Source organism: Acrocarpospora pleiomorpha, from assembly GCF_009687885.1.
GTDB classification, from domain to species: Bacteria; Actinomycetota; Actinomycetes; order Streptosporangiales; family Streptosporangiaceae; genus Acrocarpospora; species Acrocarpospora pleiomorpha.
In genome coordinates this window covers 111,047-168,717 of the sequence record NZ_BLAF01000010.1, presented here as the reverse complement: position 1 = coordinate 168,717, position 57,671 = coordinate 111,047, and the positions used below count along the sequence as shown (strand labels likewise).

Genomic DNA, 57,671 nt, shown 5'->3' with positions numbered 1-57,671 from the left:
CCCCGACTCGCTCATCGAGGCCGCCCGGCTGGACGGCGCGGGCGAGTTCCGGATCTTCTTCACCGTCGTCATTCCGCTCTCCGGCCCCGCCCTGGCCACCCTGGCCATCCTCCAGTTCCTGTCCTCCTGGAACGAGTTCCTCTGGCCGCTGGTCGCCGCCCAGACCGAGGACATGTACACGCTGCCGGTGGGCATCGCGCTCATCTCGGCGGGCGCCAACACCGTCAACTACGGCCTGCTGCTGGCCGGGGCCACCGTGATCGTGCTCCCCATCCTGGTGCTGTTCCTGTTCCTCCAGCGCTACTTCATCCAGGGCATCTCCACCACCGGCCTGAAATGACGAAAGGCTCCTCGATGAACCTGCACCGGCTCTGCGCCGGCCTCACCCTGGCGGAGAAGGTCTCCCTGCTGACCGGGCGCGACTTCTGGTCCACCCGGGAGCTGGCGCGGATCGGCCTGCGCCCGATCGTGTTCTCCGACGGCCCCTCCGGCATCCGCGGCCAGGCGTGGGACGAGCGCGACCCGTCGGTGAACCTGCCCTCTGCCTCCGCCCTCGCCGCCTCCTGGGACCGCGACGTGGCCGGGGCGTACGGGGCGGTGCTGGCCGGGGAGGCGCAGCGCAAGGGCGTGGACGTGGTGCTCGGCCCGACCATCAACATGCACCGCACCCCCGGCGGCGGCCGGCATTTCGAGGCGTTCAGCGAGGACCCGGTGCTCACCGCCGAACTGGCCGCCGCCTACACCGAGGGCATCCAGCGGCACGGCATCGGCGCCACCCCCAAGCACTACCTGTGCAACGACTTCGAGACCGAGCGCTACACGGTGGACGTCCGGGTGTCCGAACGCGCCCTGCGCGAGGTCTACCTGCTGGCCTTCGAGAAGGCCGTCACCGGGGCCCGCGCCTGGCTGGTGATGAGCGCCTACAACGCGGTCAACGGCGCCACCTCGAGCGAGAACCCGCTGCTGGAGACGCCGCTCAACGACGAGTGGGGGTTCGACGGGGTGGTCGTCGGCGACTGGACCGGCGTCCGCAGCCTCAACAGCGCCCGGTACGCCCAGGATCTGGTCATGCCAGGACCGGAAGGACCCTGGGGTGAGGCCCTGGTGAAGGCGGTGGAGGCCGGGGAGATCGACGAGGCGGTGATCGACCGCAAGGTGCTCCGCCTGCTGCGCCTGGCCGCCCGGCTCGGCAAGCTGGACGGCAGCCCGCTCACCGTCCCCAGGACCACGCCGGACGTGGACCCGGTGCGGTTCGCCCGCGAGGCCGCCGCCGAAGGCGCGGTGCTGCTGGAGAACCGTGGCCTGCTGCCGATCGACCCGTCCGGGGTGCGACGGGTGCTCGTCGTCGGGCACGGCGCCGCCCACCCCCGCACCCAGGGCGGCGGCAGCGCGACCGTGGTCCCCGCCCACGTGGTCACCCCGCTGGACGGCATCCGGGCGGCCTTCCCCGCCGCCCAGGTCGCCTACCGGCCGGGGCCGCTGGTCGAGAACGGGCTCGCCTACCTCGCGCCCGGCCGGATGACCAACCCCAGCACCGGCGAACCCGGCGCGCACGTGCGCTTCCTGGACTCCGAGGGCGAGGTCATCCACACCGAGGAGCGCCGCTCCAGCGACCTGGTCTGGTTCGGCGGTGACGCCCCCATCGAGCGCGCCGCCACCCTGGAGGTCAGCACCCGCTACCTGCCCGAGACGGGCGGCGAGATCCGGCTCGGCGTCAGCACCCTCGGCCTGCTCCAGGTCACCGCCGACGGTCACGTGGTCGGCGAACGCCACATCGAACCGGTCGGCACCGACCTCGGCGCCGCCCTGCTCGCCGCCCCCGTGGAGGCCTTCCCGCTCGCCGTACACCAGGACCGGCCCGTCGAGCTGAAGCTGACGCTCGTCCTGCGCCGGGCCGACGCGGGCCTGCGCAACGCACTCGGCTTCCGGATCGGCCTGCTCCCGCCCGAGATCGACGACGAGCGGCTCATCGCCGACTCCGTCGCCGCCGCCCGCGACGCCGACCTGGTCGTGGTCGTCGTCGGCAGCAACAAGGAGCTGGAGGCCGAAGGCGAGGACCGGCACACCCTCGCCCTGCCCGGCCGCCAGGACGACCTGGTCGCCGCGCTCGCCCAGGCCAACCCGGCCACCGTCGCCGTGGTCAACTGCGGCGCCCCCATGCTGCTGCCGTGGGCGTCCGACGTGGGCGCCGTGCTCCAGGTCTGGTTCGGCGGCCAGGAGATCGGCGCCGCCGTCGGCGACCTGCTCACCGGCGCCGCCGAACCCGGCGGGCGGCTGCCCACCACCTGGCCCGCCGACGAGGCCCAGGTGCCGATCCTCCGGATCGAGCCGGTGGCCGGCCAGGTCCACTACGACGAGGGCATCCATGTCGGCTACCGCAACTGGCTCCGCCTCGGCCGCACCCCCGCCTACCCCTTCGGCCACGGCCTCGGCTACACCACGTGGACCCTGGAGGACCTCCGCGCCCCCGCCACCGTCGACCCGGCCTGCGGTGTTTTCACCGTCCGGGTCCGAGTCCGCAACACTGGCGACCGGGCGGGCAAGCAGGTCATCCAGCTGTACGGCGCCCGCGCGGAAACCGCGATCGACCGCCCGGTGACCTGGCTCGCCGGTTTCGCTACTGTACGACTGGCCGCGGGCGCGACCGGCGAAGCCGAGCTGGACATCCCCGTCCGGACCTTCGCCCACTGGGCCGGAGGCTGGGCGTACGAGCCGGGGGACTTCACCCTCACGGCCGGGTTCTCCTCCGCCCACCGTCCACTGACGGCCACCGTCCGCGTCGAATGACCGGCGGTCCCGGGGTGCGCGGCAGGAGGACTCCAGTGGCGGCACTTGATCCGAAGGCGATGCGCCAGGCCAACGCGGACACCGTGCTGGGCACCCTCTACGAGCACTCGGTCGTCTCGCTGGCCCAGCTCAGCGCCCGTACCGGCCTGTCCAGGCGGACCGTCGAACTCATCCTCGCCGACCTCGAGGAGCGAGACTGGATCCAAACCCACCCGCCCGACCCGCAGGCCAACGGCCGGGGCCGCCCCGCCCGGCTGTTCTCCTTCCGCGACGACGCCGGCATGGTCCTCGGCGTCGACATCGCGCACGGCCACTGCGCGGCCGCCGTCGCCGACCTGCGCGGCGTCGAACTCGCCCGGCGGGTGCTCCCCGTCCACGGCGAACCGGGCAGGGCCGAACGCCTGGCCCTGGCCCGCGAGGCCATCGCACAGGCCCTCGGCGCGGTCGGCCTGCGCCCCGGCCAGATCGGCGCGGTCGGCGTCGCCACCCCCGGCAACGTGGACGACCAGGGCATGGTCGCCGTCCGCCTGTCCATGCGCGACTGGATGGGCGTCCGGCTCGGCGCGGAGTTCGCCGCCGACTTCAGCTGCCCCATCCACGTCGAGAATGACGCCAAACTCGCCGCGCTGGCCGAGCTCCGCGAAGGCGCCACCCCCGGCGCCGACCACATGCTCTGGCTCATGCTCGAAGGCCGCAACAACGGCCTCGGCATCGTCGTCAACGGCACCCCCTTCCGCGGCGTCGACGGCGCCGCCGGCGAGATCTTCTGGGCCAAAGCCCTCGGCCTCGACGACCTCATGACCTCCCCCCTGATCGGCCTCGGCCGCCTCCAACCCGAACCCCGACGCGCCGAGGCCACCGCCCTGCTCACCCGAGCCCACACCGGCGACCCCACCGCCCTCGCCGAAGTACACCGCTTCGCCGCCATCCTCACCCGCGCCCTGTCCACCCTCAGCTGGATGCTGGCCCCCCGCCACATCGTCCTGGGCGGCTCCCTCACCTGGGCCTTCGGAGACCTGCTCACCACCACCGTCAAATCCCTGCTGACCGACGCACCCCCGTTCGTCACCGTCCACCACTCCGCCCTCGGCGACTCGGCCGTCATCCGCGGCACCATCCACACCGCCCTGGACCACTTCGACTGGACCACCACGACACCGGTCCGCTTAACCCCTCGGTGAACCGGTTCGGCCGCTGGTTCAGATCACGGCGTGCTGGAGTCAGCGCTGCGGAGGAGATGGAAAGTCGGAGCGAGGGTGTCGGGTGCGGCTCACTGCTGCTGGGGGTTTGGGTGGGAGTGAATTTTCTTCGAAGCCGACGCCTTTACAAAGTAGATCAATACTGGCCAGGTTTGAGGAGGACGTTTTGAGAGTGTATGAGTCTTTGGTGCCTGCACGCCCGTGAGGATTTCCGGAAACCGGTTGACGCTCGTGGCGGCCCTTGCGCAGGCCGCTCCGCTGCGCGCCGGACCGGCCCGATCACCGATCCAGAACAGATTATCGATCTCAACATACGCCGACGAGACCGGCTCGGAGCCCTGCACGAATACCTGCATGCCACTTGAACTGCATCGGCAAGCGCAGAGCCACGACCGCCCGCTCTGGGGCGAAACCAACCCCGCGCAGAGTCTTGCAATAGCAGCCACCCCGCCTATGGGCTCTGCCCCTGCCGGTAATATCATCCGCGCAGCTCACCCGGCTTACCGGTTCCTCCGGGCGTGCACCCCCGATCCGCCTGTCGAACAACGGCCAAACGCGACAGGATGATCGTTACTGCGCGAGTGGTCCGCCACGATCGTCTCGGCGGACTGATCCACGGGGTATACCCAGGTCGCATAAAGTGACACGATTCTCGGCACCTACACGCGGCGCAGTCCATAAGATGACGGCGGGGCGTGCCATATGGCAGCGCCGTGTGCTCGAGGCGCTCAGATACAATGCGCCGTCCGTCCTGACGAGGCCGTGAACGGCGAAGTAGACGATCAGCAGTTCGGTGGCCGTCTCCATGACGGCGGCGACGTGTATCGGCCCGTTCCCGTGAGCGCGCGTGCTTTCAATGCCATCCGGAGCGTGGCCGACCTCGACGGTCAACCATACGGCTACGGTTCAGCGCACTCTCTTGACCGGCACCCCGCCGGGCGTGTCCTGGTTCGGCAGCAGGTACGTGGCGACCGCCTGCACGACGACGCCCACGAGAGCGATCGCTATCTGCTTGTCGAACTCGCCCGCATTGATCCAGTTGACTGCCACCGCCCCGCTGGCCGTGACGAGCATCGCCCACCACTTGTTCGTGGGCCGCCATGTCTTCTGCGTCGTTGGGATCTCGGTACTCATTTGAGCGATCTCCATCAGCCTGGCGAAGCCGCCGAGAGACCTCGCTTTCTGCGGAGGGTAGCCCCCACTGGCTGCGCTCGCCCCAGGGTGCGACCTAGGGACTTCCCTAGGTCCGTTTCCATCGCGTCGGGCAGATCCCTCAGGCAGTCGCGTCGCGAGTGCCTGAGCGTGCCGGAAATGGTGTCACGGGGTCTGACCTGCGGTATCGGCACGCCGCTTCGTTCGTGATTCGGCTGCGAGATAGAGGTCGGCCTGGCACCGTGAGTAGTTGTGGCCCTATGTCTGTTTACCTGATTCTGCTTCGCGTGTTCGGCTGGCTGGCCCTGCTCCCCCGTTCCGAGGCGGCCAAGAACGCAGAAATCCTCCTCCTGCGCCACCAGGTCGCCGTCCTGCAACGGCAGGTGATGACGCCACGGCTGTCCTGGGCCGACCGGGCCCTGCTGTCCGGGCTGACCCGGCTACTGCCCACCCCGCATCGTCGCTGGCTACGTCTGATCATCACCCCGTCGACTTCTTCCATATCGCCAACGCGTTCCTGCGCCGGTTGTATGTGCTGTTCGTGATCGAGCACGGCACCCGGCGGGTCCACCTGGCCGGTATCACCGCCCACCCCACCGGCGCCTGGGCCGTGCAACAGGCCCGCAACCTACTCATGGACCTGCAGGAACATATCAGTGCGCAGGCGTGGAGGTTCCTGATCCACGATCGTGACGCGAAATACACCGTGGCCTTCGATGCGGTGTTCACCGCGATCGGCATGCGCACGATCCTCATCCCAGTACGGGCGCCGAAAGCGAACACCATCGCCGAACGATGGATCCTGAGCCTCCGGCGCGAGTGCCTGGACCGGATACTCATCGTCGGGCCGCAGCATCTGCACGCCATCCTGACCGAATATATCGATCATTACAACGGCCACCGACCGCACCGGACGCTAAATCAAACACCGCCGAACGGGCCAGCAGCCCGTCTACCGGTAACCCATCCGGGCACCGCACGAGTGCTCCGCCACGATCGTCTCGGCGGACTGATCCACGAGTATTGCCAGGTTGCATAAGGTGACACAGTTCTCGGCACCGACAGGCTGGGATTGCCGTGCTTGGAGTTCCAATTGTTTCCCACCGGGTGTCACCGACCCGCCGGCGTATTTCCCTTGGCGTGAGTCAGATTTCTAAGCAATCCGATGTCATAGGCCGCTAAGTTGCACCTACGGGGGCACCTCAGGGTGAGACTCAGGGATTTCCCCCATAAGAGGGTCGCCGCGACCTAGGCGCAGCACAAACCTCCAGCGACGATGAGCCAATGGTTACAACGTTCGTGGGACGGTCCGGCGAACTGGACAGGCTCGCTGAAATTCTTGAACATGTCAGGGCAGGCCATCCGCGCCTGGTTCTCGTGGACGGCACCGCCGGCATCGGCAAGACCACTCTGGTGCGGCGTTTCCTGTCCGGCCATCCCGACCTCACGGTGCTCAATGCCAGCGGGGATGAGACTGAGATCTTGCTCCCTTATGGCGTTTTGGCTCAACTCATCGAAGAGCCGTGCCCGGCTGAACGCGACGCGATCACGGCAGGGGTGGAGTTGCTGGAGCGGCTGGGGCAGCTCCAGAGCGGCGGCCCGCTCGCGGTGATCCTGGATGACACGCAGTGGGCCGACACGCCCTCACTCCAGGCCGTGACGTTCGCCCTGCGCCGTCTGCGGGCCGACCAGGTTCTGGCGGTGATCATCGCCCGGGAGCTGTCCGCCTCTGCGATCCCCACTGGTTTGCGCAAACTGCTAGATGACGAGCGGACCGTGCATATGCGCATCAGTGGCCTGCCACCCTCGGCTTTGCGGGTGCTCGGCCGTGGCGTCGGAGGGCTGTCGTTGAGCGGTGCCGCCGCTCAACGCCTGCGATCCTTCACCGGTGGCAACCCTCTGCACGCGCGTGAACTCATGGAATACCTGCCAGCGGAGGTTCTCAACGATCTCACTCGGCCGTTGCCTGCCCCCTTCAACTACGCCTCCCTCGTGCTTGCCCGGTTGGCCACCTGCGGCCCGGTGGTTCGTGACTTCGTGGCGGCGGCCAGCATCCTGTCCACGCCCTGCCTCCTCGACCAGGTCGCCACGCTCGCCGAGACCGAGCCCTTGGCCGCGCTCGATGAGGCGATCCAGAAGGGACTACTGGAGGAACGGCACACCAGGCACGGGCTGCGGGTGGCCTTCCCGCATCCCCTGACCCAGGCTGCGGTCTACCAAGGGTTGGGGGTGGCAGCCCGGCACAGGTGGCACGCGCGGGCCGCCGAACTGGCCGCAACCGACCTGGAACGCTTTCACCATCGCGTGCGCGCCACAACCGGTCCCGCCCCAGAACTGTCCGCCGAGCTGGCCGCCTTCGCCCAGCAGGAACAGCGGGCCGGCCTGTGGTCCAATGCCAGCACGCACCTGATGCACGCCGCCCAGTTCGTCCAGGACACCCGTCAACGCTCGCGCCTGATTGGTGAGGCGATCGGCACGCTGGTTCATGCGGGCCGGGTCAAGGAGGCGGCCGGACTTATCGAGGTGTTGCCGGAGGAGTGCCCGCCGGAGGTGCGCTTTTTCGCCCATGGCGTGCTCGCCCAGATCCAAGGGCGCAGTCAGGAGGCCATACGGTTGCTGATCGAGGCGTGGAACCGGACTGACCCGGCGGCCCACCCGGTGCTGGCGGTTCGCACGGCAGAGCAGCTGGCCATAGTGACAATGATGACCGGGAACAGCGCACAGGCGCTGGTGTGGGCCGAACGGGCGCTGACCGGCGAGGTAGCGGGCTTCGACACCGGGATCGTCCGCGGCGTGCAGGTCATCTCCTTGGCCCTGATCGGTGCCCCCGACGAGGCGCTGGAGATGACCGCGCATCTGCCCCCGGCAGCGACCGGCAGCCGGGAGGATCGGGACCTGCTGATCGGTCGAGCCACGATAAAGATATGGGTCGGTGATCTCGATGGCGCAATCGCCGATCTCACCGGCCTGCTCCGCTGCGCCGACCAGCTCTCCTCCTTCCAACAGGTTGTCGCCCACGGCCACCTCGGCAACGCCTGGCACCTGGTCGGGGAATGGGACAACGCGATGGTGCACGGGGAGATCTCGACCGTCCTCGCGCAAGAGGCGGATCAGCTCTGGATGGCCGGCGGCACGCACGCGCTGGCAGCCCTGGTCCCCGCCAAGCGCGGCGAATGGGCCACCGCGGAGAACCACGTGTCGGAGGGGTGGCGAACGTGCGGGGAAATCTCCACCTCGCGGTTCTTCATGGCGGTTGCCGAGGCGTGGCTGGCCACCTCCAGAAACGATCCGGCCCGGGTCATCCGCGCGCTCGCCCCCCTGCTGGATCTTGAACATAGGGACGGAGTGGACGAGCCCGGATCATTCGACTGGTATGACCTGCTCAGCGACGCCTACCTCGCCTGCGGCGAGCCCGCACAGGCGCAAGCCGTCTTGGCACCGTTCGAGCAGCGGGCGCTAACTTGCGGCCGCGATACCTCGCTGATCCGGGTCTTCCGCGCGAAAGGGAATCTACTCGCCCAGCAGGGGGATTTCGACGGTGCTGTGACGGCGTTCGAGCAGGGTGCAGACTACGCCGGTCGTGCGCGTGTGCCCTTCGACAAGGCGCGGCTGGATCTGGATTACGGGTGTTTCCTGCGGCGGCATGGATCGCGAAACGCGGCGGCGGACCGGTTGACAGCCGCGCAGCAGATCTTCCGAAGGCTGCGCGCCATCCCCTACCTCGAACACTGCGAACGCGAGCTGGCCGGATGCGGCCGAACGGCGCCCAGAAGAGCGCGCCAGTGGGACTTGACCGGCCGCGAGCTGGCGGTAGCCAGACTTGTGGCCACCGGACGAGGTAACCAGCAGGTCGGCCATGAACTGATGATCAGCGTGAAGACGGTCGAACACCACCTCAGTCAGGTCTTCGCCAAACTGGGCGTCACCAACCGAGCCGAACTCGCCGCCCGCTTCGCCGGCCACGAAGCCTGAGAACCCCTCCGGGCACGCCCCTGGGTGCGAAGGCTGAATATTAGAAAGCCGGATCGCTGCTTTCGGCCCGCGGCCCGGCGACGCTGCCTCTTGTGCGCCGAACGCTATTGCGCGGCTCATCGACTCGAAGCATCCCGACCAGAGGAATTGCCGAAGACCGCGCCGCTATCGGCCAGCCCGGCCGTCCTGTATCCGGGACAGCCGTTCGGAGCCGGGGGTTTCTCTAGGCCCGTCCCTGAGGCGCCCATCGACCCCTAATGCTCATCCTCACAGTAAGACAGGCTGCACGAAGAGGATGGAGTAGCTCATGACCGTGCACATCGATTGGAAGCAGCTGGAAAACAGCGAGCGGTTGCCCGCAGGAGATCAGATAACCCTCAAGATCAGCGACTACGACGAGGACGACGTCACGCAGTTCCGGCTCCGGGCGGGCGGCGCAGTCAACTGGTGGAAGGGAATAGAGATCAAGAACTCGGGCGGCCAGGTTGTCGCCTGGTGTGAGTCGACGGCACCGCAAATAGGTGTCGCGGAGATCGAGTGGGACGATATCGAAGGCGGCAAAATCATCCTCTGGAAAGCGGGTGTCTTCGGCATCCACACGCCCTACTACGACCTCGACGTCGACGATCACATCAAGGAAAAGAAGCTCGTCTTTCGGTGGACAGCCGACCGCTGACGCGGGCTGATCACATAGAAGTGGCCACCTTCGGGGGAGGTGTGCACTTTCTCGATCAACCTGGGATTTGAGCAGTCCATCACAGAACAGGGCTGCCAATGGCCGGGCGCATTTCAACGGCCGAATACCGTCGCCCCCTCTCCTGAGAGGACTACGCGAGAACGTCTCGACGCGGGGTTAGACGAGGTTAGTAGGGCAGCCGCACTTATTGATCTCTGAGGCGTCTTCGCTGGTAGTGGCTTCGTCGGGCGCGGATTTGATGGCGTAGCCGCCAGGTTGACCAGTGCCGGATGTGGGCTTCGTCGATGGGCGGCCGGGTCAGCAGCGCGAACAAGCGGCGCATCTCATTGGCGGGGATCGCAACGAGGTGATCGCCGTGCGTTGCCGCTGGTGGGCTGTCGGGTCCGAAAACCCGGATTCGGGGTTGTGACCTGCAATGTTGTCGCGCAGTCAGGATGGTCCGTCTGGCAGGATCGCGACTCGTGTTTGTCTCGCTGCTCTATCTCTCGCTGGTTCGGCTCGGCCAGTTCTTGCTGTTGCGGCTGTGTAGCGACACCGGTAAGGACGTCGAGATCATCGTTCTGCGCCATCGACTTGCCGTGCTGCGCCGCCAGACCGGTCCGATGCGCCGGCGGACCGGGCGCTGCTGGCGGTGCTGTCCCGGCTGCTGCCCCGGATCCGGTGGCCGGCCTTCGTCGTGACCCCGGCCACGCTCTTGCGCTGGCACCGCGACATGGTCCGACGAAAGTGGACTTATCCGCAGCGCCGCCCGGGCCGTCCACCAAATCTCCAACGAGATCCGCGCACTCATCCTCCGCCTGGCAGCCGAGAACCCGACATGGGGGCATCGGCGCATTCACGGGGAGCTGATCGGCCTGGGCTACAAACTGGCCCCCAGCACCGTGTGGCTGATCTTGAAGAAGGCCGGTGTCGATCCAGCGCCGATCCGGGCCGAGTTGGAAGCAGTTCCTTGCCGCGCAGGCCAAGACGATGCTGGCCTGTGGCTATGTAGGTGAGAACGGGCACCACTGTGATGCTCAGTTGTCCTGTGTCATCGAACCTTGAGCACGTGTCATCGGAGTTTGAGTGAATCAAGTGCTGTCTGGTCGTGAACGTAGGATCTGAGCGGCGCCGTAGGAGATTGCGGCGTCATGTTCGTCCGTAAGCCGCTCCCAGATCTGCTTCGGCCCGTGTCCGGCCTCGATCATGGAGTCGATGAGGTGTTGGACGGGATCGATCATTGATGGACGACGTGGCAGTGGTTTCCGGGGGCGAGGTTCGGGGTTGTCCAGGGCGGCTCGGACGGTCCGCCAGGTGACTCGATGCTTTTTGACCAGTGCTCTCATGGAGAGTGGCTCGGTTTCGGCGTCGTGCCGGATGCGCTGGTAGAGCTCGGCCTTGTTCATGCGCTTCGGTTTGGGAGCCGCGTGGCGCTTGCGGGGTTTGTGTGGGCTGGCGTCGGTCAGGGCGCGTTGCAGGATTTCTGGGGAGCGTCCGGTCAGGGCGGCGAGTCGTTCGATGCGTGGCCTGCCGAACCAGTTCGGGGAGCCGGTGAGGAAACCGCGCCAGCAAGCGATTCGATTTCCCAATGGCTCGCCCCGATGCTCGTCCTGTCCGCGCGCCCAGCCACGACCGCATATGTAACCGTCCGCAAGACAGGCGATGGCCCACTCCCCCACTGCCTACCCGCAGACAGCGCCCGTGCCCGGGATGCCGGTGGCGACGACCACGTACCTGTTCAGCCAAGACCATTCACAGACGGCGTGGGTGTCCCGCTCGGCACCGCCGCAGTGCAGTACCACCAGGCGTGTTGGTTACTGGTGGGGCCGGTCCCTACTTTGAGGCGTCTTCGATTTTTTTCTGTGGTGATGTCGGGTGGCGTCGAGCCCGTTCGTAGCCAAGGCGAGAGGCCGGCAAGGGGCCGGTCACCGCTCACCGGAGGTCCATGATGTCCGTCATTCAGACGCGACGGGCGCGCCTAGGGCGGGAGGCCCGAGATGAGATGACAAGGAGCGTGCACACCGTGGACCAGGAGAACGTGAACGCCACCCTGACTGTCGCCGCGCCCGCCGCGCGGGTGTTCGCGGTGCTGGCGGACCCGACGACCCATGCTTCGATCGATGGCACCGGCTGGGTTCAGGAAGCTGTCGACCAGGCGCCGCTGACCGAGGTGGGGCAGATTTTCCGGATGGACATGCATCACGCCAAGCATCCAGACGGGGACTACAAGACGGCCAACAACTCGCTGCACCACCTGGCCGAGCTTGTCTCCGATAGGTGATGTCGTCGACCAAGCCGTGGTTTCCAATCTGGATCCACACACCCGATCAACCGAATTCGAGGAGAACATCATGACCGCTACCTACACTTTCGACGTCTTTACCAGCCTCGACGGCTTCGGCGCCCACAGCGGCGACTGGGGCGGCTACTGGGGCAAGCAAGGCCCCGAGCTGCTCGACCACCGCCTCGCCTTGTACGACCAGGAGCAGCGGATGGTCTTCGGAGCCAACACGTATCGGGCGCTCGCGCAGATGCTGGCCTCGAGCACCGGGGAGTCCGAGGCCCGTGACCCATGGGTCACCCGGATGGGGAACCTGCCGGCAACGGTGGTGTCGGCCACACTGGAAGGACCCTTCGGCTGGCCGGACGCGACCGTCGTGAGCGGCGACGCCGTCGACATCGTCGCCCGGCTCAAGGAGGAGTCCGAGGTGCCGTTGCGCTCGCACGGCAGCCTGTCGCTGAACCGGGCGCTGATGGCCGCCGGTCTGGTCGACCTCGTCCAGGTGACGCTCTTCCCTGTGATCACCGGTCAGACCGGAGCGGACCCGATCTTCCAGGGTGGGGCCGACTTCGACCTCGAGCTGATCGAGAGCCGGACGCTCGACGGCCACACCCAAGAGCTCCTCTACCGGCCCACCCTTCATGTCTGAGTCGTAGACCTCCACGACGTGTCGAGGGAGGCGGTGCGCCCCGGCTTATGTCGTCCGTATTCGACGTACGGTAGAAGTTCTACGTGATGTAGAAGTTCAGGCCGCATCGAACGAGGAGTCATGGGCGAACAGTCCCCATGCCCGGAAAGACCGGCATTCGCGACTCCAGGCCAGGGCCACCCCACGACGAAAGAGGCGACGTGTCGGATCTGAGAGACCACGGGCAGGCCCCCAAGGCCAAAATCCAAGCGATGCGCGAGCAGGAGAAGCGCACACTCTCGCGGCGCAAGAACGTGACGATCTCGCTGACGGTGATCGGCGTGTTCGCCATCGTGCTGGCCGTGGTGTTCGCCGTCAACCGGGTCTCCGGCTCGAAGCCGGCGGATCTGGCGGCCGGGGAGTCACGTCTCGTGCGCGCCGACAGCCACAAACTGTCGGTCGCCGCCGACGGCAAGGTGACCCTGGTGGAGTTCCTCGACTTCGAGTGCGAGGCCTGCCGGGAGGCCTTCCCCGTGGTGGAGGACCTACGCGAGCAGTACGCCGGGAAGGTCACCTTCGTGGCCCGCTACTTCCCGATACCCAGCCACTTCAACGCCGAACGCGCCGCCCGCGCCGTCGAGGCCGCCGCCCAGCAGGGCAAGTTCGACGCCATGTACCAGCGCATGTACCAGACCCAGAGCCAGTGGGGCGAGAAGAAGGTCCCGGCCGACGTGGTCTTCCGCGGCTTGGCCCAGGGGCTCGGCCTGGACATGACGGCCTGGGAGAAGGCCTACAACGACCCCGCCACCCTGGCACGGGTCAAGAAGGACGTCGCCGACGGGCAGGCCCTGGGCGTGGGCGGCACGCCGACGTTCTTCCTCAACGGCGAAAAGTTCCAGCCCCAGACCTCCGACGACTTCAAGACGGCCATCGATGCGGCCCTCGCCGGCTGAGCCGCTCCCCGAGATGGCCACACTCAACGCGTCCAACGTGCGACTCGCCGATCCGGCCGGGACGCAGGATCCGTTCCCGCGCCTGCTGCCCTGGCTGCTCACCATCGGCGGGCTGTTCGGGCTGGCGGCGGCCTTCACCCTGGCGGTGGAGAAGATCGCCCTGCTGAAGGACCCGTCCTACGTGCCGACCTGCAGCCTCAACCCCGTGCTGTCCTGCGGTTCGGTCATGAGCACCCCGCAGGCCGAGGCGTTCGGCTTCCCCAACCCGCTGCTGGGCATCGCCTCCTTCGCCATCCTGGTGACCGTCGGCGTGGTACTGGTGACGGGCGCGCGACCGCCCCGCTGGTTCTGGCTGGGCCTGCAGGCCGGCGTCACCTTCGGCGCGGTGTTCGTGCACTGGTTGATCTACCAGAGCCTGTACGTCATCGGCGCGCTGTGCCCGTACTGCATGGTCGTCTGGGCGGTCACCATCCCGCTCTTCTGGTACGTCACCCTGCACAACCTGCGGCGGCGGCCGATGGCGCGGGCCATCATCGGCTACCACGCGGTGCCGCTCACGATCTGGTTCCTGACGGTCGTCACAGCGATCGGCATCAGGTTCTGGTCCTACTGGAGCACCCTGCTGTAACCCCACACCGAATTCAGCCCGTACTGGGGGGGTTATTGTCCGCATGCGTGTTGAATATCCCTAACGACGTCGAGCGCGGCATATAATCGCTAAAGAGGCCTTCGACTTTCTGGGGATTTCCCTAGTATATTTATTCTTGTGGTGGTTTATGCCGACGAGAAAGAGCAGGTCGCGGCGCTACTCGGCGAAGTAGGTGCCCGGTCGGGTCATGAAAAGACCGCAAGATGCGCGAAAGACTTGGCGAGCATGCTTGACCGGCCGCTGCGGGCGGCCATCGTCGGTGATGTCAACGTCGGCAAGTCCACGTTGGTCAACGCGCTGCTGCGGCATCGGATCGTGGTCACCCATCATGCCGAGAACACCGCGTGGAACTGGTGGTTTCAGGCGGCCGGGCCGGATGGCCCGAGGATCAGGGTGATCCGCCGCGATCGGCCGGGCGAGGACACGTACAAGATCACGGATTCGGCTGAGGTGGCCGCGCTGCCCGCCGCCTCGGTCGAGAAAGTGATCGCCGAGCTTGACGAACCGGTCCTGGCCGACCTGACGATCATCGATACCCCGGGACTGCACTCACAGGTTCAGGAGAACTCGGGCCGGACCGCGGACCTGCTGGGTGTTCATCCACGAGGAGAGCAGGAGACGCTCGCCGGCGTGGGTAAGGCCGACGTCCTGATCTACGTCAGCGATCAGTTACCGGGAAGCAGTGACGCCGAGCGGATCGCCGGCGGGTTCCGGCGGCTGGGCGTGGGATCCATCAAGACGCCGGTCGACATCCTGCTGGTCTTCGCCCAGGTGGACAAGTTGGGGTTCAAATCCCAGAATCCTCTGGCGCGGGCCGCCGAGATCGCCGCCGCGCACCGCCCCGAATGGGAGTCGGTGGCGTGGAACGTCAAGCCGGTCATCGCCCAGCTCGCGCAGACGGCCCGCTGCGGCGTGCTCGACGCTTCCCTGCTCGGAGCCCTGCGGAAACTGGCCGCCCTGCCGAAGGGGCGCGAGGCCGCGTGCAGATCAGTGGACATGCTGGTCAGAAGACTGAACACCCAGGTGGACGAGTCTGGCGCGAAGGACCTCTGGCAGAACCTGCTGCCGTACGGCCTGAGCCTCGGGTTCGCCCTCGCCGACCGGGGCGAACTGACGGCGGAGAACCTCGCGGCCGCCCTGGAGAAGGCCAGCGGCATCGCCGCGCTCGAGAGCGTCATCAACGACATCTTTCGCCGACGCCAAGGTCTGCTGCGGTCCGCGATCGCCATGCGGCGCCTTTCGCACGCGGCCTTCGCGGACGGCGACACCCGGACTCTCTCCAGAATCGAAGACATGTACGCCTCCGCGTACGGGCGAGAGCTCCGCGACCTCAACGATCTGCGCACGGCGAGCGACCAGAACACGCCGCTGCGACCAGGCCAACGCGAGGAACTCCGCGTGCTGTTCTCCGGCGACTACGCGGGAACGCCCGGCGAGGCCGCCAAGGCGGCGGTGCGCTGGTTGCGTCCGGCGAACGTCCCCGGCACTCCCCCGGTGCTTCGCACGCTCGCCCTCCACGCCGCGGCGGCCTATGGGCGTCTGGCCGAGTCAAAGGAGTCACGGTGACGAACAGCTCTCCTCAGATGGATCACGTCCAAGCCGTCCGGCGACTCGCCGTAACCGCGGGGCTCATGGTGGCCGCCGACGATATCGACCGGGCCGCGGCGGCGGTCGACGCCGCCATCACGGCGGTATTCGCGGGTGATCGCAGCGTCGGCAAGTCCTGCCTGATCAACGCGCTCGTCGAGCATGCCGGGCTGCTCCCGGTCCATGACGATGTGGCGAGCAACGTCGAAGTGAAGGTGGGCTGGGCGGGGTCGCCCGGGGACGCCGCGGCGACGGTCAGCTTTCAGGATCGGGACGAGCCCCTGCGGATCGGCCTGGACGAGATCGCCTCCTACGCGGGAGAGCAGGCCAATCCCGCCAATCGGCTGCGGGTCCAGCGGATCGACGTCCTGCTCCGCCACCGGCTGCTGCTCGACGGGCTCGTCCTGGTTGACACTCCGGGCGGCGGCGGGCTGGTGGCAACCCATGGCGAGCTCATGCGCGCGGCCGCCAAGTCAGCTGACATCCTGGTCATGGTGGTCGACGCGCAGCGTCCGGTCTCCCAGCCGGTCCTGGATTTCGCGCGGGAGACGACCGATGACGAACGCCCGGTCGTCTTCGTCTTCCAGCGCAGCGACGCGGCCGGGCTCAGCGCCGCCAGCAGCCGCGAGGACTCCAGAAGCCGCCTGTCGAAGGTGTCGCCCCGCCTGGGGGAGGCACCCCTCCTCCTGACCTCCGCGCTTCTCGCCGAGACCCTGGACGAGGACGACGCCGAACTGCGTGCGGAACTGCTTGCGGAAAGTGGTATCCCGCTCCTGCGGGAGACGTTGCTGGAGCTCATCCCGAAGGTCCGCGAGATACGCCGGGGCGAGTTGCGCAAGGTGCTGACCGGAGTGCTCGATCTGCTCGCGGAACGCGAGACGACCCAGATCCGCGCCGCCGACGACCCGACCCAGGGATACCGGAAGATCGCCCGCGAGCTGGAGGGCTACGAGGCGATCAGCCTTCCGGCCGACCTTCTCAAGCGGCTTGACGAGGCCGCGCTCAAACAGCGGATTCACGAACGAGCCGATCACGCCCACGCGATCCTCACCAACGAGGCCGCGCGCATCGGCGGCCATTCCGATATCGAAGTCCTGGAGAACCGGATCACTCAGGTCTACGCCGAGGAATGGCAGGCGCAGGCCAAACTCGTCCACGACCGGATCGTGATGGCGATGGCCGACCTCATCGGCGATTTTTCCGAGCAGGCGGCCGCCAATCCGGGCTCTCTCCAGGGCACCGAACTTCGCCCGATGGAACGGACGTACACCACCAAGGTCGCATTCGATGATGTCCTCGATGAGAGCGAGCGGTTCCTGAAGCGCGTCACCAAGGTCGACGCCTGGACCCAGGTAGTGAGCAAGGTACCGCGCGCGTTGTTCAACGCTCACCAGAAGGCCAAAGACAAGCGCCGGCGCGACGCCAAAGAATATCTCGACAACGCCAAGACCATCTACCGGGCCGATCTCATCACCGCGAATGAGAACTACATCCACCAGGAGATCCGCGCCGCCGACGGCGAGCTGAAAAGGCGGCTCAAGGAGCGCGTCCAGGACGCCCGCGAACGGCTCCGCCTCACCGAGCGTCCCCCGACCGACGCCGAACTCGGCCGGGCCAGGGAGCACCTGAAGACCATCGAAGGCCTCAGGTCCCGGATCGAGGGAAGAAACGATGCCGACCCGTCGTGAGTCGGTCCGGCGATACCCGTGCCTCGGCGTCGATTTCGGAACCTCCGGCTGCGCGGCGGCCGTCGACACCGGCAGCGGTCCGGTACCTCTGACGTTCCCTGTCGACGGCTCCTACCCCTCGGCGGCGCTCTGGTCGCCCCACGGGTGGATCTCCGGAGCCGACGCCCTCGCCCGGGTGGAGAGCGGGCAGGGGCAGGGCATCCGCTCGCCCAAGCTGATGCTCGCCCATGATCCGCGCGCCCCGCTGCCGGTCATCACCGGCGACGGCGGGGTCGAACTGTTCTCCTTACCGACGGTGATCGCCGCCGTCTTCGGTACGGCCTTCGCCCGGTGCGCCGAGCTGTACGGAACCCCGGCCAGCGTGGTCCTCACCCATCCCGCGTCCTGGACGGCCGGCGGCCCTCAACTCGAAGTCCTGCGCGAGGCCGCCCGGCTGGCCGGGCACGACCAAGTGGAGTGGTGCAGCGAACCCGAGGCCGTCGCCCGCGGCATGGCCGGGGTCATCCAGGACGGCGAGGTCGTCGCCTGTTACGACCTGGGCGGAGGCACCTGCGAACTCTCGATCCAGCAACGCACCGAGAACGGCTGGAAGGCCCTCGCCCAGAGCGCCTCGCTGCGCGTCGGTGGCGAGGATTTCGACGCGAGCCTGTTGGATCTGGTCGTGACGAGGATCGGCGAGAAAGGTCCCAGGCTCAACGAGGAACTCGAGCGCTACCACGAATACCTGGCCGGCGAGGAAACCGGCACAGAGCCGAACTTCGCCCTGGTCAGCGCGCTGATTCATGGCGTTCGCGCGGCCAAGCACCAGCTTTCCACGAGCTCCCGGGCATCGGTCATCGTGCCCCAGCCCATCAGCGCCCAGACCGCTCTGTCGCGGGCCGATGTGGACCGGATCGGCACGGCGCTGCTGGAGGAGAGCATCCGCTCACTCACCCAGCTCACCGGTCAGGCCGGCGTGGCCGTCCAGAATCTCACGGTCCTGGTCTCGGGGCAGGCCGCACAGGTGCCCATTGTCACGGACCTGTTGGTCCGGGCGGGCTTCGCCGTACGGCGGGTGCCGGAGCCGAAGACCGTGGTGGCCGTGGGAGCGGCATGGGTGAATCCGCCCCCGCCGCCCGCACCTCCGCCGCCGCCTCCGCCCGAGCCGAAGATGACCGTGCTCGTCGAGGTGGAAGACGCGTACAGCACGCTGATCGACGCCGTCTGGCACCAGGACGGCAAGGAACTCTTCTGCTACCTGCTGGACAAGGTCGGCAAGCGGCTCCGCGTCGTCACCAGCCAGGGCCGGCAGTACAGCTCGGCGGTGGACGTGGACGAGGTCGTCCGGATGAGCGCGGGCCGGGCGGGGGTCGCCGTCCTGGGCCGGAGGACGGCTTGGATCACCAGCACCCGGTTGGTGTTCAGCCAGAAGATTTTCAACGTCGACTTCGTCGACGCCTTCTCGGGGGCCGACAGGTTCTGGCTGGTCTGGCAGAGCCGTGAATACGAAACCGGCTTCATGCGCTCGCGTTACCGTGTCCTGCCGCGCGTCGAGATCCACAACTCCGTCTGCGATGAGGTCGGCCAGGCCAGGCTCCCGGATGCCGTCGACTGGCAGGACACACCCGACGGGGAGTTCAACCCGCCCTGGGGGCGATTCAGCCTTCGAGGCGGCGTCAATGGGGACCAGCTCGCGTGCCTCCTCGCCGAGTTCGCCCGATCGGGCACCCTGAACTGGGAGGTCAGCAGCCGTCAGATCATCCGTACTGTCGATCGAGATGCGAAGGTCGCGCCCAAGGCGGTGCAGAAGGACGCCCCGCTGACCGCGAGCTATTGGAAAGCGGCGAGTACCGCGAGTGCCTTCGTCGTGGCGTGGAACTACACCCGCAGCGGGCATGACTGGCTGTGGATCGACACGAAGAAGGAAGCTCACGACATCGGTTACCCCTCGGACGTCATCTTCCGGGATCACCCCGACACCGGGCCGCTCGCCCTGTGTACCTATCCCAAAGAGCCGAAACTGCGGATCTTCCGGATCAATGTCCATTCTGACACGGCCGAGCAGGCTGATTTCTGGAACAGCCCGTTGCTGCGTGAGATTGACGCCGGCGCGGGACAGTTGTGGGTCACCACGACCGAATACCGGCGCAGCCGAATCACCCGGAAGGCGGTTACCTGGCCGAACTTCGACTCCCTCGCCGATCGGTTCGGCATCTCCTCGATCGTGCCGTTGGCGGATCACGACGGAACCGTGTGGGCGATCGTCCGCAAAGGCGGCCGGACTCTCATCGTCGCGCTTCCGTCGCCGCCCGGATGCGCGGATTAGGCGCGACATCGTCGGCGAGCCGCGGACCGGCCGCCCGCTCAACCCAAGTGGCCGATGAACCAGTCGCGCGCGAGTTCCGCGACGGCGTCGAGCGCGCCGGGCTCGGTGAACAGGTGGGTGGCGCCGGGGACGATCTGGAGCCGGTTCTCGCAGCGTAGCCGTCTCTGTGCCGCCCGGTTGAGGTCGAGGGTCGCGTTGTCGTCGCCGCCCACGATCAGGAGCGTCGCCGCCCGGACGCCGGGGAGCCGTGGTCCGGCCAGATCGGGGCGCCCGCCGCGGGAGACGACGGCGGCCACCTCGTTGCCCGGTTCCGCCGCCGCCCACAGCGCGGCCGCCGCTCCTGTGCTGGCCCCGAAGTAGCCCATGGGCAGCCCCGTCGCGTTCGGCTGGCCGGACAGCCAGCCGGCCACTCGCGCGAGCCGTCCAGCGAGCAGTTCAATGTCGAAAACGTTGCGCCGTTCGAACTCCTCCTCCGGGGTGAGCAGGTCGAACAGCAGTGTCGCCAGACCGGCATGGTTGAGGATCGAAGCCACATACTGATTGCGAGGGCTGTGCCGGCTGCTGCCGCTGCCATGGACGAACACCACAACGCCCGTGGTCTTCTCCGGGACGATGAACTGGCCGGGCAGCCGGACCCTCCCGGCGTCCACCTGGACGTCACCGGTGGGTCCGGGCGGGCCGGCCGCGTTCTTGTCTCGCTCGCCCTCAAGGGACGCGGCCCGGCGAAGGAATCCGACTACCTGCTCGTCCGAGTTCTGCGCGAAATTGACGTACCACGAGCCGATCGCGTGAAAGTGGGTGGGGGTCTCCAAGCAGATGACCTCGTCGGCGTCCTTCCGGAGACTCGCGATCGTGTCCGGTGGTCCCACCGGAACCGCCAGCACCACCCGCGAGGCACCGCGAGCGCGAACGACCTGGCAGGCCGCCCGTGCCGTCCCGCCGGTGGCGATCCCGTCGTCCACCACGATCACCGTGCGGCCGGCGAGATCTATCGGGACCCGGTCACCGCGGAAGCGGTGCGCACGACGGTCGAGATCGAGCCGCTCACGCTCCTCCACCATGGTCATCTCCGCCTGGGTGAGTTCGGCCAGCCGGACAATCTCGCGATTGACGACACGTACCCCACCCTCACCAATGGCACCGAATCCCAGCTCCGGCTGAAACGGCACACCAAGCTTGCGGACCACGATTACATCCAGAGGAACACCCAGAACCTGAGCCACCTCGAACGCCACCGGCACTCCACCCCTGGGCAAACCCAGAACGACCGCATTCTCGGCCCCGATGAGCTCATGTACGCGCTCGGCCAGACGCACACCCGCATCATGACGATCGACGAACATTTCAATCCCCCGACGCTGCTCGGCAGCGTCGTGCGCACCCTGCCGAGAAGCTGCCCCAACTCACTAATTCTCAACATCGATCGGAAGACCACGTCGGCGGTAGGGCCAAAAGTCCTCGTATCTGGACGGCGCTCAGCTGTGGTGCCAACTGCGAAGTTTGTCAGGGTTGAGCACCACCCACACGTGGGTGATCTTCTCGTTCCGCACCTGGAAACTGACGACCGCGGAGACGACTGAAGCGTGTCGCAACACCAGGCCGGTCTTGCCGTTCACCGATCGCAGGGTGGCTTCCAGCGCGGGCTGATGCGACAACGCGCCGAGCATGAAGTGCGCGGTGCGGTCCGCGCCTCGAATGGGATGCAGGGCGGTGCGAACCTTCCCGCCGCCGTCACTCAGCGTGATGGCGTACGGATCGAGCAGCGAAATCAGAGCATTGACATCGCCGGTCTCGCAAGCCGACCAGAAAGCGGTGACGACGCGGTGATGTTCTTGCGGCGTCGCCTGCCGCGGGCGGCGGATACGGCGGCGGGCGAAGGCGGCGAGGTTCCGGTACATCTCGCCGAACGGCGACGCGAACATCCCTAGCGGGCCATGGCTGTGAGCTTCGACGGATTCATCATCCACAGCACTCGGTCGATACCGTTCGAGGTGGCGCTCACGGTGACCACGGCGAACACGTCCCCGTCACGGGACAGGCGCATCGCGGCACAGCCGTTGGCCTCGACGGGCTCCACCGTTACTCCGGACCAGAACGTGCCGGCGAACGCGTGCACGAACTTCGCCACGCGGTGACGGCCCACGACCGGGAACTTCGACGCCCGAACGGCGCCTCCGCCGTCGGAGTAGGAGATGACGTCCTCGGCGAAAAGCTCCTCCAATGCAGCCACGTTTCCTGACCGCGCGGCCGCCACGAACGCGGTCAGGAACCGTTTCTGCTCGGAGGCGGCGACATTCGCGCGTTTCTCCGCGGTCAGGTGCTTTCGCGCGCGGCTGACCAGCTGGCGCACGTTCGCCGGCGTGTGCCCGATGATCTCGGCGATCTCCTCGTAGGAGTATCCGAACGCCTCCCGAAGCACGTACGACGCGCGCTCGGTGGGGGTGAGCCTCTCCAGCAACATCAGTACCGCGACTTCAAGGGCCTCCGCGCGCTCGGCGCCCAGCGCCGGGTCGGCGGTGGTGTCGACCGGCTCCGGCAGCCACGGACCGACATAGGTCTCCCGGCGTACCCGCGCCGATTGCAGGACGTTGATCGCGAGCCGGGTCGTCGTCGTGGCGAGAAACGCCTCCGCGTTCCGTACGGTGGCCCGATCGTAGGTCTGCCACTGGATCCACACCTCCTGAAGCAGGTCATCGGCTTCGCTCACGCTGCCCAGCATGCGGTAGGCGATCCCGAACAAGCGCCCACGCGCCGCCTGGAACAACGCCTCTGCCTCCGGGAGGCCGCCGGAGTCCGCCGCAGAGGTGTTGTTCGACTGCATCGTTGGTGGTCCTTGCTGGTCGACGAGCGTTCCCGCCGTTGAGATCTCCTGGGGAATCGGAGGTTCCCCAGTCCGGTTGACCTGCGGTGAAGGGTCGCGCAACGATTGTGGCACCCCGGGTCTCACGACAACGATCATCTCGCCTTCCGCGTTGGGCCGTGGGGACGCGCTACTCGCCGGTTGGGATCCGGCCCGGCCAGTCGGCGTACCGGATCTCGCCGAGGATCGCCTCACCCGCCGGCACGAGGCTTCCGTTGGCCAGCTCGCTGCCGAAGTAGCGCGCGTGCGGGTCCGTGACCACCTCGCGCGGGTCGTGCCACGCCGCCAGAGCGTCCCGGAAGAACACGTCCATCCGGAACTGCTCGGGCCCGGCCACGTCGACCCTGCCGTTCAATGGCGACCCCACCGCGATCCTGCCGACCGCCTGGGCGACCTCGTCACCCGCGATGGGCTGGAAGAGCACCGGAGGCATCCGGACCGTCCCGCCATCGGTGCCCGCGTCGGCGATGCTCCGGGCGAACTCGAAGAACTGCGTGGCGTGCAGGATGGAATACGGAATCGACGAGCCCTCGATCAGCTTCTCCTGGGCGATCTTCGCCCGGAAGTAGCCGTTGCCGGGCAGCCGCTCCGTTCCCACCACCGACAGCGCGACATGGTGACCGACGCCCGCCACCGCCTCAGCCGCGAGCAGGTTGCGGGTGGAGGTCTCGAAGAACTCCAGCACCGCGGCGTCCTCGAACGACGGCGAGTTCGACAAGTCGATCACCACAGCCGCCCCGGCCAGCACATCGGCGAGCCCTTCACCGGTGAGAGTGTTGACACCGGTGTTCGGCGACGCCGCGACCGCCTCGTGACCGTGCTCACCGAGCTTGGCCACGACCTTCGACCCGATCAGGCCGGTACCACCGATTACCACGATCTTCATGACAAGCCTTCCTGTCCGCCGGGGCATCGATCGCCATCCGGTCGCCAGCTAAGACAGGACAGCCTCCCGGCCTGTGACAGCGACGACGAAAGATTTCCTCGGACCGCAGGGCCTCACCTGGGAAGGGTGTTCCCTACCTGCGGTTCGGGGGTGTGCAGGATGGGGAGCGGGGACCGAGGCTCCTAGATTCGCCGCATGAATCGGCTGACGCGATGGACCGTGCTCGTGGCCGGAACCGCCCTGTCGCTCGTGGCCGCGCACGGCCGGTGGGAGGTGGCCGGGGCGGCCTGGGTCTACCTGATCCTGCTGTTACGGTTCTCCCGCACCAGCCGGGTGTTGCCCGCGCTGGGCGGGATCGCGCTTGCCACCATGGTGGCCACCACGTTCTGGCTCTATGAGAGCGGGCTGCCGGTGTTGAGTCCGGTGTTGCTGCTCTCCCTGGTCATGGCCCTGGTGACCGTGCTGCCGTACCTGCTGGACCGGCTGTTGGCGGCTCGCCTGCCCGGCGCGTGGGCCACGCTGGTGTTCCCGGCGGGGGTGGTCGGCGTGGAGTACGCGCTGGCGAGTCTGAGCCCGGTCGGCAACATCCTGAGTTCGCTGGCCGCCACCCAGCACGACAACCTCCCGCTGCTCCAGCTCGTCTCGGTGACCGGCGGCTACGGCGTCAGCTTCCTCATCGCCTGGTTCGCCGCCGTCGGCAATCACCTGTGGCAGGACGGGTTCACCTGGCGGCGGGTGGCGCCCTTCGGGGCCGTCCTGGTGCTGGTGCTCGTCGGCGGCAGCATGCGCCTGGCCTTCGCGGCGCCGGCTCATGAGAGCGTGCGGGTGGCAGGGGTCAGCCCGGCCCGCTCGGCCCTGGAGGAGTCCAAGAGAGCCCGCAACGGCTTCCCCTCCCCCGAACGGCTCGCCCGCGCGGACCCCCGCGTGGTCCGGCAGGTGTTCGCCCCCGTCAACGATTCGCTCTTGGCCGCCACCGAACGGGAGGCGAACGCCGGGGCCGAGATCGTGGTCTGGCCGGAGGCGGGCGGCGCGGCGCGCGAGGCCGATCGGCGGCGGCTGATCGACCAGATCGCGGCGATCGCCGTCAGGACCGGCGCCTATGTGAATGCCGGACTGATCGTGATCACGAGCACGTCGCCGTACATGCGAAACGAGACGGTACTCGTCGATCCCACGGGGCACGCCCGATGGACGTACGAGAAAGCCCGTCCAGTGCCGGGCATGGATCCGATCGACCCCGGGAACGGCCGGGTGCCGACCGCGGACACTCCCTTCGGCCGCCTGGCCAACGTCATCTGCTTCGACGCCGACTTCCCCGCCCTGATGAGACAGGCCGCCGACGTGGACCTGATGCTGGTGCCGTCCAACGACTGGTACGGCTTCGGCACCGCCCACACCGAGAAGGCGGCCATCCGAGCGGTGGAGAACGGCTACTCGCTGATTCGCCAGGCCAGCAACGGCCTGGCCGCCGTCTTCGACCCGCGAGGCCGGATGCTCACCTCAGCCGACTACTTCACCGTCACCCAGCAGACGATGACCGCGTACGTGCCCGTCGCGGGTTCTCCGACGCCGTACGCGCGGATCGGTGACGTGTTCGCCTGGCTCTGTCTCGGCGGGCTGGCCGTCCTAGCGGGCGTGGCCATGCGTAGACCCTCGTCGCAGCCGCCCCGCCCCGATGATCGTGAACGCGCACGCTCCGGCGACCACGAGGAATGAGATCGGCAGGGACGTCACGTCGGCGATCATGCCGATGGCCGCAGGGGTGATCAGCCCGGCGCCGTAGGCGATGGTGGCCACACCGGCGATCTGCTGCGCGGGACGTGGCCCGGCGTTCCCCGCCGCGGTGAAGGCGAGAGGGACGATCACCGCGACCCCCAGCCCGATCAAAGCGAACCCGGAGATCGCCGGCACCGGGTCCCGCGCCACCACCACGGTCAGCGCCCCGGTCACCGCCAGGACTCCCGCCGTCCGTACGGTCGCCACCGGCCCGAAACGATCGACGATCCGGTCTCCCGCCAACCGCGCGATCGCCATCGTCGCGCCGAACCCCGTGACCGCGGCGGCCGCGACCCACGCGTCCGCCCCTGTCACGTCCGTGAGATAGATGGCCGCCCAGTCGAGCCCGGACAGTTCACCGAACGCCGCGCAGAAGGCGACCAACGCGATCAGCGACACGGCTTTGGACGGCAACGCGAAGTGCGGCCCCGCGTCGGGCTCCCGATCCGGCAAGTCGAGGAGTGCGCGCCCGGCCGACACCGCGATCATCACGAGCACCGGCGCGACGATGCCGAAGTGGACCCGCGCGTCCAGACCGGCGTGCGCCGCCAGGATGCCGATCGCGGAACCGAGCAGTGTCCCGATGCTCCACATGCCGTGCAGTCCCGACATGATCGACTTCGCCAGCCGCTGTTCGATCATCACCCCCTGCTCGTTCATCGCGACGTCGGCCAGGCCACCGGTGGCCCCGTACACGACCATGGCGGCCCCGAGCAGCACGGGACTCGTCGCGAGCGCCGGCAGGATCAGCGCCAGGCACCAGCACACCATCAGCAACGGGGTGGCGACCCGGCTCGGGAACCGGTGACTGATCAGCCCCGAGAACTGCATGGCCGACAACGACCCGACCGCCGCGAACAACAACGCCAGCCCCAGCCCGCCCGGATCGGTCCCGAGCCGGTCGGCGATCCACGGCAACCGGGTGGCGAAACTGCCGGTCACTGACCCGTGAACCGCGAACATGACGGAGACCGCGACCCGCGCCGCCCGAACCCTGTCCACCAGACCCCCTTCGCCCCCTTTGGACGAGGGGTGGTGACACCCTAGACGGTGTTTGAGAAGCGGTGATACCGGTCGGCGAGCACGCCCCCGCGCGGAGGTGCCGTTCGCGGGGGTGTAGGAAGCGGAGAGGTGCCGGGCTTCCTTGCGGCTGCCCGGCACCTCTCGTGGGGTCGACTCAGTTCTGCGGTGTGCCGCCGTTCTCGGTGATCAGGGCGTTGGCGTCACGCAGAAGGGTGGTCTTGACCTCGGCGTTCGAGACGATCTTCGGGTCGTTGACGGTCTCGACGAAGCGTTCGAGCTTCTTGACGATCTTCTTCTTGTCCCTTTCTCTTCCCTTGTCCTCGGAGACCATGACCTTGGCGATCCGGTCCTGCAGCTTGGCGGCGCCGGTGGCGCCGATCTTGTGGTCGGTTTCGAAGCGGTCGATCAGCGCGGAGATGTCGTCGGTCGAGGTCCAGACGGTGAACTTCACCGTCTGGACGGTCTGGTTGCCGATGTTGTCGACGGCGGTGACGGTGAGTGTGTGCTCTCCCAGGGCCAGCTTGTACAGCGGCTGGAGAGTCCCGGACTGCAACGGCTGGCCGTCCAGGGTGCCGGTGACCGTCTTCACCCCGGAACCGGAGTCGATGGCCTCCCAGGCGATCTCCAGGTTCAGGCTGTCGCCGTAGCGCGTGCCGTCCGCGACGCCGGTGACGAGCACGGTGGGAGCGCTGTCGTCGATCTTGACCGTGACGGCCTTGATCTCCTCGACGTTCCCGGCCTTGTCGGTCGAGCGGTACCGCAACTCGTGCTCGCCCTCACCCGAAATGGTGACCGTCTCGGTGTACGGCGTCCACGCGCCACCATCCAGCGAGTACTCGGTGCCCGCCACACCAGAGGTCTCGTCCGTCGCGGAGAGAACCACCGGCACGCTGTCGGCGTGCCAGCCGTCGTCGTTCGCCGGAGCGGGTTCCGCGGTGGTCACCGGTGCCGTCGCGTCCACCTTGACCGCGAGGGTCTTGGCGGCCTCGACGTTGCCCGCCTTGTCGGTGGAACGGTAGGCCAGTGTGTGCGGGCCATCGCCGGTGATGACGACCGGCTCGGCGTAACGAGTCCAGGCACCGCCGTCGACCTGGTACTCGGTGCGGTCGACCCCGCTGCCCTGCGCCTCATCGGCGCCCGACAGCGTGACCAGGATCGCACCGGTGAACCAGCCGCTCGCCGGCTGCGCCGGGGTGGTCGTCGCGGCCGTTTCCGGCGCGAACTTGTCGGCCAGCTGCTTCCAGTTCTTCGCCTCGGCCGCGGTCAGCTTCCCGGCGATGATGACGGCGCGGTCCACCGCGCCGGTCATGCGCTGGCCGCCGCCCTGGTCGGCGGCGAAGCGGAGGGAGCGGGCGGTGCAGCCGGTGATGCCGTCGGAGGTGGCCTGGCCGGTGGCCTTCTGCTCGCCGTCCACGTAGACGGTGATCAGGCCGGTGCGGTCGAGGGTGACCACCAGGTCGATCCAGCGGCCGGTGGGCAGGGTGGTGTTCAGGGTGACGCCCGTGCCCGCGCCGATGAACCGCAGCTGGTTGCTGGGCGTCACGTCGATGAGGACTCCGTCGGTGCCGGGGTTGCCGGACGGCTGGGAGTCGAACAGGCGGCGGTAGCCGGTTCCGCCGATCTTCACCTCGGCCGCGAACGTGGCCTCGGGCAGGTAGCCGAGCAGGGTGTTGCCGGTGACCAGGTAGGTGGAGCCGGTGAGGTTAAGCCCGCTGCCGGTCGGCGCGGTGGTGTCGTAGGTGGCTGTGCCGCCGGCGACGGTGGCGTGGCGGCCGTTGCCGGAGGAGTCGGTGACCGTGCCGCCCTGTGTCGGGTTCCAGGCGACCAGCACCGAGCCGGCCGGCGGGGCGAAGCAGGGGGTCAGGGCGAGCACGGCCGTGGCCGAGCCCTGCCAGGAGTCGCCGACGACCTTGGCGATGAGCTGCGCCTGGCGTGATCCGGTGGCCGGGCCTGGCGTGACGGTGAAGGTGGCGGTGCGGGGGGAACCGGGCGAGGCGGCCGGCAGGTGCTGGGAGGCCGGCTGGGCGGTCCACCCGGCGGGCAGGGTGAGGGTCACGTCGGAGGCGGGCACCTCGCGCTCGCGGATGGCCGTCACGGTGACCTCGGCGTCGAACGGGACGCCGGGCGAGGCCGCGGCCGGCGCCTTGAGGGTGACGGCGGACTCGTTCTCGATCGTGTACGCCTTGCCCGCCTGCGCCTCCCAGCTCAGGACGTCGCCGTCACGCTGCGGGACGACGCTGTCGCCCTGCTCGTCGTAGACCCGGTAGTGGCCGGTGATGATGGACGACTTGACCTTGAGCCGGCCGGTCTTGCCGGGCCGTACGGTGATCGTGTCGGGGGCGCCGCCCTTCCAGGCGGCGTCGACGGTGACGTCGCCGCGGGCGCGCAGGCCCGTCACCGAGCCGTCCTTCCAGGTGCTGGGCAGCGCGGGGAGCACGTGCACCACGTCGTGCTGGCTCTGCACCAGCATTTCGGCGATGCCGGCGGTGGCGCCGAAGTTGCCGTCGATCTGGAACGGCGGGTGGGTGTCCCACAGGTTGTCCAGGGTGGAGGACTTGAGCTGCTCGGCGAGCATCTTGTGGGCGTGGTCGCCGTCCAGCAGGCGCGCCCAGAAGTTGATCTTCCAGGCCTTGGACCAGCCGGTGCCGCCGTCGCCACGCGCGGTCAGCGAGACCTTGGCGGCCTCTCCCTCGGGGGTGCCCGCGGTGAGCTGGTTGCCCGGGTGCAGGGCGAACAGGTGGGAGACGTGCCGGTGGGTGTCGGTGGGCGAGTCCCAGTCGGTCTTCCATTCCTGGAGCTGGCCCCAGGAGCCGATCCGGATGCCGGGGTCGAGCTTGCTCAGGGCCGTGGTCACCTCGGCCTGGAACTCGTGGTCGAGGCCCAGCTTCCTGGCCGAGGCCAGGGCGTTGGTGAAGACCTCGCGGACGATCTGCTGCGACATCGAGGCGCCGGCCGAGAACTGGCCGTTCTCCGGGGAGAAGCTGGGCGAGACGACGAGCTTGCCGTCCCGCGGGTCGGTGTGCAGGAAGTCCAGCCAGAACTCGGCCGCGCCCTTGATCGCCGGGTAGGCGGTCTCGCGCAGGTAGTTCTCGTCGCCGGTGAAACGGTAGGTGTCGTAGAGGTGCTGGGTCGTCCAGGCGGCGGCCTCGGGGAACCAGAACGAGGCGGGGTAGTTGTGCAGGCCGGTGAAACCGTACGGGTTGGTCTCGTTGTTGACCACCCAGCCGCGGGCGCCGTACATGTCCTGGGCGGTCTTGCGGCCCGGGGCGACCATGGCGGTGATGTAGCGGTCGTAGGGCTTGGTGGTCTCGTGCAGGTTGGTCTGCTCGGCCAGCCAGTAGTTCATCTGCAGGTTGATGTTGACGTGGTAGTCGGCGTCCCACGGCGGGTTGGTGACGTTGTTCCACACGCCCTGCAGGTTGGCGGGCAGGATGTCGTTCTCGCGGGAGGAGGCGATCAGCAGGTAGCGGCCGTAGGCGAAGAACAGCGCTTCCAGGGCGCGGTCGTCACGGGCGGAGCCGCCGGTGTAGTTCCTGCGCAGCTCGTCGGTGGGGATCGCCGGCGTTGATCCGCCGAGGTCCAGCTTCACCCGGTCGAACAGCTCGCGGTAGTCGGCGAGGTGGGCGGCCTTGAGCTGGTCGTAGGTCTTGTCCGCGGCGGCGTCCACCGCGCCGGTGACGGCGGCGTGCGGGTCCTCGCCCCGGTAGGTCGGGTACGTCCCGGCGTAGTCGGTTCCCGCCGACAGCACGAACACCGCGCTGTCCGCGCCGGTGACGGTGATCTTGTCCCCGGCGTCCACGCGGGAGCCGCCCTGGGCGATCACCTGCACCTGAGCTTCGAACTTCAGCTGATTGCTGGTCAGCGCGCCGCGGATGGTGAGCCGCCCGTTGGCGGCGGTGACGGTCTTGTCATTGCGCGGCGAGGTGTGCCGCAAGGTGAAGGAGACCTTGCCGCCCTGGTCGGCCGACAGCTTGCCCACGACCACGTTGCCGGGGTTGCTGGCGAAATACTCGCGGGAGTACGTGACACCGTCGGCGGTGTAGCCGACCCTGGCCACGGCGTCGCGCAGGCTCAACTCGCGGCGGTAGCCGGTGGAGCTCTGCGGCGCTCCGGCGATGTCCAGATATAGGTCACCAAAAGTCTGGTACGAACCGAAACCGGTCTTGCCCTGCCCGAGCCGGGCGGCCACGCTGTCCGGGCTCACTCTGCCGTCGCGGTCGATCTGCGCCTGCACGTCGGCGATGGCGCCCGGCCGCGGCGTCCGCCAGTTGCCGAAGTCATACCCGGCCTGACCGGGACCGCCGGACCACAAGGTCTTCTCGTTGAACTGGATCTGCTCGCTCGCCCCGCCGCCGAAGACCTTGGCGCCCAACGGCCCGTTGCCGATCGGCAGGGCCTGCGTCTCCCAGTTGGTCGCGGGCTTGTCGTACCACAGGGTTAAGTCATCGGGTGTCTGGGCAGAAGTAGCTGCCGATTCGGGGTCGGCCTGCGCCTGCACCGGTATGGTCAACCCGACAGCCAGCGCTAACGCGGCGAGCAGGGCGACACCTAGTCTTCGTTGCAGAGAGTTGATCACAGATTCCTCCGATCACATGGGGGGTCCGAAATAAGGAAATAGCACCGAAACCTGTCCGCAACAAGACTTATGGTCCGATGTTCTCTCACTCGTGATCAGACCTCGGTGGCCGTCCTCCGGCGCTCGCATCTCCCGGCGAGATTCGACCGTCCCAGCTCACCATCCCTTTGCGGGAGGTCCCAGCCCTTGCACAGCTCACCGAATCAGAACAATCTTCTGTACACTTCCGATAGGCCGTGACAAAACATCCGATGTATCGTCCACTGACCGGTGTGCTGTCACCAGGTACACGTGATTGCGTTAGCCCAGGTCAGCGGTTATGTCCCCCAGGGGTCCTGCTCGGCGGGAGTGCAGACATTTGTCCAAGACTGATAGCCAGCAGCCCATGCATCGTCTTCTGCATGAGTGAGTACAACCTTGAGCAGTCGCATGGGATGCGCGTGGTCCACGACGGCCCGCGGGAGGCGCCGCCGCTGTTGCTCATCCACGGATCGGGGTTCTCGGGCGGTTCCTGGAGCCCGGTGGTCCCGGCACTCGCCAGCCACCATCACCTCATCCGGGTCGACCTCCCGGGCTGCGGCCAGTCTCCGCCCGCGCGGTCATACGACGTGCCTGTGCAGGCGGGCCGGTTGGCGGCGATGCTCGACGACCTCGGCCTTCGTCGCGTGACCACGGTCGGGCACTCCAGCGGCGGCTACATCGCCACCGCGCTCGCCGAACAGCGCCCCGACCTGGTGAGGTCGCTCGCGCTGATCAGCACAGGCCCGAGTCTCGACGCGCTCCTTCCGCAGCCGTTGATTCTTCGGGTCCTGCTGGCCCCGCCTTTCGGCCCGCTCCTGTTCTCGAGGCGTTCGGACGCGATGACCCGCAGGGCGATGAGCGCGACGTGCGCTCGCCCTGTGGAGATCCCAGACGACTTGGTCGCCGATGTACGGGCCACCACGTACCGCACGTTCAGGGCGGTGCTGCGCCGCAACACCGAGTACATCGTCCAGCGGAGCGTGCCCGAACGTCTCGCCGCCCTCGAAGTCCCCATGCTGGTGATCTTCGGCGCCGCCGACCCCCGCTGGGAGCCGTCGTCGGCGCACCGGTACGACGCGGTGCCGAACGCACGGGTCGAGCTGCTGCCCGGCGTCGGGCACATACCCATGTTCGAAGCACCCGAGACGACCAGCGAACTGCTGCTGGGCTTCACGGCGACGGCCGCTGACAGCCCGCCGGTAATCCCCAAAGCCTAGAATGGTCACGTGCTGTCGACCAGGACACCACCCGACTGGGCGTCGGTGGACATCGCGGTCCCGCGCCGGTCAGATCGGCTGCCGGGGATCAGCATGGCCGGGTTCCGCCACCGTGCCCCCGCACTCGTGGACATCGCCATGGTCGCGCACCCATCCGTCACCCTGATCATCGACCTGAGCGAGGGAGAAGGCCTCGTCTACGACACCCACGGCCGGCACGAACGCGGCAGTGTCGTCATCGGGCTCCTCCCCGGCGATCTTCGAGTAGCCGGCCGGGGGGCCGGCGAGTGCCTCCAGATCCGGCTGGAGCCGGCCGCGGTAGCCGCGGTGTTCGGCGCGGCTACCGAGCTCAGCGGGACGGTGGTTTCCCTCGATGATGTTTGGGGCCGCGACTCCGGGCGAGCCGAGGACAGGCTGCGCGCCGCCGCGTCGTGGGACGAACGGTTCACGATCGCGGCGGAAATCCTCGGCCGACGGCTGGGCGCCCGCCCACCCGTCGATCCGGAAGTCGTCCACACCTGGCGGCGGACGCTCACCAGCCGGGGGCGGGTGCGGATCGACGGCCTGGCGGACGAGGTCGGCTGGAGCCGCAAGCGCCTATGGTCCCGCTTCCGGACCCAACTGGGCATCACTCCCAAACGCGCCGCCCGGCTGGTGCGGTTCGACCACGCCGCCCACCTTCTCGCGGCGGGTCACGCCGCCGCCGGCGTCGCCGCCGAGAGCGGCTACGTCGACCAGCCCCACCTCCACCGCGAGGTCAAGGCGTTCGCCGGGCTCACGCCCACGGCCGTGGCCGTCGCGCCGTGGCTCGCGATCGACGACGTCGCGTGGCCGGTCGATCCTACTCGTCCTCGGCGTTCAGCTCGAAGGTAAAGTAAATGCTCAGCACGTAGGGCTCGGGTTCGTCGTGCATGAAATCCCAAGAAACATCAACGAGGAAAACGTCGTTTTCCTCCACCCACTGCCCTGCTTTTCCGAATGCTCCTGCGGCAGTTGTGGCGGGAAACAGCTTCCTGGCCATGGGGTGGACCTGAGTCTCGGCATCCGAGTCGTCGAAGTCGTGCGGAACTTCCAGGCGGAAATCGACGTTTGACTCCATGCGCCCATCACCTTTCGGTATACCGGAGATGCAGGTTGCTGAGATTGTGCCGTCGAGTGTACTTCGCTCCCCAAGTGGGTGAGCCCTTTTCGTACCGCTGCCCGCTCGCCGCGTGCTGATTCCCAGAGACGCACAGGTAGCCCCGCCCGACCCGCAGCCGCAGCATGCCGCCTCTGGTCTGTCTGGTCGCCATTGGAGTCCTCCAACCGATTCCCTTCGCGCATCGTGGCAGCACCATAGGCCGGCACCCTGTCCCAATTGAGGACAACGGCACCTGTTTCCAACGTGCCCAGCGCCACGCGGTACTCTTTCGGGCATTCTGCGGGTCGGGGGGCCCGCATGCGATGACAGAGCATCTGCACCACCTTGGCGCGAGCTCACCAACCAGAGCGGGGGCTCGTAAACCAGGAAGGTTGTGCATCCCCTTGACGTATGACTCATTGCCCCAGTCGACTGCTGGAGCACTCGTGTCGTTGTCCGTAGAACCGCTGCTGACCAGGGATTACGATGCGGACCCAGCGCTCGTCCACGAACGCCTGCGCAGCAGGTACGGGCCGGTCGCCCCGGTCGATCTGCTCGGCGTGCCGGTCTGGTTCGTCCTCGGATACGACGAAGTGCTGTACGTTCTGCGGAACACCGGCGACCTCTGGAGCAAGCATCCCGACCGGTGGCGCGCTAACAAGGAAGACCGGATACCGGCCGACTGGCCATTGCGCGCCGTCTTCGAGGTCAACAGCTCGGCGTTCCAGGAGGGAGCCACGCAACGCGCGTTACGCGACGCGTGGACGGCGGCGCTCGCGCCATACCAGGACCCCATCCACCCGCAGGCCCAGATGCTCGAACTAGCCATCATTCGCTACTCCGACGACCTCATCGACGTGCTGGCGGAGGGAGGCCCCACCGGGTGGGCGGATCTGGCCGGGCAGTACGCGCGACCGCTCCCGCTGATGGTCGCCAACCGCCTCCTCGGCTTCACCACCGCGCGCGGCGAGGACGTGGTGATGGACATCTGGCGGATGATAGACGCGGGCCCGGACGCGGCCGCCGCGTTCCAGCGGATTTACACCGCCATGGCGGAGCTCGCGAGCGCCAAGCGGCAGCAGCCCGGCGACGACCTCTCCTCCTACATGATCAAGGCCAAGCCGGACTTCACCCAGGACGAACTGGCCCGCGAGTTACTCATGCTGCCCGGGCTGCTCGACTTCACCGCCAGCCTCATCTGCAACGTCGTCGTCGAGGTGATCTCCAATCCGGACGTGCGGGCGAGCCTGTCGATGGGCACAATCGAGGAGACGGTGAACCGGGTCGCCCTGCTCAACCCGCCAATGGCCAACCTGACCTTCCGGTTCGCGAAAACCGATGTCAGGCTGGGGCGCTACACGATCGCCGCCGGCGATCCGGTGATGCTGTCCATCGCCGGCGCCCACGCCGACCCGAGGTTCGCCGAGGCGATAAATCGCCACGCCATGCGCAGCACGCGTGCCCACCTGGCCTGGGGCGCAGGCCCGCACAGCTGCCTGGGCCAGCGGCTGGCCACCCAGATCACCACCATCGCCGTACGCCAGTTGTTCAACCGGTTCTCCAAGCTGAAGCTCGCGCTCCCAGCCGACCAGTTGCCCTGGCGTCCCTCGCCCTTCATGCGAGCCCTGCGGTCCCTTCCCGTCCAGTTCGAACTCACCAAGAGCTTCGTCGCCACGGCCAACTCCGGAAGCATGCACGAACAGGCTACGCAGCCGGCCTTCACGGGTGAGACCGCCGCCGGACAACAAGCCGCTCCTTCCGGGCTGTGGAGTTTCCTGCGCGGGCTGCGCCGCGGCCGCTGAGGGACAGCCGAAGATGAGCCCCCTTTACAAAGTAGATCAACAAACCTGCCCCCAGCCCGTCCCCCCGGCCCAGGCGTACGTAGTGCCGAGACCGGCGCTCAGGCCAGGATGGGCCCCGCGGGCAGGTGGCGGCCGTGTGGGGTGGGGTCGAGGAGGGTGTTGTCGTGGACGACGGGTCGGCCGCCGACCAGGACGGTTCGCGGGCGGCCGGTGAGGAGCATGCCCTCGTAGGGGGTGTAGTCGGTGGCCATGTGGAGGTCGCCGCTGGTCACCTGCCATCGCGCGGCCGGGTCCCAGATCGCGATGTCGGCGTCGGCGCCGGGCATCAGGGTGCCCTTGCGGGGATACAGGCCGTTGGCCCGGGCGGGGTTGGCCGAGGTCAGGGCGACGAAGCGGCTGGCGGGCAGGCCGGCGCCCGCGACGTACGCGGAGAAGATCACGGGGAGGCGGGTCTCGACGCCGGGCAGGCCGTTCGGCATGGCTCGTACGTCGGTCCGGTGTGATCGCTTCTGGGCCAGGTCGTAACAGCAGTGGTCGCTGCCGATCGTGGTGATCTCGCCGGTGAACAGGTGGCGGGAGAGCGCGTCCACGGCTGAGCGCGGGCGGAGCGGCGGGCAGCAGACGAACCGTTCCGGGGCGGCTCCGCCGTACCGGGTGTCGTCGAGGATCAGGTGGTGGGCGACCGACTCGGAGAAGGCGCGCACGCCGCGGCGGCGGGCCGCCGCGACCAGTTCGACGGCCTCGGCGGTCGACTGGTGCACGAAGTAGACGGGGGCGCGCAGCGACTCGGCGATGGCCAGCACCTCGGCCACGGACGCGGTCTCCGCCAGTTCGGGGCGGGTGCCGGCCATGTGCTCGGCGCCGATCGCGCCGCCGGCCGCGCAGCGGGTCTGAGCGTCCTCGATGATGTGGTCGGCCTCGCAGTGGATCACCACCATGCCGCCGAGGTCGCGCAGGGTCTTCATGGTGCGCAGGATGGTGTCCTCGTTCGCCATGGTCTCGCCGCGGTAGGTGGTGAACATCTTCACCGTGGCGACGCCGTCGGCGACCAGCGCGCCGAGCTGGCCGGGCACGGTCTCGTCCCACTCGACCACGCAGGCGTGCAGAGCGCTGTCGCACAGGCCCTGCCCGGCCTTGGCCCGCTGGGCGTAGGCCACGTCGGCGGGCCGCTCGCCGGGGCGCGGGATCGCGAAGTCGACGATGGTCGTGGTGCCGCCGAACACGGCGGCCGTCGTGCACTGCGCGTAGTCGTCGAGTGAGGTGAACTCGCCGGAGGTGAAGCCCACGTGGCAGTGCGGGTCCACGCCGCCGGGCATGACGAGCGTCCCGGTCGCGTCGATCTCGGTGGCGCCGCGCGGCGCGGGGGTGCCGGGCACGGCGAGGGCGGTCACCCGGCCGCCGGCGACGAACACGTCGGCGGGCGCGGACCAGCCCGCCTCGACCACCGTTCCCCCGCGCACCACCGTCTCAGCGGGCGTCATCGCGTGCTCGCGGCCATGTGCGCGCGCCAGCCGCCCGCGGCGCTGATGTCCGTCACCCCGGGCGCCGTCAGCGACTCCGCGCGCATCCGCATGGACAGGCAGCCCGAGCCGTCGGACAGTTCGATCACCGTCAGTTCCAGTTCGGGTGGTTCGCGGGGAAGCAGCTCGTCGCGCAGGATCTCGTAGGTCACCTCGTACACCTCTCCGGGGACGGCCACGCCGTCGTCGCGCACCGGGTGCAGGCCGGGGAACTCATCCCGCACCGAGTAGAACCGGTAGCGGGGCGCGGTTTCGGCGGGTCCGAGGAGGCGCGCGCCGCTCAGGGCGGTGTTCAGGCTGCCTCCGGACATCGCCTGCCCGTTGACGAACATTCTCATGGGTGACTCCCTCGATCGGTGGGGTCAGGCACGGGCACGGCGTCCAGCAGCGACCTGGTGTACGGATGCCGCGGATTCCCGTACACCTCCGTTCGCGTGCCGACCTCGACCAGCGAGCCCTGCTCCATGACCGCGACCCGGTCGCACAGGTAGTAGACGACCGCGAGGTCGTGGGCGATGAACAGGATCGACAGGTCCAGCCGCTGCCGCAGGTCGCGCAGCAGGTTGAGCACCTGCGCCTGCACCGATACGTCCAGCGACGAGACCGGCTCGTCGCAGATGAGCAGCCGGGGCCGCACGGCCAGCGCCCGCGCGATGGAGATGCGCTGCCGCTGCCCGCCGGAGAAGGACCGGGGGTGGCGGTCCAGGTGTTCGGCCGACAGGCCCACGGTCTCCAGCAGGTCCGCGGCCCGCTTCCGGCGCAGCCGCCGGTCGGGTTCTAGGCCGTGCACGGCGAGCGGCTCCTCGATCAGGGCGGCCACGGTCATGCGCGGGTTCAGCGACGCGTAGGGGTCCTGGAAGACCATCTGCATGTCGCGCCGGAGCACCCGCAGCTCGCGGCGGCCGGCGGCGAGCACGTCGCGCCCGCCGAGGGTGACCTGCCCGGCGTCGGGTTCGGTCAGCCGGGCGACGCAGCGCGCGGTGGTGGACTTGCCCGACCCGGACTCGCCGACCAGGCCGAGCACCTCGCCCGGCGCGACCTCGAAGGAGACGCCGGACAGCACGCGGCGCCCGGCGAAGCTCTTCGTCAGGTTCGCCACGCGCAACAGGGGCTCGGTCACCGTTCGCCCTCCTTGATCGTGACCAGCGGGCGGGTGTGGTCGCCGCCGATCCGGGGGACGGCGGCCAGCAGCGCCTTGGTGTACTCGTGCCGGGGCCGCCGGTAGATGTCCTCGACCGGGCCCGTCTCCACCGCGCGGCCGTGCCGCATGACCACGGCCCGGTCGGCGAAGCCGGCCACGATGCCGAGATCGTGGGTGATGAGCAGGACGGCCATGTCGCGCTCGCCGGTCAGCTCGTGCAGCAGTTCCAGCACCCGCGCCTGGACGCGCACGTCCAGGGCGGTGGTCGGCTCGTCGGCGATGAGCAGGTCGGGTTCGGCGATGACCGCGATGGCGATGACGACACGCTGCCGCATGCCGCCGGAGAACTGGTGGGGGTAGTCGTCGAAGCGGCGCTCGGCGTCGCGGACGCCGAGGCGGGCGAGCAGTTCGACGCCGCGCCGCCTGGCGACCTTCTTGGGCACGCCCCTGATGACCAGCGGCTGCGTGATCTGCCAGCCGATCGTCATGACGGGATTGAGGGCGGCGAGCGGGTCCTGGAACACCAGGCCGATACGGGCGCCGCGGATGGCGCGCATGCGGCGGGGCGGCAGCGTGAGCAGGTCGGCGCCGTCGAGTTCGACCCGCCCGCTCAGCGTGGCGTCGGTGTCGAGCCGCAGGATCGCTCTGGCGGTGACGGACTTGCCGGAGCCGGACTCGCCGACCAGGGCGAGCTTCTCGCCGCGCGCCAGGTCGAGATCCACGCCGTGGACGACCTCGACGGGACCTGGATAGGACACCCGCAGGTCTCGTACGGCCAGCAAGGCAGACGTCATCGGACCCCCTCCCGGATCGTCGGGTCGTTGCGTACCCGCAGCCAGTCGCCCACCAGGTTGAAGGCGACGGCGGTGAGCAGGATGGCCAGGCCGGGGAAGGCCACCGCCCACCAGCCGTTGGTGAGGTTGTTGGCGGCCGCGGCGATCATGGCCCCCCACTCCGCCGACGGCACCTGCGCGCCCACCCCGACGAACGACAGGCCGGAGATGACGAGCATCACGGCGGAGACGTCCAGCGTGGTCTGGACGTAGAGGCTGTTCAGGGCGTTGGGGAGGATGTGCCGGAAGACGAGCCTGGCCCGGGAGACGCCGAGCATGCGGGCCGCGTCCACGTACTCCGCGTCCTTGACCTCGCGGACCAGGGTGCGGACCAGCCTGGCGTAGCCGGGCCACCAGGTCAGGGCCAGGGCGATGACCGCCGACCGCAGGCCGGGGCCGAGCGCGGCGGCGAGCCCGAGGGCGAGGATGATCGAGGGCAGGGACAGGCCGATGTCGGTGAGCCGCATCAGCACCTCGTCCAGGGCCCTGCCGCCGAGCGCGGCGACCGTGCCGATCAGGGTGCCGATCAGCGTGGCGGCGACGATCACGATGACGGTGGCGGGCAGGGTGACCTGGGCGCCGTACAGGATCCGGCTGAGCACGTCGCGTCCGTTGACGTCGGTGCCGAACCAGTGCGCGGCGGAGGGGCCTTGGAGCGCGTCGGCCAGGTCGACGGTGTAGGGGTCGGCCGGCGCGATCAGCGGCCCCACGGCGGCGAGGACCACCACCGCGACCGCGACCACCAAGGCGATCCTGTCCACCGCCCGGATCTCACGTTTCATATCGCCACCGGGATCTCTGCCCGCCGGTCGCGGCGGCCCGCCTGGCGCAGGCGCGGGTTCAGCCAGAGCTGGACCAGGTCCACGACGACGTTCATCACCACGAAGACCACTCCGATCACCAGGATGGTGCCGATCACGGCGTAGAGGTCGTTCTGCAGGACCGCCGTCACCGCGTACGCGCCGATGCCGGTCCGGCCGAAGATGGCCTCGACCAGCACGGTGGAGCCGAGCATCCACCCGAGCTGCATGCCGAGGATCGTGCTGGCCGGGACCAGGGCGTTGCGCAGGCCGTGGCGCACCACCACGCGGAGCTCCGACGCGCCGGTCGAGCGGGCCAGCGTGATGTAGTCGGAGTCCAGCGTGGCGATCATGGAGGAGCGGACCGTCCGCGCCACCACGGCGACGAACGCCGCCGCCAGCGTCACGGCCGGCAGCACGAGATGGAGCAGGGCGTCGCCGAAAGCCGCCCAGTTCCCTGACAGCAGGGCGTCGAGCGAGATCATGCCGGTGATCGCGGGCACCTCCTGCCCGAAGGCGAGCTGTCCAGTGAGTGGGAACAGGCCCAGCTGGGCCGCGAAGACGAGCTGGAGCATCAGCCCCAGCCAGAACACGGGCACCGCCGCGCCGAGCAGAGTGATGAGCCGGGCGGCGACGTCCGCCGCCTGGCCGCGCCGGTAGGCGGCGTAGACGCCCAGCGGCACGGCCACCGCGATGTTGATCGCCATCGCGGCCAGCACCAGTTCCACCGACGCGGGCAGCATGGCGGCCACGTCGTCGAGCACCGGCCGCTGGGTGAAGACCGAGGTGCCGAGGTCGCCGTGGAGCAGCCGCCCGAGGTAGCCGGAGAACTGGTCGGGCAGCGGCTGGTCGAGACCGAACCGCGCGCGGACCGCGGCGACCTGCTCGGCCGTCGCGTTCCGTCCCGCCGCGGCCCTGGCCGGGTCGCCGGGCAGGACCTGGGTCATCAGGAACGTGACGACCGCCAGCCCGGCCAGGACGACGACGCTCGTGACCAGGCGGCGCAGCAGGAAGCGGCCCATGGGAGGTCAGCCCACCTGGATCTTGTAGACGTCCACGGTCTGGTGGTGCGCGGGCTGGTAGACGTAGCCGTTCAGCCCGGCGCGCAGGACCGTCACGTACTGCGGATTGGACATGTTGATCGAGGGCACGTCGGCGGCGATGGTCTGTTGGGCCTCCTTGTAGGCCGTGCACCGCTCGTCGATGTCCGTCTGCTGCTGCGCACCCTGGACCAGGGTGTCGATCGCGGGTTTGTCGTAGCCGCCGCTGTTCTGGCCGTTGTTGATGAACTTGGAGTCGAACAGCAGGTACAGGACCGAGTCGGGGTCCGGGTACGGCGGGAAGGCGTAGATCATGCCGAGGTCGGGAGTGGTGGCGTTGCTCTTCAGCTTCTCCACGTACTGCGGGTAGGTGATCGCCTCAAGCTGGAGGGTGATGCCCACCTCCGCCAGGTTCGACTGGAGCAACGTGGCCGCCTGCTCCATCTCGGCCGTCGCCTTCAGGTAGGTCATCGTCAGGGTGACGTCCTTGAGACCGGCGGCGGCGAGGATGCTCTTGGCCTTCTCCGGGTCGCGGCCGGGCTGCGGCACGGTCGCGTCGAAACAGGACATCGCGCTGGGCAGCACACCGACGGCCTTCTTGCCCGCGCCCTTGAGGATCGCCGAGACGTGCTGGTCGTAGTCGTAGGAGTAGGCGATGGCCTCGCGCAGCGCCTTGTCGGCCAGCGGGGAGTCCTTCATCTTGAAGAACACGTACAGCTGCACGTTGGTGTCGGCCTTGTTCACCACGTAGCCCGAGCTTTCCAGACCGGCCCAGTCGTTGGGGTCGATGTCCATCGCGATGTCCACGTCGCCGCTGGTGAGCGAGGTCTTCTGGGTCGCCGCCTGCGGCAGGTAGCGGAAGACCACGCTGGTCGCCTGGCCGGTGAAGCCGCCCCAGTAGCCGTCGAACCTGACGAACTTGGCCTCCTGGTTGGGGGTGTACCCGCCCAGCTTGTACGGCCCGGACCCGGCGTCGTTGGAAGCCAGCCACCGCTGCCCGTCGTCCGCGCCCGCATTGGTTTTCACCAGCGCGGAGTTGAGCAGGTAGACCCTGGTCAGCGCGGCGGGAAACGGCGAGTACGCCTGCTTCAGTTTGATCGTCAGGTGAGTGTCGTCGGTGACCGTGGTCGAGTCGTAGGCGCTCATCAGCGAGGCCACACCGATCTTGAGCTTGGCGATGCGGTCCAGCGTGTACGCCACGTCGGCGGCGGTCAGCTTGGCGCCGTCGTGGAAGGTCACGTCGTCGCGCAGGGTGACGTCGAGGCTCTTCCCGTCGGCGGCGAAGGCCCATTCGGTGGCCACCGAGGGGGTGAGCTTGTCGCCCTCGTACCGGACCAGGGTGTCGTAGGCGGGGATGACCACCTCGTCCACGGTGGAGTTGTCCGCCTGGACCGGGTCGAACGTGGCCGGAGGCTCGTTCTCGGCGATGATCAGTGTCTGCTTGCGCGGGTCGGGACCAGCGGAGGGTCCGGTCGAATCGGCGGCGCCGCCGCACGCCGCGAGGGCCAGCGAACCGAGGAGCAGGATGGGGATCAGTTTATGGGAGCGGTGCATCGGCTGTTACCCTTCGTGGTTTTCGGCTCTGGCGGGTGTGGGCCGCCAGCCGCCGGTCTCATCGACGATCACCCCGTAGACCTGCTCGGCGACCCCGGCGCTGACGTATCCGTCCAGCACGTCGGCCACCACCGCGGCCGGCTCACGTTCCAGCGGATCGCCGTATCCCCCGCCACCCGCGGTCCGGTTCACGAACCGGTCCCCCGCCCGCATCGCCGCGCGGTACATTCCGACCCGCTTGGCGCGCTCGGTCTCCGGCCACAGCACCATCTCGCTGGGCTCGGACTCCTGGCCGCCGTGCAGCGCCCAGGGGCGGGTCTTGCTCTTCTTCTTCATCGACAGCACCTCGCCGTCGGCCAGGTAGCGGACCTGCCGGAGCACGCCCAGGCCGCCGCGGTGCCGGCCCGCGCCGCCGGAGTCGGGGATCAGTTCGAGCCGCTCGTGGAACAGGGTCGCCTTGTGCTCCAGCACCTCGATCGGGGTGTTGCGCACCACGCTCTGCGAGGGGTGCTGCTGGGCGTTGGCGCCGTCGTGGTCCCTACTGGCGCCCCAGCCGATGCCCTCGTTGTTGCTGATCACATAGTCGGCGCCGGTACGCGGGTCGTGCCCGAGCGCCATGAACCCGGGCTCGTCGCCGCCCGAGGAGGCGGGAATGGAGTCGAGCACCTGGGCCAGCGCCTTGTGGATCAGTTCGAAGGCGACGATGCCGCTCCACTGGGTGAAGGTCGCGACCGGGTAGACGGCGTGGAAGAAGTTGCCGGGGTCCGCCTTGATCTCCAGCGCCCGGTAGTGCCCCGCGTTGGACGGCTCCGTCGCGGTGGTCAGCTCCTTGTAGATCGCCTTGGCCAGGCTCTCGGTGGCGCCGATGGGCAGGTTGACCGGCCCGGCGACCGCGCCGTCCGAGCCGTTGAAGTCGACCTCCATGCGCTCGCCGTCGATGGTGACCTTGACCTCCATCCGGATCAGGTCGTCGGTGATGCCGTCGTCGTCGCAGTAGTCGAAGGCCGTCCAGGTGCCGTCGGGCAGCGCCGCCACGGCCTTGCGCGCGACCCGCTCGCCGTGCTCGATGATCTGGCGCACGGCCTGGTCCACGGTCGGCCCGCCGAACTTCTCCCAGACCTGCGCGAGCCGGTTCTCGCCGGTGCGCAGCGCCGCCAGCTGGGCGTGGAAGTCGCCGATGGTCAGGTCGGGCAGGCGGGAGTTGAAGCGGATGAGCTCGACGATGTCGCGGACGACCTCGCCCCCGCTCACGATCTTCGTGCCCGGGAAGATCAGCCCTTCCTGGTGCATGTCCGTGGAGTCCAGGACGTATCCCGGGGCCTTCGCCCCGAGGTCCATCCAGTGCGCGCGCACGGCCAGGTAGGCGGCGGGGCCCTCGTGCCCGGGGCGGAAGACGGGCGCGAACAGCATCGCGTCGTAGGAGTGCGCGCCGCTCCAGTACGGATAGTTGAGCAGGTAGACGTCGCCCTGGCGGAGGTTCCCCCGGCCGACGTACTCGACGCCCTTGACGATGGCGTGGTCGTTCGCGCCGAGGAAGGAGGTGATCCCCGCCGCCTCCGCCGTCAGCTCCAGGTCGGCGTTGTAGATCGAGATGCCGAAGTCCAGCACCTCGTAGATCACCGGATTGAAGGCGGCCCTGACCAGGGTGCGGCGCATCTGCTCGCCCACCGAGACCAGGTAGTTGCGGATCACCTCGACGGTCGCCCCGTCCAAAGGTTCAGTCATCGTTTCCTCCAGTGACCAGCAGCTGTCCGTAGCCGTCGACCGTGAGCCGCTGGTCGGCGAAGATCACGGTGGTCGAGGTGCCCTCTTCGACGATCGCCGGGCCGCGCAGCGTGTGGCCGGGCGACAACGAGTCCCTGAGGTACACCTGGAAGGGGGTGACCTCGCCGGTCGCGACGTCGAAGGCCGGGCGGGAACCGGCGGGCCGCGCGCCGCCCGTGCCGGTGGCCGGTAGCTCGCGCAGTCCCGGTTTGGCCAGCTTTCCCACCGCGCGCACCCGCAGGGTGAGGATCTGGCCCGCGTCCGGCATCGCGTGGCCGTACCTGGCCTCGTGCTGGGCGTTGAAGCGGGACAGCACGGTGGCGGCCGTGTCGCCGGGCACCAGGTCGATGCCGAGGCTGTGCTCCTGGCCGTGGTAGCGCACGTCGAGGCGGCGGATCAGCCTGCGGTCCTCGGGCTTGATGCCCTGCGTGGACAGCACCTCCTCGCCCTGCTGCTCCAGCTCGGCGAAGGCGGGTTCGACGGCGGCGAGGGTGGCGTCGCTCAGCGGGCGCAGCACGGTGGTGGCGAACTCGTACTCCAGGTCCGACATCAGCATGCCGAAGGCGGAGAACGCGGCCGGGACCCGCGGGATGAGGGTGGTGGCGATGCCCATCTCGCGGGCCAGCATCGGGCCGAGCAGCGGACCGGCGCCGCCGTAGGCGAGCAGGGCGAACTCCCGCGGATCCAAGGCGCGTTCGACGGTGATCTCGCGCAGGGCGCCGACCGTGCGGGCCAGCAGGACCTGGAACACGCTCGCCGCCGCCTGGGTGACGGTCACGCCGAGGGGGACGGCGAGCTCGGCCTCGATCGCGGCGCGCGCGGCTCCGGCGTCGATGTCCATCTCGCCGTCCAGGAACGCCGCGGGGTCCAGGTAGCCGAGCACCAGCGCGGCGTCGGTGACCGTCGGCTCGGTGCCGCCCGCGCCGTACGCCACCGGCCCGGGAACCGCGCCGGCGCTGTGCGGGCCGACCTTGAGCAGGCCCTCGTCTATCCAGGCGATCGAGCCGCCGCCCGCGCCCACCGTACGGATGTCGAAGATGGGGATGAGCAGCGGGAAACCGTCGATCGCCGCCTCGTGCACCTCCCCCGGCTCGCCGTCCTCGATCACGCAGCAGTCCACGCTGGTGCCGCCGACGTCGAAGGAGATCAGCTTGGGCAGGCGCTGCTCGCGGGCCAGGAAGGACGCGCCCACCACGCCGCCGGCGGGGCCGGACAGCACGGTCATGAGCGGCGCGCGCCGGGCCAGCTCGGCGGTCATCGCGCCGCCGCCCGAGCGCATGATGTGCAGCGGGCGGGTGAGCCCGGCGCCCGCCAGGCCGCCCTCCAGGGCGCCGATGTAGTCGTTGAGCACCGGCCTGATGTACGCGTCGAGGGTGACGGTGCTGGTGCGCTCGTACTCGCGGTACTCCCTGGTGATGTCGGTCGAGGTGGAGACCGACACGTCCGGGTAGGCCGCGCGCAGGATCCGGGCGGCCCGCCGCTCGTGCGCGGGGTTGGCGTAGGAGTGCAGGAAGCAGATCGCCAGCGAGCGCAGCCCGCGTTCCTCCACCAGGAGGCGGCCCGCCTCCCGCACCGCGTCCTCGTCGAGTTCCGTCACCTCGGCGCCCTGGGCGTCCATCCGGCCGGGCACGCCGGTGCGGTGACGGCGGGGCACGAGCGGCGGCGGAGGCGCGTACGAGAAGTCGTACATGTGCGCCGCGGGGACGTTCGCCCGGGCGACCTCCAGCAGGTCGCGGAAACCCTCGTTGGTGATGATCCCGACGTCCGCGCCGCGGCGCTGGAGGATGGCGTTCAGGCCGAGCGTCGTGCCGTGCACGAACGCCTCGACGTCGTCGAGCCGGTCCGCGAGGCCGCCGACCGCGTCGAACACGCCGCGGGCGGGCGAGCCGGGCGTGGTCGGGGCCTTGTGCAGCCTCAGCTCGCCGGTCGTCTCGTCATAGGCGATGGCGTCGACGAACGTGCCGCCGATGTCCACCGCGAAGCGGATCGCCGATTTCACAGGGCACCTCCGTGCCGGGGAGCGGGCAGGTCGTCGCGGACGATGCGCCCGGCCTGCATGACGAAGGGGATGCGGCGCAGCGCCGAGACGTCCCCGAGCGGGTCGCGGTCGGTGACGATCAGGTCGGCCAGGTAGCCCTCCTCGACGGCGCCCGCCCGGCCCGCCAGGCCGACCAGGCGGGCCGCGTCGAGGGTGCCGGCGCGCAACGTCTGGGCCGGGTCGAGACCGGCCTCCGCCAGGAACTCCATCTCGCGGACCGCGACCACGGTGTCCTCGATCGGCTCGCCCGGCGGGTAGTCGGTGCCGGCGAGCATGGTGATGCCCGGGACCCCCGGGTCGGCGGGGTCGGCGACGCCGGCGGCGATGGCCCGGCGGATGCTGGCCAGGTGGCCGGGGCCGACCTCCAGCGCGCGCTCGATCTGCCACGCCGTGAAGTCGTGCTCGGCCATCCACTCCGGGCAGCGGGTGACGCACAGGGTGGGGGTGAGGTAGACCCGCCGCTCCGCCATCCGCGCGGCCGTGTCCTCGTCCAGCTCGTAGGCGTGCTCGAAGCCGCGCACCCCCGCGTGCAGCGCCTCCCTGATCGCCGATCCGGAGCCGGCGTGCGCGGTGACGTAGGTGCCGTGCTCCTCGGCGGCGCGGACGACCGCCGCCATCTCCTCCGCCGTCATCTGCGCGCCGGTGAAGGACTCGCCCTGGTGGGCGATGCCGCCGGTGATGAAGATCTTGAGCAGGTCGGCGCCCGCCGCGAGCTCCTGCCTGGCGGCGCGCAGGAAGCCGTCGTGGCCGTCGGCGTAGGAGCAGGCGCTCCCGTGGCCGTGCCCGCCGGTCGTGGAGATCGCGCGGCCCGCGCCGACGATGCGCGGCGCGGCCACCCAGCCCTGCTCGGCGGCCGTGCGCACCAGGAGGTCGGCGCGGTTCTGCTCGTGCACGCAGCGGATCGTGGTGACCCCGGCGTGGAGGGCGTCCTGGGCTCGCGACAGCGCGCGCAGTGCCGTGAGCCCCGAGTCCTCCGATTCGTCGATGGCGGAGAACGGGTAGCGCACCGACAGGTGGGTGTGCACCGAGATCAGGCCGGGCAGGACGTACCTGCCGCCCAGCTCGACGGTGGCCGCCTCCGGTGGCGGGGCGGCGGCGGTGATCCGCTCGATCCGCCCGTCCCGCACCACCACGTTGACGTTCCGGCGGATCCGCCCGGAGCGTACGTCCACCACGTGCCCGCCGGTCAGTGTCAGCACCGCTGTCTCCCTTCGTGCGTCATCGGTTGGGTCATGAGCCGGTCGGGCCCGAGGTCGGCGATCTCCACCGGCGGCGGCGCGCCCTCGGCCAGGCGGCGCAGCGTCTCGCCCCACAGCGGCGCGAACGTGAACGCGTACGTCCCGCCGGCCACCAGGAAGCCGGGCTCACCGGGCACCTCGCCGATCAGCGGCATCTCGTCGGGGGTGGCCGCCAGCGGTCCCGCCCAGGCGCGCAGGAGTCGCAGGTCCCGGATGAAGGGCAGCACCCGTACGGCCAGGGCCACGTTGCCCAGCAGGCTGCGCGTGCTGGTCGCGCTCCGGCCGGTCAGATTCAGGCTTCCGGCCGGCCAGCCGCCGCCGATGAGCAGGTTGCCCGCGGTGACCTGCTTCACCGACAGCCCTTCGCCGATGTGCTGGACCAGGTGGGACAGGGTGACGGGGGCGCGCACGGTGGCGTGCATCTGGATCGCCACCGGCGTCATCCGCAGCCGGATCCCGGCCAGCGCGGCGATCTCGCCCAGCCACGGCCCGGCCACGTCGATCACCACGGCGGCGTCCACGACGTGCTCCCCCGCCGTGACCTGCCAGGTCGCGCCGCGCCGCGTGATCTCCCGTACCGGGGCGTACGGCACGAGTTCGGCCCCGTGCCTGGCCGCCGCGGCCAGATAGGCCGGAGTGACCTTCAACGGGTTGGCGTAGCCGTCCCTTTCGCACCAGGTGGCGGCGGTGACCGTGGGGCCGAGCAGCGGCAGCGCCGCCCGCGCGGCGTCGCCGTCGAGGACCTCGGTCGGGATCCCGGCGGCGGCCTCCCAGGTGTGCTTCTCCGTCAGCTCCTGGCACTGCTCGGGGGTCTCCGCGATGGTGAATCCGCCGCTCCGCCGCAGTTCGACTGAGGCTTCCAGGTCCTCTTCCACGCTCTCCCACCGATCGCTGGCCGCCCGCTGCAACGGCAGGAACCTGGCGCTGTCGAGGGGCACCTCCTGCCCGGGGCGCCGGGTGTGCACGGCCTGCACGTGCAGGTTGCCCGCCGTCGTCCCAGACCCTTCGCGGCCGGGCGCGCCCCGGTCGAAGATCACGACCCGGCTGCCGCCGCGGGCCAGCTGCCAGGCCGCCGCGGCGCCCAGCACTCCGGCCCCCACGATGACGACGTCCGCGGTGCGCGTCATCCCGTCTCCTCCACCGCGCCGAGTTCGAGCAGCGTCGCTATCCGCACCGGGCGTACCGGGACCCGCGAGGGGAAGACCGTGCCGCCCCCGGCGAGTCCCGCGACGGCGAAGCCGCACACGCGCCCCTGGCAGGGGCCCATGCCGGCGCGGGTCCTGGCCTTGGCGGTGTTGACGTCTCCGGCGGCTTCGGCGCGGACCTCTCCCGCGGTGACGGCCTCGCAACGACAGGCCAGGGTGCTGTCGGGCAGGGCGGGGAGCAGCGTGTCGAGGAGCAGGGCCGGGCTGGGGTAGAGCGCGTCGGTGAGGGCGGTGAAGCGGCCGAGGCGGCGAGTATCCGTAGCGAGCCGGCGTATCTCCGCCGCGGGGATGGGGTGGCCGGTCTCGCGGGTGAGGATGGCGTGGGCCGCCGCGAGGCCGCGCGCCCTGGCGGTGTGCGCGCCGCCGATCCCGGCGGCCTCGCCCACGACGTACACGTCCGGCCGGGAGGTGCGGCCGGCCGCGTCGGTGACCGGGATGGCGTCGCCCGTGCCCGCGTCGGAGACGACCTCGCAGCCCAGCAGGCGGGCCAGGTCGGTCTGCGGGCGGAAGCCGTACCCGACGCACAGGGCGTCGACCTCGACGGTGCGGACGGCCAGGCCGGGGCGCGCTGCGGCGGCCAGCGTCACGGCGGAGACGCGGTCACGGCCGTCGGCGCGGAGCACCACGGTGCCCTGCCAGATCGGCACCCGGGCGCGGGCCAGCCGCGCGGCGTACCCGGCCAGTTCGCGCAGCCGCGCGGGGTGGCGCAGCGCGCCCAGAGCCCGCAGTCCCGGCCGGTACGGCGTGCCCGCCTCGGCGATTCCGGCCACCTTCACCCCGAGCGCGAGCAGCGAGCAGGCGACCGGCAGCAGGAAGGGACCCGAGCCCGCCAGCACGACCCGCTCCCCGATCGGGGTGTGGTCGCTCGCCGCCAGGTGCTGGGCGAAGCCGGGCGTGGTCACGCCGGGCAGCTGCCACCCCGGGAAGGGGAAGGTCCGCTCGTAGGCGCCCGTGGCGAGCACGATGGCGCGGCCCCGCAGCCGGACCGGCGACCCGGCCTCGTCCTCGGCGAGGAGCGTGCGGCCGTCGTCGGCCACCCCCCAGACCAGATGGCCCGTCCGGCGCTCCACGCCCGCCGCGCGCGCCTCGGCGATCAGCTCGCCGCCTTCGCGGCGGTGGTCGCCCCAGCGCCTGGCGACCTCGGGCGCGGGCCGCCGGTAGTACTGACCTCCGAGTTCGGGCTGCTCGTCCAGGATCGTCACGGTCAGCCCGGCCGAGGCCAGCCGGGCGGCGGCGGTGAGCCCCGCGGGCCCGCCTCCCACGACGACGACGTCACGCTCAACGATCATCAGGCGCTCCGGTGTCGACGCGCATGCCGGGCCGGATCCTGGTGAGGCAGGCTCGGACCGAGGACACGCCGTCCACGGTCACCTCGCACTCGAAGCACACGCCCATCCCGCAGAACGGGCCGCGCGGCCCGCCGTCGACCGGGTTGCGGCGAAGCGCCCACCGGCGGTCGCCGACGAGCGCGGCGGTGAGGCTCACGCCCGCCACGGCGGTCACCGGGCGGTCGTCGACGATGATCGTCGCGACGCGGGTCATCGCACACCCCGGGTGAGAGCCTCGGCCAGGCCGGACTCCCGCAGGACCGCGCCGATGGCGTCGAGTGCCGCCGCGTCGCCGATCGGCAGCAGCGGCGGCCTGAGGTGTCCCCCCGGTTGCCCGAGGATCGCCATGGCGGCCTTGAGCTGGGCGATCGGCGTGCCGTACACGCCGCTGTAGTCGGGGTTGATCAGGCGGGTGGAGAGCCCGGCGTACCGGTCGGCCCAGCCGCGGGCGGCCTTGGCGTTCCCAGCCGCGACCGCGTCGTAGTACGGCACCGCGAACGGCGCGCCCAGCCCTCCCCCGTCGATGTTGCCGTCGCCGCCCAGTTCCATCAGCACGGCCAGGCCGCGCCGGTGCAGGAAGCTGCCGAAGACCCGGACCTGGTCGCTCACGGCCTCGACGGTGCCGAGCATGCGCAGCCAGTCGCCGGTGCTGTCCTTGATCGCCACGACCTGGTCCAGGTCGGCCAGGCGCCGCGTGAGCCCGGGGTGGGCGGAGATGTCGACGCTGACGCCGCGCGGCCAGTTGTAGACCATGAACGGCAGGTCGGTGGCCGAGCTGACCTCCCGGAAGAAGGCGAGGATCTCCTCGGGACCCGGATGGACGTACGGCGGCGGGGTGGCGAGCACGCCGTCCGCGCCCGCCTCGGCCGCGTGCCTGGCCAGGTCGATCGCCTCGCCGGGGGTGTAGGCGGTGACGCCGACGACCACCGGGATCCGCCCGGAGAGCTCGGCCACGGCGATCTCGGCGACGCGACGACGCTCGGCGGGGGTCTGGCTGAACCACTCACCGGTGCTCCCGTTGACCAGGACGCCGTGCACCCCCTGCGCCGCGTAGAGCCGGAGCAGCGCGCGCCACGCCTGCTCGTCCAGCGCTCCAGCCGCGGTGAAGGGTGTCGGCGCGGCCGGCCAGTAGCCCCGCCAGCTGACGTCGTCGCGATCCATGGGTCCCCCGGGTCTCTGCTACGCTCCACGTTTGTGGGATCGATTGCATAAGGTTGCGCCCAAGGGCTGGTTCCGGTCAAGCAAGAAACATGCTTTTTACCTGTTCAATTTCCCGGAAACATGGCAGCGCGGAATTCCCATCTGAGAAGATCACGCGATAGGATGGGATCGATCCCAGCAAGGAGCAGGATGGCGATCACGTTGAAGGACGTCGCGGGCGCGGCGGGCGTGTCACGGAGCACCGCGTCACGTGCCCTGAGCGGGTCCCTGCTGATCTCCCCGGAGACGAGGGCCGCCGTGGAAGAGGCGGCGGCCAAGCTCGGCTACCGCCCCAACCGCGCCGCCAGCACCCTGCGCTCCCGCCAGTCCCACCTCATCGGCCTGGTCCTGAACAACCTCATCAACGCCTCCTTCCACACCATCGCCGAGGTGGTGCAGCGGCGGGCCGCCGTCGAGAACTACCAGGTGATGCTCTGCATCACCGACGCCGACCCGCGGCGCGAGGAGTCGTTCCTGCGCACCCTCGCCACGTACGGCGTGGACGGGCTGATCATGATAGGGACCGGCAAGAACGCGGCGCTCACCAACGCGCTCCTGGCCGAGGGCATCGGGATGGTCAGCGTCATCCGGGCCGCCGCCGAGAGCGCCGCCCCCAGCGTGCTCGCGGCCGACCGCGAGGGCGCGCACGCCGCCACCACCCACCTGCTCGACCTCGGGCACGAGCGGATCGCCTTCATCGGCGGCGAGCTGACGACCAACTCGGGCCGGGAACGTTTCGCGGGCTACGAGCAGGCGCTGCGCGAGCGCGGCCGCCAGGTCGACCCGGCCCTCGTGGAGCGCGGGCCCTTCGACCCCGCCTTCGGCGCCGAGGCGACCACCCGCCTGCTCCGCCAGAATCCGACGGCCCTGTTCACGGCCAACCACGAAGCCGTGTTCGGTGCCCTGCCCACCCTGGTGGCCGCCGGGATCGACATTCCCGGCCGGCTCTCGCTGATCTGCTACGAGGACATCCCCTGGCTACGCTGGTGGCAGCCCGCCGTGACCGTGGTCGACAACGGCGCGAGGGAGCTGGGCGAGCTGGCCATGGACCTGCTCCTCCAGCAGATCGAGAAGCGCTCCCCCGTCGAGCACGGAAGCGGCCGCGCCTACCGCGTGGGCGCCAAACTCATCACCCGCGCGTCCTGCGCGCCTCCCGCGGGCTAGGCGAGGGTACGCAGTTCGGCCTGCCAGGCGGCCTGGGCGACCGCCAGGTCCTGCCAGCCCATCCCGACGCTCTTGAAGACCGAAATCCCCGGGGTCCTGGCGCCGAGGTCGCTGAGGTCGGTGAGCCGGCCCTGGTGCAGGACGCCATTGGCGATCGCCTGGACGATGTCTCCGGCCTCGCGCAGCGCGGTCTTCCGGTGTTCGACGACGATGCGGGACGCCCGGGTGATGACGGTGTCGTCGAGTTCGCGCGCGTCCGGGGTGTGGGAGCCGACCGCGACGACGCAGGTGTCGGCGGCGAGATCGTGGCCGTCGAATACGGGTGTCGGCGAGTTGGTCGCGCACACGACGATGTCGGCGGTCGCGACGTCGCCGGGGGTTCCGGGCCGCACGTCGACACCGATGGACTTGAGTTGAGCGCACAGTAGCTCGACGGGTGCCTGGCGACGGCCGACGACCAGCACCGAGTCGATCGGCCGGACCGTGCGGAGCGCCTCGATGTGGGCTCGGGCTTGTGGCCCCGCGCCGAAGACGACCAGCTTGTGCGCCTCGGGCCGGGCCATCTGCCGTACGACGAGGGCCGACTGGCCGGCTGTGCGCAAGGTGGTGAGCGCGGTGCCGTCCAGAACCGCGACCGGGGTGAGGGTCGCTCCGTCGAGCAGCACGTAGAGGGCCTGGATCCTGGGCAGGTCGGGTCCGGGATTGTGGGCCACGCCGACGATTTTCACGCCTAGTGATTCGCCGGTGGCCGCCGGCATCAGGAGCAACTCGCCGTGGGCGAGGGGCACGCTGACCCGGGAGGTGATCTCGCTGTCCGCGAGGGGGGAGGTGAGGGCTCGCTCGAGCGCGCCGATGACCGTGGGCCACGGGAGCAGTTCGGCGAGACGGTCGGAGTCGACGTGGGGTAGGGCAGACATTCGTAGTTTCCTTGTTAGGGGCGACGCAGGGCCGGGGCGAACGGTTACCGTCGGATGATCCGTCCGCCTTGCACGACGAACTTCGGACGGGTCGTGCCGATGATCTCCGCGTCTACGGCCGCGTCGCCTTCATAGATCACGAGGTCGGCGGTCTTCCCGGCTTCGATGGTCCCCACACGATCGGAGATCCGCAGCAGCTCGGCGTTGACCCTGGTCGCGGACTCGATGGCGTCCGGCAACCCGATCAGCTTGGCCTTCAGATAGATTTCCCTGCCCCGGGTGCGCTGCGTGATGCCGATGAGATCGGCGCCCGACCCCAGCGGCACGCGCGCGGCGTGCAGCAGCTCGACCGAGCGCTGCTGGGCCTGCCGTAGCTCTTCGATGTCCTCGACCAGGTGCGCGGGAACGCCCCAGGCGGCGGGGTCCGAGCCCAGCACCTCGTCGACGGCCAGGGTGGGAACGACCGTCGCGCCGTGGCGGGCCAGCGCCGCGACGACCTCGTCGTCGACCATCGAGCCGTGCTCGAAGGAGCGGACGCCGGCCTCGAGCGCCCGCAGGATCCCCTCGCGGCTGTGCGCGTGCACGGTCACGTAGCTGCCGAAGCTCTCGGCCTCGAAGTTGGCGGCATGGATCTCCTCGACCGTGAACTGGGGTTTGTCGAGCGGGTCGCCTTCGGACAGGACGCCGCCGGTCACGAACATCTTGATCTGGGTCGCGCCGCGGCGCAGTTGCGTCCGCACGGCGGCGCGCACCTGGTCGGCCCCCGTGCACAGCGCGTGGTTGCGCGCCAGTCCCCCGCACCCGAGGCTCGGATTCTCGGGGTCGTCGGAGAACCTCGGCCTCATGTCGCCGTGGCCGCCGATCTGGGAGAGGATCTGCCCGCTCGGCAGCACCCGGGGCGCCTCGATCAGACCGGCCGCGGCGGCTTTGACGACGCCGCCGTCGATCCCGCCCAGATCCCGTAGCGTCGTGAAACCCTGGTCGAGCGCCTCGCGGAGGTTCCTGAAGATGTAGCCGGCCTGCTCCGCGTCCGACCACGCCGACTGCGCGCTGAACGACAGCAGCCCGACGTGCGCGTGCGCGTCGATGAAGCCCGGCAGGATGGTGTGACCGTCCAGGTCGAGGACTTCCCCGGCGTCTCGGTGGCCTGGCCCGGGGCCGATCTCGGCGATCGTCGAGCCGGTCAGCCACACGTCGGCTCGGACGGGGTCGCGGCCGGTCGCGTCGAAGACTGTCGCGCCACGAAGGCCGAGGGTGCTCACTGGGTGTCCTCCATCAGGCCGAACTGTTTCCAGGGGTCGGGGATCGCGTTGAGAAGGCTGGCGGTGTAGGGGTGTTTGGGCTGATCGAACAGATCTTTCGGGGTGGCGACCTCGACGACCTCGCCCTGGTAGAGCACGGCGATGCGGTCGCAGAAGTACTGGGCCACCGAGAGGTCGTGGACCACGAAGAGATACGCCGTGCCCAGCTGGAGCTGCTCCTTGCGGAGGAGATCCAGCACCTGGGAGCGCACCGAGACGTCCAGAGCCGAGATCGGCTCGTCGAGCACCGCGAGGGCCGGACGCATGATCAGGGCGCGCGCGATGGCGACCCGCTGGCGTTGGCCGCCGGACAGGTTGCGCGGGAGCCGCGACAGGTACTCCGCGCCGAGGCCCATGTCGGCGAGCATGCCGGCCGCTTGTTCCCGCGCGGCGCGGCGATCGGCGAGGCGGTGCACGAGCAGGGGCTGCGCCACGATGTCCTCGACGCGCATATGGGGGTCGAGCGAGCCGAAGGGGTCCTGGAAGACCATCTGCACATCACGGCGGAGATCACGCAGGTGTCGTGCCGAGGCGCGGGTGAAGTCCGCGCCGTTGATCTCGACCGTGCCCGAGGTGGGCTGCTCGATCCGGATGACCGTACGGGCCAGGGTGGACTTTCCCGCGCCGGATTCGCCGACGACCCCCATCGTCTCGCCGGCGTGAATGGTCAGGTCGACGCCGCGCAGCACCGCGCGGCCGTACTGCTTGCGCAGGCTCGACACCTGGAGCACGGTTTTCGGCGGCGGCGCCTGGGCGTAGTCGAATTCGGGTCCTGGCCGGCGGTCGCCCGGACGTGGCAGGCAGTCGAGCAGATGCCTGGTGTACTCGCTGGCGGGCGCGGTGAAGATCTGGGCCGCAGGTCCGGTCTCGACGATGACGCCGTCTTTCATGACGACGATCTCGTCGCAGAATTCCGCGACGACGCCGAGGTCGTGGGTAATGAGGATGACCGACATGTCGTGCCGTTCCGCGGTGGTCCGCAGCAGCTTCAGCACCTGTGCCTGGGTGGTGACGTCGAGGGCCGTCGTGGGCTCGTCGGCGATGAGCACGTCGGGCTGATTGGCGATGGCGATCGCGATCAGCACGCGCTGGCGCATGCCGCCGGAGAACTCGTGGGGGTACTGCTTGAGCCGTCGCCGCGGCTCGGTCACGCCGACTTCCTCCAGGAGCTGTACGCAGCGCTCCGACACCTCACGCCCGGACAGCTTCGGGTGGTGCTGGGTGATGACCTCGGCGATCTGCGTGCCGACGCTCTTCACCGGGTCCAGGGAGGTCAGCGGGTCCTGGAAGACCAGGGAGATCACGCGGCCGCGCAGCCGGTTCATCTCCCGCTCGGAGCGGGACACGACGTCGGCGCCGAGCACGCTGATCTCCCCGTGGCCGACCCGGCCGGCGCCTGGCAGCAGACCGAGCACGGCCCGGGCCACGGTCGACTTTCCCGATCCGGACTCCCCGACGATCCCGAGCCTCCCTCCTCGTTTCACGGTGAAGGAGATCCCGTGCAGGACCTCGGTCGGGCCGTACGACACGTGCAGATCGCGAACGTCGATCACGCTCGTGGATGGTGTGGTCATGTGACACTCTCGCGTGCGCGCAGCCGAGGGTCGATGATCGCGTTCGCGACGTCCCCGATGATGTTTCCGATGATGTAGACGATGGCGCTGATCAGGATGAAGCTCTGCATGAGCGCGAAATCCTGGGCGGATATGCCCTTGGTCAGCAGGAATCCCACGCCCGGCCAGTTGAAGACCGTCTCCGTGAGCACGCTTCCGGTGATCAGCGAGGCGAAGATGACGCCGCACGAGCTGACGGTGGGCAGCAGGCTGTTGACCAGGACGTGCCGGAGGTGAGTCCGCCAGGCGCTGACGCCCTTGCTGCGCACGACGAGCACGAACGGCGAGGCCGAGGTGTCGGTCATGTTCGCGGTCAGCAGCCGCGTCAGGAACGCCCACGGCAGGAGCGCGAGGGAGACGACGGGCAGGACGAGATGGGCGGCGGCGTCGCTGAGCCCGACGAGGTCTCCCCGCAGCAGGAAGTCGAGCGTGTAGAAGCCGGTGACCGGCTCCGGCGGGCTCAGGAAGGGTGACAGCCTGCCGGTCGGCCCTGGGAAGATCCCGAGCTTCGAGGAGAACATGACGATGAGCACCAGGCCTACCCAGAACGGCGGGCTGCCCAGGCCGATGAGGGCGAACAGGCGGATGAGGCCGCGGGCGAAGCCGTCGCGATAGCTGGCCAGGGTCGCGCACACGATCGCGCCCAGCACCGCGAGCACGAACGCGTAGGCGGCCAGTTCCAGCGTGGCCGGCAGCCGGGCGGCGATGGCCGGGAGCACATCCTGCCCCAACGAGAACGAATAGCCCCATTCGCCGCGCACGAAGTCCCAGAGGAAGCCCGCGTACTGCTCGAAGAAGGGCTCGTCGAGCCCGAGGCCACGCCGGGTGGCCGCCAGGGTCTCGGGGCTCGCCAGAGGTCCGGCGATCAGGCGTGCCGGGTCGCCCGGCAGCGTACGCAGGACGACGAAGGACACCAGCGAGGCGATGACGATCGTCACCAGGCTCTCCACGAGCCGCCGGCGGAAGTTGCGAATCACGCGTCACTCCCCTCGGCCCGGTTACGAACGCGAAGCTGATCAGTGAAGATGTTGACGACGAGGACGAGCACCAGCAGCGCGACACCGGGGGCGACACCGACCCACCACTGGCCGCTGGCCGCGTACTGCAGTCCGTCGGTGATCATCGCTCCCCACTCCGCGGTCGGCGGTTTCGCGCCGACGCCGACGTAGCTCAGCGCGGCCAGGGTGAGGACCGCCGCGCCGAAGTTCGCGGCCACCTGGATCGTCAAGGTCGTCGACAGGTACGGCACGACGTGCCGCAGCGCGATCCGCCATTTCGGGACTCCGATCGTGACCGCCGCCTGGACGAAGGCCTCGGACTTGCTGCGCAGCGCCTCCGCGCGCAGGGTCACGGCGAACACCGGAATGATCGTCACGACGATGCCGGTCACCGCGCTGGTCAGCCCGGTGCCCAGGCCGATGGCGATGGCCATCGCCAGCAGCAGCTGGGGGAACGCCAGGATCGCGTTCATCGGCGCCATGACCGTCCGGTCCAGCCAGTGCGGCCCGACTCCGCACACGAGGGCCACCGCCAGACCGCCGATGGCGCCCAGACCCACCGAGATCGCGGCCAGCGCCATCGAGATCCCGGCGCCGACGGACACCCGGGCGAAGATGTCGCGCCCTTCGCCGTCGGTGCCGAAGAGGTGGTGGCCATCGGGAGGCTGGAGTGTCCGGCTCACGTCCACCAGGTCCGCCTGGTGCCGCAGGAATACTCCCGCGACGGCCAGCGCGACATAGGCGACCAGGATGGCGACGGACAGGACGGCAGGCCACCGTCGTGCACCGCGTCCCGTCTTTCCAGGCACACGATGGCGAATGCCTGGATCAACGCGTGTCGTCATGGTCGGCCGCCCTG

Annotated in this window: 49 protein-coding genes and 1 pseudogene (1 of these 50 cut by a window edge); 20 read left to right on the top strand and 30 right to left on the bottom strand. The window is 69.3% G+C overall.

The genetic code is table 11. From position 1 onward, the window contains the following. The 3 genes in view from Aple_RS10360 to Aple_RS10350 are tightly spaced (at most 35 nt apart) and all read left to right on the top strand, a layout consistent with a single transcriptional unit that may run on beyond the window. On the top strand, positions 1 to 340 hold the end of the coding sequence (locus Aple_RS10360; RefSeq protein ID WP_155344291.1) for a carbohydrate ABC transporter permease. It extends 488 nt beyond the left edge of the window; only the last 340 of its 828 coding nucleotides appear in the window; its start codon lies off the left edge, out of view; the stop codon is at positions 338 to 340. After that, entirely contained in the window at positions 337 to 2,787 is a 2,451-nt protein-coding gene (locus Aple_RS10355) for a beta-glucosidase (protein WP_155344290.1), read from the top strand. The genes Aple_RS10360 and Aple_RS10355 overlap by 4 nt, the downstream gene beginning before the upstream one ends. 35 nt (positions 2,788 to 2,822) lie before the next feature. Further along, a complete protein-coding gene (locus Aple_RS10350; protein WP_170321386.1) occupies positions 2,823 to 3,968 on the top strand; it encodes an ROK family transcriptional regulator in 1,146 nt (381 codons plus the stop codon). 89 nt (positions 3,969 to 4,057) lie between these two features. On the opposite strand, the gene Aple_RS52760 is transcribed toward Aple_RS10350, so the two are convergent. Both Aple_RS52760 and Aple_RS10340 read right to left on the bottom strand, forming a co-directional pair. Further along, a complete protein-coding gene (locus Aple_RS52760) occupies positions 4,058 to 4,342 on the bottom strand; it encodes a hypothetical protein (protein ID WP_155344288.1) in 285 nt (94 codons plus the stop codon). A 550-nt stretch (positions 4,343 to 4,892) separates the two neighbouring features. Further along, on the bottom strand, positions 4,893 to 5,120 hold the full coding sequence (locus Aple_RS10340) for a hypothetical protein (protein WP_155344287.1): 228 nt from the start codon (positions 5,118 to 5,120) through the stop codon (positions 4,893 to 4,895). A gap of 278 nt (positions 5,121 to 5,398) precedes the next feature. On the opposite strand from Aple_RS10340, the gene Aple_RS53155 reads away from it, so the two are divergent. The 4 genes from Aple_RS53155 (at position 5,399) to Aple_RS10325 (ending at position 9,786) form a co-directional block, all read left to right on the top strand. Continuing rightward, positions 5,399 to 5,683 (top strand): hypothetical protein, encoded by a 285-nt coding sequence (locus Aple_RS53155; RefSeq protein WP_218038229.1) that lies wholly within the window; start codon positions 5,399 to 5,401, stop codon positions 5,681 to 5,683. Continuing rightward, the gene (locus Aple_RS10335) at positions 5,671 to 6,177 is read left to right on the top strand and encodes an integrase core domain-containing protein (protein WP_246264344.1); all 507 of its coding nucleotides are present in this window, start codon (positions 5,671 to 5,673) and stop codon (positions 6,175 to 6,177) included. The genes Aple_RS53155 and Aple_RS10335 overlap by 13 nt, the downstream gene beginning before the upstream one ends. 245 nt (positions 6,178 to 6,422) lie before the next feature. Then, positions 6,423 to 9,110, top strand: a complete 2,688-nt coding sequence (locus tag Aple_RS10330; protein WP_155344286.1) for a helix-turn-helix transcriptional regulator — start codon at positions 6,423 to 6,425, stop codon at positions 9,108 to 9,110. A gap of 307 nt (positions 9,111 to 9,417) precedes the next feature. Continuing rightward, the gene (locus Aple_RS10325) at positions 9,418 to 9,786 is read left to right on the top strand and encodes a hypothetical protein (RefSeq protein ID WP_155344285.1); all 369 of its coding nucleotides are present in this window, start codon (positions 9,418 to 9,420) and stop codon (positions 9,784 to 9,786) included. Between the two features lie 205 nt (positions 9,787 to 9,991). Here the strand turns inward: Aple_RS10325 and Aple_RS56615 are convergent. After that, positions 9,992 to 10,159: pseudogene (locus Aple_RS56615) on the bottom strand (IS701 family transposase); the annotation flags it as partial. Positions 10,160 to 10,268: 109 nt separating this feature from the next. Here Aple_RS56615 and Aple_RS53150 point away from each other — a divergent pair. Further along, positions 10,269 to 10,487, top strand: a complete 219-nt coding sequence (locus Aple_RS53150) for a hypothetical protein (RefSeq protein WP_218038227.1) — start codon at positions 10,269 to 10,271, stop codon at positions 10,485 to 10,487. A 390-nt stretch (positions 10,488 to 10,877) separates the two neighbouring features. Here the strand turns inward: Aple_RS53150 and Aple_RS10315 are convergent, their stop codons facing one another. Further along, entirely contained in the window at positions 10,878 to 11,465 is a 588-nt protein-coding gene (locus Aple_RS10315) for a hypothetical protein (protein WP_155344284.1), read from the bottom strand. Positions 11,466 to 11,809: 344 nt separating this feature from the next. Between Aple_RS10315 and Aple_RS10310 the strand changes: the two genes are divergently transcribed. From Aple_RS10310 to Aple_RS10280, 7 genes are all read left to right on the top strand, one after another. Next, entirely contained in the window at positions 11,810 to 12,067 is a 258-nt protein-coding gene (locus tag Aple_RS10310; protein WP_218038226.1) for an SRPBCC family protein, read from the top strand. Positions 12,068 to 12,137: 70 nt separating this feature from the next. Further along, the gene (locus Aple_RS10305) at positions 12,138 to 12,716 is read left to right on the top strand and encodes a dihydrofolate reductase family protein (protein WP_155344283.1); all 579 of its coding nucleotides are present in this window, start codon (positions 12,138 to 12,140) and stop codon (positions 12,714 to 12,716) included. 200 nt (positions 12,717 to 12,916) lie between these two features. Next, complete coding sequence (locus Aple_RS10300; RefSeq protein ID WP_218038225.1) at positions 12,917 to 13,648, top strand: DsbA family protein; 732 nt, start codon at positions 12,917 to 12,919, stop codon at positions 13,646 to 13,648. Between the two features lie 13 nt (positions 13,649 to 13,661). Further along, the gene (locus Aple_RS10295) at positions 13,662 to 14,276 is read left to right on the top strand and encodes a vitamin K epoxide reductase family protein (protein ID WP_155344282.1); all 615 of its coding nucleotides are present in this window, start codon (positions 13,662 to 13,664) and stop codon (positions 14,274 to 14,276) included. 246 nt (positions 14,277 to 14,522) lie between these two features. Continuing rightward, entirely contained in the window at positions 14,523 to 15,863 is a 1,341-nt protein-coding gene (locus Aple_RS10290) for a GTPase (RefSeq protein ID WP_155344281.1), read from the top strand. Further along, on the top strand, positions 15,860 to 17,572 hold the full coding sequence (locus Aple_RS10285; RefSeq protein WP_170321385.1) for a dynamin family protein: 1,713 nt from the start codon (positions 15,860 to 15,862) through the stop codon (positions 17,570 to 17,572). The genes Aple_RS10290 and Aple_RS10285 overlap by 4 nt, the downstream gene beginning before the upstream one ends. Then, positions 17,556 to 19,877 (top strand): Hsp70 family protein, encoded by a 2,322-nt coding sequence (locus Aple_RS10280; RefSeq protein ID WP_155344280.1) that lies wholly within the window; start codon positions 17,556 to 17,558, stop codon positions 19,875 to 19,877. Before Aple_RS10285 ends, Aple_RS10280 begins: the two co-directional genes overlap by 17 nt. A gap of 38 nt (positions 19,878 to 19,915) precedes the next feature. Here the strand turns inward: Aple_RS10280 and Aple_RS10275 are convergent, their stop codons facing one another. The 4 genes from Aple_RS10275 to Aple_RS10260 form a co-directional block, all read right to left on the bottom strand. Beyond that, positions 19,916 to 21,220 (bottom strand): phosphoribosyltransferase, encoded by a 1,305-nt coding sequence (locus Aple_RS10275; RefSeq protein WP_155344279.1) that lies wholly within the window; start codon positions 21,218 to 21,220, stop codon positions 19,916 to 19,918. A gap of 132 nt (positions 21,221 to 21,352) precedes the next feature. Further along, positions 21,353 to 21,799, bottom strand: a complete 447-nt coding sequence (locus Aple_RS10270; RefSeq protein ID WP_155344278.1) for a sigma-70 family RNA polymerase sigma factor family protein — start codon at positions 21,797 to 21,799, stop codon at positions 21,353 to 21,355. A gap of 2 nt (positions 21,800 to 21,801) precedes the next feature. Then, a complete protein-coding gene (locus Aple_RS10265) occupies positions 21,802 to 22,698 on the bottom strand; it encodes an RNA polymerase sigma-70 factor (RefSeq protein ID WP_155344277.1) in 897 nt (298 codons plus the stop codon). Positions 22,699 to 22,867: 169 nt separating this feature from the next. Then, positions 22,868 to 23,623: an SDR family oxidoreductase gene (locus Aple_RS10260; protein ID WP_155344276.1), complete on the bottom strand. Its 756-nt coding sequence runs from the start codon at positions 23,621 to 23,623 to the stop codon at positions 22,868 to 22,870. A gap of 195 nt (positions 23,624 to 23,818) precedes the next feature. On the opposite strand from Aple_RS10260, the gene Aple_RS10255 reads away from it, so the two are divergent. Next, entirely contained in the window at positions 23,819 to 25,339 is a 1,521-nt protein-coding gene (locus Aple_RS10255) for an apolipoprotein N-acyltransferase (RefSeq protein WP_155344275.1), read from the top strand. On the opposite strand, the gene Aple_RS10250 is transcribed toward Aple_RS10255, so the two are convergent. Then, on the bottom strand, positions 25,250 to 26,401 hold the full coding sequence (locus tag Aple_RS10250) for an MFS transporter (protein ID WP_155344274.1): 1,152 nt from the start codon (positions 26,399 to 26,401) through the stop codon (positions 25,250 to 25,252). The genes Aple_RS10255 and Aple_RS10250 overlap by 90 nt on opposite strands. 175 nt (positions 26,402 to 26,576) lie before the next feature. Continuing rightward, the gene (locus tag Aple_RS10245) at positions 26,577 to 30,998 is read right to left on the bottom strand and encodes a glycosyl hydrolase family 95 catalytic domain-containing protein (RefSeq protein WP_246264332.1); all 4,422 of its coding nucleotides are present in this window, start codon (positions 30,996 to 30,998) and stop codon (positions 26,577 to 26,579) included. Between the two features lie 401 nt (positions 30,999 to 31,399). Here Aple_RS10245 and Aple_RS10240 point away from each other — a divergent pair, with 401 nt between their 5' ends. Continuing rightward, positions 31,400 to 32,236 carry an alpha/beta fold hydrolase gene (locus Aple_RS10240; protein WP_246264330.1) on the top strand — a complete coding sequence of 279 codons (837 nt, stop codon included), beginning with the start codon at positions 31,400 to 31,402 and terminating at the stop codon, positions 32,234 to 32,236. 9 nt (positions 32,237 to 32,245) lie between these two features. After that, entirely contained in the window at positions 32,246 to 33,109 is an 864-nt protein-coding gene (locus Aple_RS10235; RefSeq protein ID WP_246264328.1) for a helix-turn-helix domain-containing protein, read from the top strand. Here Aple_RS10235 and Aple_RS10230 read toward each other — a convergent pair. After that, positions 33,078 to 33,335 (bottom strand): hypothetical protein, encoded by a 258-nt coding sequence (locus Aple_RS10230; RefSeq protein WP_155344273.1) that lies wholly within the window; start codon positions 33,333 to 33,335, stop codon positions 33,078 to 33,080. The genes Aple_RS10235 and Aple_RS10230 overlap by 32 nt on opposite strands. A 467-nt stretch (positions 33,336 to 33,802) precedes the next feature. Here Aple_RS10230 and Aple_RS10225 point away from each other — a divergent pair, with 467 nt between their 5' ends. Continuing rightward, a complete protein-coding gene (locus Aple_RS10225) occupies positions 33,803 to 35,158 on the top strand; it encodes a cytochrome P450 (RefSeq protein ID WP_246264326.1) in 1,356 nt (451 codons plus the stop codon). Between the two features lie 98 nt (positions 35,159 to 35,256). Here the strand turns inward: Aple_RS10225 and hydA are convergent, their stop codons facing one another. The 14 genes from hydA to Aple_RS10155 are packed head-to-tail and all read right to left on the bottom strand — an operon-like array spanning position 35,257 to position 50,780. Then, on the bottom strand, positions 35,257 to 36,639 hold the full coding sequence (hydA, locus tag Aple_RS10220; protein WP_155344271.1) for a dihydropyrimidinase: 1,383 nt from the start codon (positions 36,637 to 36,639) through the stop codon (positions 35,257 to 35,259). Next, a complete protein-coding gene (locus tag Aple_RS10215) occupies positions 36,636 to 37,016 on the bottom strand; it encodes an allophanate hydrolase-related protein (protein ID WP_218038224.1) in 381 nt (126 codons plus the stop codon). Before Aple_RS10215 ends, hydA begins: the two co-directional genes overlap by 4 nt. Beyond that, positions 37,013 to 37,798 carry an ATP-binding cassette domain-containing protein gene (locus tag Aple_RS10210; protein WP_155344270.1) on the bottom strand — a complete coding sequence of 262 codons (786 nt, stop codon included), beginning with the start codon at positions 37,796 to 37,798 and terminating at the stop codon, positions 37,013 to 37,015. Before Aple_RS10210 ends, Aple_RS10215 begins: the two co-directional genes overlap by 4 nt. Continuing rightward, positions 37,795 to 38,613, bottom strand: a complete 819-nt coding sequence (locus tag Aple_RS10205; protein WP_155344269.1) for an ABC transporter ATP-binding protein — start codon at positions 38,611 to 38,613, stop codon at positions 37,795 to 37,797. Before Aple_RS10205 ends, Aple_RS10210 begins: the two co-directional genes overlap by 4 nt. Beyond that, the gene (locus Aple_RS10200) at positions 38,610 to 39,434 is read right to left on the bottom strand and encodes an ABC transporter permease (protein ID WP_155344268.1); all 825 of its coding nucleotides are present in this window, start codon (positions 39,432 to 39,434) and stop codon (positions 38,610 to 38,612) included. The genes Aple_RS10205 and Aple_RS10200 overlap by 4 nt, the downstream gene beginning before the upstream one ends. Beyond that, positions 39,431 to 40,474 carry an ABC transporter permease gene (locus Aple_RS10195; protein ID WP_155344267.1) on the bottom strand — a complete coding sequence of 348 codons (1,044 nt, stop codon included), beginning with the start codon at positions 40,472 to 40,474 and terminating at the stop codon, positions 39,431 to 39,433. Before Aple_RS10195 ends, Aple_RS10200 begins: the two co-directional genes overlap by 4 nt. 6 nt (positions 40,475 to 40,480) lie before the next feature. After that, positions 40,481 to 42,046 carry an ABC transporter substrate-binding protein gene (locus Aple_RS10190; protein ID WP_155344266.1) on the bottom strand — a complete coding sequence of 522 codons (1,566 nt, stop codon included), beginning with the start codon at positions 42,044 to 42,046 and terminating at the stop codon, positions 40,481 to 40,483. Between the two features lie 6 nt (positions 42,047 to 42,052). Next, positions 42,053 to 43,771, bottom strand: coding sequence for a hydantoinase B/oxoprolinase family protein (locus tag Aple_RS10185; RefSeq protein ID WP_155344265.1), 1,719 nt, complete (start codon positions 43,769 to 43,771; stop codon positions 42,053 to 42,055). Next, complete coding sequence (locus Aple_RS10180; RefSeq protein ID WP_155344264.1) at positions 43,764 to 45,809, bottom strand: hydantoinase/oxoprolinase family protein; 2,046 nt, start codon at positions 45,807 to 45,809, stop codon at positions 43,764 to 43,766. Before Aple_RS10180 ends, Aple_RS10185 begins: the two co-directional genes overlap by 8 nt. Continuing rightward, entirely contained in the window at positions 45,806 to 47,047 is a 1,242-nt protein-coding gene (locus tag Aple_RS10175; protein WP_170321384.1) for a metal-dependent hydrolase family protein, read from the bottom strand. Before Aple_RS10175 ends, Aple_RS10180 begins: the two co-directional genes overlap by 4 nt. Then, complete coding sequence (locus Aple_RS10170) at positions 47,041 to 48,213, bottom strand: NAD(P)/FAD-dependent oxidoreductase (protein WP_155344262.1); 1,173 nt, start codon at positions 48,211 to 48,213, stop codon at positions 47,041 to 47,043. Before Aple_RS10170 ends, Aple_RS10175 begins: the two co-directional genes overlap by 7 nt. After that, positions 48,210 to 49,580, bottom strand: a complete 1,371-nt coding sequence (locus Aple_RS10165; RefSeq protein ID WP_155344261.1) for an NAD(P)/FAD-dependent oxidoreductase — start codon at positions 49,578 to 49,580, stop codon at positions 48,210 to 48,212. Before Aple_RS10165 ends, Aple_RS10170 begins: the two co-directional genes overlap by 4 nt. Next, positions 49,570 to 49,833 carry a (2Fe-2S)-binding protein gene (locus Aple_RS10160; RefSeq protein ID WP_155344260.1) on the bottom strand — a complete coding sequence of 88 codons (264 nt, stop codon included), beginning with the start codon at positions 49,831 to 49,833 and terminating at the stop codon, positions 49,570 to 49,572. The genes Aple_RS10165 and Aple_RS10160 overlap by 11 nt, the downstream gene beginning before the upstream one ends. Further along, complete coding sequence (locus Aple_RS10155; RefSeq protein WP_155344259.1) at positions 49,830 to 50,780, bottom strand: dihydrodipicolinate synthase family protein; 951 nt, start codon at positions 50,778 to 50,780, stop codon at positions 49,830 to 49,832. The genes Aple_RS10160 and Aple_RS10155 overlap by 4 nt, the downstream gene beginning before the upstream one ends. Positions 50,781 to 50,969: 189 nt before the next feature. Between Aple_RS10155 and Aple_RS10150 the strand changes: the two genes are divergently transcribed. Further along, the gene (locus tag Aple_RS10150; RefSeq protein ID WP_155344258.1) at positions 50,970 to 51,983 is read left to right on the top strand and encodes a LacI family DNA-binding transcriptional regulator; all 1,014 of its coding nucleotides are present in this window, start codon (positions 50,970 to 50,972) and stop codon (positions 51,981 to 51,983) included. Here the strand turns inward: Aple_RS10150 and Aple_RS10145 are convergent. From Aple_RS10145 to Aple_RS10125, 5 genes are read right to left on the bottom strand one after another with little or no spacing between them, the layout of a single operon-like run. Further along, the gene (locus Aple_RS10145) at positions 51,980 to 52,900 is read right to left on the bottom strand and encodes an ornithine cyclodeaminase family protein (protein WP_155344257.1); all 921 of its coding nucleotides are present in this window, start codon (positions 52,898 to 52,900) and stop codon (positions 51,980 to 51,982) included. The two genes, Aple_RS10150 and Aple_RS10145, sit on opposite strands and share 4 nt — an antisense overlap. Positions 52,901 to 52,944: 44 nt before the next feature. After that, a complete protein-coding gene (locus tag Aple_RS10140) occupies positions 52,945 to 54,162 on the bottom strand; it encodes a metal-dependent hydrolase family protein (protein ID WP_170321383.1) in 1,218 nt (405 codons plus the stop codon). Continuing rightward, positions 54,159 to 55,754, bottom strand: coding sequence for a dipeptide ABC transporter ATP-binding protein (locus tag Aple_RS10135; protein ID WP_170321382.1), 1,596 nt, complete (start codon positions 55,752 to 55,754; stop codon positions 54,159 to 54,161). Before Aple_RS10135 ends, Aple_RS10140 begins: the two co-directional genes overlap by 4 nt. 17 nt (positions 55,755 to 55,771) lie before the next feature. Beyond that, a complete protein-coding gene (locus tag Aple_RS10130; protein WP_155344254.1) occupies positions 55,772 to 56,791 on the bottom strand; it encodes an ABC transporter permease in 1,020 nt (339 codons plus the stop codon). Continuing rightward, positions 56,788 to 57,621 carry an ABC transporter permease gene (locus tag Aple_RS10125; RefSeq protein ID WP_170321381.1) on the bottom strand — a complete coding sequence of 278 codons (834 nt, stop codon included), beginning with the start codon at positions 57,619 to 57,621 and terminating at the stop codon, positions 56,788 to 56,790. The genes Aple_RS10130 and Aple_RS10125 overlap by 4 nt, the downstream gene beginning before the upstream one ends. Between the last annotated feature and the right edge of the window lie 50 nt (positions 57,622 to 57,671).

What these genes read in the sequence shown, in the direction of transcription:
- Aple_RS10195 (WP_155344267.1), bottom strand. Translation starts at nt 40,474, where the DNA reads ATGGGCCGCTTCCTGCTGCGCCGCCTGGTCACGAGCGTCGTCGTCCTG.
- Aple_RS10305 (WP_155344283.1), top strand. Translation starts at nt 12,138, where the DNA reads ATGACCGCTACCTACACTTTCGACGTCTTTACCAGCCTCGACGGCTTC.
- Aple_RS10340 (WP_155344287.1), bottom strand. Translation starts at nt 5,120, where the DNA reads ATGAGTACCGAGATCCCAACGACGCAGAAGACATGGCGGCCCACGAAC.
- Aple_RS10230 (WP_155344273.1), bottom strand. Translation starts at nt 33,335, where the DNA reads ATGGAGTCAAACGTCGATTTCCGCCTGGAAGTTCCGCACGACTTCGAC.
- Aple_RS10190 (WP_155344266.1), bottom strand. Translation starts at nt 42,046, where the DNA reads ATGCACCGCTCCCATAAACTGATCCCCATCCTGCTCCTCGGTTCGCTG.
- Aple_RS10150 (WP_155344258.1), top strand. Translation starts at nt 50,970, where the DNA reads ATGGCGATCACGTTGAAGGACGTCGCGGGCGCGGCGGGCGTGTCACGG.
- Aple_RS10155 (WP_155344259.1), bottom strand. Translation starts at nt 50,780, where the DNA reads ATGGATCGCGACGACGTCAGCTGGCGGGGCTACTGGCCGGCCGCGCCG.
- Aple_RS10355 (WP_155344290.1), top strand. Translation starts at nt 337, where the DNA reads ATGACGAAAGGCTCCTCGATGAACCTGCACCGGCTCTGCGCCGGCCTC.
- Aple_RS10325 (WP_155344285.1), top strand. Translation starts at nt 9,418, where the DNA reads ATGACCGTGCACATCGATTGGAAGCAGCTGGAAAACAGCGAGCGGTTG.
- Aple_RS10205 (WP_155344269.1), bottom strand. Translation starts at nt 38,613, where the DNA reads ATGACGTCTGCCTTGCTGGCCGTACGAGACCTGCGGGTGTCCTATCCA.
- Aple_RS10200 (WP_155344268.1), bottom strand. Translation starts at nt 39,434, where the DNA reads ATGAAACGTGAGATCCGGGCGGTGGACAGGATCGCCTTGGTGGTCGCG.
- Aple_RS10215 (WP_218038224.1), bottom strand. Translation starts at nt 37,016, where the DNA reads ATGAGAATGTTCGTCAACGGGCAGGCGATGTCCGGAGGCAGCCTGAAC.
- Aple_RS52760 (WP_155344288.1), bottom strand. Translation starts at nt 4,342, where the DNA reads ATGCAGGTATTCGTGCAGGGCTCCGAGCCGGTCTCGTCGGCGTATGTT.
- Aple_RS10255 (WP_155344275.1), top strand. Translation starts at nt 23,819, where the DNA reads ATGAATCGGCTGACGCGATGGACCGTGCTCGTGGCCGGAACCGCCCTG.
- hydA (WP_155344271.1), bottom strand. Translation starts at nt 36,639, where the DNA reads ATGACGCCCGCTGAGACGGTGGTGCGCGGGGGAACGGTGGTCGAGGCG.
- Aple_RS10295 (WP_155344282.1), top strand. Translation starts at nt 13,662, where the DNA reads ATGGCCACACTCAACGCGTCCAACGTGCGACTCGCCGATCCGGCCGGG.
- Aple_RS10145 (WP_155344257.1), bottom strand. Translation starts at nt 52,900, where the DNA reads ATGTCTGCCCTACCCCACGTCGACTCCGACCGTCTCGCCGAACTGCTC.
- Aple_RS10240 (WP_246264330.1), top strand. Translation starts at nt 31,400, where the DNA reads ATGAGTGAGTACAACCTTGAGCAGTCGCATGGGATGCGCGTGGTCCAC.
- Aple_RS10170 (WP_155344262.1), bottom strand. Translation starts at nt 48,213, where the DNA reads ATGACGCGCACCGCGGACGTCGTCATCGTGGGGGCCGGAGTGCTGGGC.
- Aple_RS10185 (WP_155344265.1), bottom strand. Translation starts at nt 43,771, where the DNA reads ATGACTGAACCTTTGGACGGGGCGACCGTCGAGGTGATCCGCAACTAC.
- Aple_RS10290 (WP_155344281.1), top strand. Translation starts at nt 14,523, where the DNA reads ATGCTTGACCGGCCGCTGCGGGCGGCCATCGTCGGTGATGTCAACGTC.
- Aple_RS53155 (WP_218038229.1), top strand. Translation starts at nt 5,399, where the DNA reads ATGTCTGTTTACCTGATTCTGCTTCGCGTGTTCGGCTGGCTGGCCCTG.
- Aple_RS10265 (WP_155344277.1), bottom strand. Translation starts at nt 22,698, where the DNA reads ATGCAGTCGAACAACACCTCTGCGGCGGACTCCGGCGGCCTCCCGGAG.
- Aple_RS10260 (WP_155344276.1), bottom strand. Translation starts at nt 23,623, where the DNA reads ATGAAGATCGTGGTAATCGGTGGTACCGGCCTGATCGGGTCGAAGGTC.
- Aple_RS10275 (WP_155344279.1), bottom strand. Translation starts at nt 21,220, where the DNA reads ATGTTCGTCGATCGTCATGATGCGGGTGTGCGTCTGGCCGAGCGCGTA.
- Aple_RS10330 (WP_155344286.1), top strand. Translation starts at nt 6,423, where the DNA reads ATGGTTACAACGTTCGTGGGACGGTCCGGCGAACTGGACAGGCTCGCT.
- Aple_RS10165 (WP_155344261.1), bottom strand. Translation starts at nt 49,580, where the DNA reads ATGATCGTTGAGCGTGACGTCGTCGTCGTGGGAGGCGGGCCCGCGGGG.
- Aple_RS10270 (WP_155344278.1), bottom strand. Translation starts at nt 21,799, where the DNA reads ATGTTCGCGTCGCCGTTCGGCGAGATGTACCGGAACCTCGCCGCCTTC.
- Aple_RS10160 (WP_155344260.1), bottom strand. Translation starts at nt 49,833, where the DNA reads ATGACCCGCGTCGCGACGATCATCGTCGACGACCGCCCGGTGACCGCC.
- Aple_RS10280 (WP_155344280.1), top strand. Translation starts at nt 17,556, where the DNA reads ATGCCGACCCGTCGTGAGTCGGTCCGGCGATACCCGTGCCTCGGCGTC.